Source organism: Agrobacterium sp. A3-95 (assembly GCF_053521785.1).
In genome coordinates this window covers 170,744-228,414 of record NZ_JBNWDR010000007.1, presented here as the reverse complement: position 1 = coordinate 228,414, position 57,671 = coordinate 170,744, and the positions used below count along the sequence as shown (strand labels likewise).

The 57,671-nt window shown below is 57.1% G+C and carries 44 protein-coding genes (1 of these 44 cut by a window edge); 23 read left to right on the top strand and 21 right to left on the bottom strand.

Annotated elements, in window-relative coordinates:
* Positions 1-785: the 3' portion of a sugar phosphate isomerase/epimerase family protein gene (locus ACQZ5Y_RS19095; RefSeq protein ID WP_121557066.1), read on the top strand. The gene continues 13 nt to the left of window position 1, outside the view; 785 of the gene's 798 nt are visible here — the last part of the coding sequence; its start codon lies off the left edge, out of view; the stop codon is at positions 783-785.
* Positions 785-2,032: a glucarate dehydratase family protein gene (locus ACQZ5Y_RS19090; protein ID WP_111804141.1), complete on the top strand. Its 1,248-nt coding sequence runs from the start codon at positions 785-787 to the stop codon at positions 2,030-2,032. Before ACQZ5Y_RS19095 ends, ACQZ5Y_RS19090 begins: the two co-directional genes overlap by 1 nt.
* Positions 2,033-2,228: 196 nt before the next feature.
* Here the strand turns inward: ACQZ5Y_RS19090 and ACQZ5Y_RS19085 are convergent, their stop codons facing one another.
* Complete coding sequence (locus ACQZ5Y_RS19085; RefSeq protein WP_019566350.1) at positions 2,229-2,528, bottom strand: DUF982 domain-containing protein; 300 nt, start codon at positions 2,526-2,528, stop codon at positions 2,229-2,231.
* Positions 2,529-2,601: 73 nt separating this feature from the next.
* Positions 2,602-3,078, bottom strand: a complete 477-nt coding sequence (locus tag ACQZ5Y_RS19080; protein WP_174059934.1) for an Hsp20 family protein — start codon at positions 3,076-3,078, stop codon at positions 2,602-2,604.
* A gap of 687 nt (positions 3,079-3,765) precedes the next feature.
* On the opposite strand from ACQZ5Y_RS19080, the gene ACQZ5Y_RS19075 reads away from it, so the two are divergent.
* Genes ACQZ5Y_RS19075 through ACQZ5Y_RS19065 form a run of 3 tightly spaced genes read left to right on the top strand, consistent with a single transcriptional unit; the run spans position 3,766 to position 7,420 of the window.
* Positions 3,766-4,968, top strand: a complete 1,203-nt coding sequence (locus tag ACQZ5Y_RS19075) for a glycosyltransferase family 4 protein (protein ID WP_174059986.1) — start codon at positions 3,766-3,768, stop codon at positions 4,966-4,968.
* Positions 4,965-6,248, top strand: coding sequence for a glycosyltransferase family 4 protein (locus ACQZ5Y_RS19070; protein WP_174059935.1), 1,284 nt, complete (start codon positions 4,965-4,967; stop codon positions 6,246-6,248). Before ACQZ5Y_RS19075 ends, ACQZ5Y_RS19070 begins: the two co-directional genes overlap by 4 nt.
* Positions 6,245-7,420, top strand: coding sequence for a glycosyltransferase (locus ACQZ5Y_RS19065; protein ID WP_111800447.1), 1,176 nt, complete (start codon positions 6,245-6,247; stop codon positions 7,418-7,420). The genes ACQZ5Y_RS19070 and ACQZ5Y_RS19065 overlap by 4 nt, the downstream gene beginning before the upstream one ends.
* On the opposite strand, the gene ACQZ5Y_RS19060 is transcribed toward ACQZ5Y_RS19065, so the two are convergent.
* The 6 genes from ACQZ5Y_RS19060 to ACQZ5Y_RS19035 form a co-directional block, all read right to left on the bottom strand.
* Positions 7,384-7,992, bottom strand: coding sequence for an LbetaH domain-containing protein (locus ACQZ5Y_RS19060; protein ID WP_065660126.1), 609 nt, complete (start codon positions 7,990-7,992; stop codon positions 7,384-7,386). The two genes, ACQZ5Y_RS19065 and ACQZ5Y_RS19060, sit on opposite strands and share 37 nt — an antisense overlap.
* Before the next feature lie 3 nt (positions 7,993-7,995).
* Positions 7,996-9,273: a hypothetical protein gene (locus ACQZ5Y_RS19055; RefSeq protein ID WP_038493569.1), complete on the bottom strand. Its 1,278-nt coding sequence runs from the start codon at positions 9,271-9,273 to the stop codon at positions 7,996-7,998.
* A complete protein-coding gene (locus ACQZ5Y_RS19050; RefSeq protein ID WP_236762972.1) occupies positions 9,270-9,833 on the bottom strand; it encodes a YdcF family protein in 564 nt (187 codons plus the stop codon). Before ACQZ5Y_RS19050 ends, ACQZ5Y_RS19055 begins: the two co-directional genes overlap by 4 nt.
* 142 nt (positions 9,834-9,975) lie before the next feature.
* Complete coding sequence (locus ACQZ5Y_RS19045) at positions 9,976-11,121, bottom strand: MraY family glycosyltransferase (RefSeq protein ID WP_080800958.1); 1,146 nt, start codon at positions 11,119-11,121, stop codon at positions 9,976-9,978.
* A 254-nt stretch (positions 11,122-11,375) separates the two neighbouring features.
* Positions 11,376-12,635 carry an apiosidase-like domain-containing protein gene (locus ACQZ5Y_RS19040; protein WP_236762974.1) on the bottom strand — a complete coding sequence of 420 codons (1,260 nt, stop codon included), beginning with the start codon at positions 12,633-12,635 and terminating at the stop codon, positions 11,376-11,378.
* Between the two features lie 64 nt (positions 12,636-12,699).
* Positions 12,700-13,899 carry a glycosyltransferase family 4 protein gene (locus ACQZ5Y_RS19035; RefSeq protein WP_174059936.1) on the bottom strand — a complete coding sequence of 400 codons (1,200 nt, stop codon included), beginning with the start codon at positions 13,897-13,899 and terminating at the stop codon, positions 12,700-12,702.
* A gap of 270 nt (positions 13,900-14,169) precedes the next feature.
* On the opposite strand from ACQZ5Y_RS19035, the gene ACQZ5Y_RS19030 reads away from it, so the two are divergent.
* The 3 genes from ACQZ5Y_RS19030 to ACQZ5Y_RS19020 all read left to right on the top strand — a co-directional run bounded on the left by ACQZ5Y_RS19030 (position 14,170) and on the right by ACQZ5Y_RS19020 (position 18,092).
* Complete coding sequence (locus tag ACQZ5Y_RS19030) at positions 14,170-15,402, top strand: polysaccharide pyruvyl transferase family protein (RefSeq protein WP_174059937.1); 1,233 nt, start codon at positions 14,170-14,172, stop codon at positions 15,400-15,402.
* Between the two features lie 222 nt (positions 15,403-15,624).
* Positions 15,625-17,136 (top strand): oligosaccharide flippase family protein, encoded by a 1,512-nt coding sequence (locus tag ACQZ5Y_RS19025; RefSeq protein ID WP_065663110.1) that lies wholly within the window; start codon positions 15,625-15,627, stop codon positions 17,134-17,136.
* Positions 17,133-18,092: a glycosyltransferase family A protein gene (locus tag ACQZ5Y_RS19020; RefSeq protein WP_174059938.1), complete on the top strand. Its 960-nt coding sequence runs from the start codon at positions 17,133-17,135 to the stop codon at positions 18,090-18,092. Before ACQZ5Y_RS19025 ends, ACQZ5Y_RS19020 begins: the two co-directional genes overlap by 4 nt.
* A 33-nt stretch (positions 18,093-18,125) precedes the next feature.
* On the opposite strand, the gene ACQZ5Y_RS19015 is transcribed toward ACQZ5Y_RS19020, so the two are convergent.
* Positions 18,126-22,409 carry a CheR family methyltransferase gene (locus ACQZ5Y_RS19015; protein ID WP_174059988.1) on the bottom strand — a complete coding sequence of 1,428 codons (4,284 nt, stop codon included), beginning with the start codon at positions 22,407-22,409 and terminating at the stop codon, positions 18,126-18,128.
* Between the two features lie 787 nt (positions 22,410-23,196).
* On the opposite strand from ACQZ5Y_RS19015, the gene ACQZ5Y_RS19010 reads away from it, so the two are divergent.
* The 4 genes from ACQZ5Y_RS19010 to ACQZ5Y_RS18995 all read left to right on the top strand — a co-directional run bounded on the left by ACQZ5Y_RS19010 (position 23,197) and on the right by ACQZ5Y_RS18995 (position 28,090).
* Positions 23,197-23,925, top strand: a complete 729-nt coding sequence (locus tag ACQZ5Y_RS19010; RefSeq protein WP_038493595.1) for a LuxR C-terminal-related transcriptional regulator — start codon at positions 23,197-23,199, stop codon at positions 23,923-23,925.
* A gap of 216 nt (positions 23,926-24,141) precedes the next feature.
* The gene (locus ACQZ5Y_RS19005) at positions 24,142-25,545 is read left to right on the top strand and encodes a glutamate-1-semialdehyde 2,1-aminomutase (protein WP_174059939.1); all 1,404 of its coding nucleotides are present in this window, start codon (positions 24,142-24,144) and stop codon (positions 25,543-25,545) included.
* 117 nt (positions 25,546-25,662) lie between these two features.
* A complete protein-coding gene (locus ACQZ5Y_RS19000) occupies positions 25,663-26,733 on the top strand; it encodes an NAD-dependent epimerase/dehydratase family protein (protein WP_003517624.1) in 1,071 nt (356 codons plus the stop codon).
* Between the two features lie 13 nt (positions 26,734-26,746).
* On the top strand, positions 26,747-28,090 hold the full coding sequence (locus ACQZ5Y_RS18995; protein ID WP_174059940.1) for a DUF4910 domain-containing protein: 1,344 nt from the start codon (positions 26,747-26,749) through the stop codon (positions 28,088-28,090).
* Positions 28,091-28,094: 4 nt separating this feature from the next.
* Here ACQZ5Y_RS18995 and rfbC read toward each other — a convergent pair whose 3' ends face one another.
* On the bottom strand, positions 28,095-28,622 hold the full coding sequence (gene rfbC / locus ACQZ5Y_RS18990) for a dTDP-4-dehydrorhamnose 3,5-epimerase (RefSeq protein WP_019566369.1): 528 nt from the start codon (positions 28,620-28,622) through the stop codon (positions 28,095-28,097).
* Positions 28,623-28,929: 307 nt separating this feature from the next.
* On the opposite strand from rfbC, the gene ACQZ5Y_RS18985 reads away from it, so the two are divergent.
* From ACQZ5Y_RS18985 to ACQZ5Y_RS18955, 7 genes are all read left to right on the top strand, one after another.
* On the top strand, positions 28,930-30,222 hold the full coding sequence (locus ACQZ5Y_RS18985; RefSeq protein ID WP_174059941.1) for a methyltransferase domain-containing protein: 1,293 nt from the start codon (positions 28,930-28,932) through the stop codon (positions 30,220-30,222).
* The gene (locus tag ACQZ5Y_RS18980) at positions 30,219-31,031 is read left to right on the top strand and encodes a glucose-1-phosphate cytidylyltransferase (RefSeq protein ID WP_019566371.1); all 813 of its coding nucleotides are present in this window, start codon (positions 30,219-30,221) and stop codon (positions 31,029-31,031) included. The genes ACQZ5Y_RS18985 and ACQZ5Y_RS18980 overlap by 4 nt, the downstream gene beginning before the upstream one ends.
* Positions 31,028-31,681 (top strand): PIG-L deacetylase family protein, encoded by a 654-nt coding sequence (locus tag ACQZ5Y_RS18975; protein WP_026330955.1) that lies wholly within the window; start codon positions 31,028-31,030, stop codon positions 31,679-31,681. The genes ACQZ5Y_RS18980 and ACQZ5Y_RS18975 overlap by 4 nt, the downstream gene beginning before the upstream one ends.
* An 86-nt stretch (positions 31,682-31,767) precedes the next feature.
* A complete protein-coding gene (locus ACQZ5Y_RS18970; protein ID WP_065663168.1) occupies positions 31,768-32,478 on the top strand; it encodes a response regulator transcription factor in 711 nt (236 codons plus the stop codon).
* A 54-nt stretch (positions 32,479-32,532) separates the two neighbouring features.
* On the top strand, positions 32,533-34,695 hold the full coding sequence (locus tag ACQZ5Y_RS18965; RefSeq protein ID WP_112291246.1) for a GumC family protein: 2,163 nt from the start codon (positions 32,533-32,535) through the stop codon (positions 34,693-34,695).
* Between the two features lie 39 nt (positions 34,696-34,734).
* The gene (locus tag ACQZ5Y_RS18960) at positions 34,735-35,958 is read left to right on the top strand and encodes a polysaccharide biosynthesis/export family protein (RefSeq protein WP_236762975.1); all 1,224 of its coding nucleotides are present in this window, start codon (positions 34,735-34,737) and stop codon (positions 35,956-35,958) included.
* A 223-nt stretch (positions 35,959-36,181) separates the two neighbouring features.
* On the top strand, positions 36,182-36,478 hold the full coding sequence (locus tag ACQZ5Y_RS18955) for a hypothetical protein (protein ID WP_065663102.1): 297 nt from the start codon (positions 36,182-36,184) through the stop codon (positions 36,476-36,478).
* A gap of 540 nt (positions 36,479-37,018) precedes the next feature.
* On the opposite strand, the gene ACQZ5Y_RS18950 is transcribed toward ACQZ5Y_RS18955, so the two are convergent.
* Genes ACQZ5Y_RS18950 through gmd form a run of 3 tightly spaced genes read right to left on the bottom strand, consistent with a single transcriptional unit; the run spans position 37,019 to position 41,551 of the window.
* Positions 37,019-39,559, bottom strand: a complete 2,541-nt coding sequence (locus ACQZ5Y_RS18950; RefSeq protein WP_336510362.1) for a glycoside hydrolase family 28 protein — start codon at positions 39,557-39,559, stop codon at positions 37,019-37,021.
* Positions 39,502-40,497 carry a GDP-L-fucose synthase family protein gene (locus tag ACQZ5Y_RS18945; RefSeq protein ID WP_162647837.1) on the bottom strand — a complete coding sequence of 332 codons (996 nt, stop codon included), beginning with the start codon at positions 40,495-40,497 and terminating at the stop codon, positions 39,502-39,504. Before ACQZ5Y_RS18945 ends, ACQZ5Y_RS18950 begins: the two co-directional genes overlap by 58 nt.
* Entirely contained in the window at positions 40,481-41,551 is a 1,071-nt protein-coding gene (gene gmd / locus ACQZ5Y_RS18940; RefSeq protein ID WP_019566379.1) for a GDP-mannose 4,6-dehydratase, read from the bottom strand. The genes ACQZ5Y_RS18945 and gmd overlap by 17 nt, the downstream gene beginning before the upstream one ends.
* Before the next feature lie 42 nt (positions 41,552-41,593).
* Here gmd and ACQZ5Y_RS18935 point away from each other — a divergent pair, with 42 nt between their 5' ends.
* Complete coding sequence (locus ACQZ5Y_RS18935; protein WP_236762976.1) at positions 41,594-42,955, top strand: class I SAM-dependent methyltransferase; 1,362 nt, start codon at positions 41,594-41,596, stop codon at positions 42,953-42,955.
* A 97-nt stretch (positions 42,956-43,052) separates the two neighbouring features.
* On the opposite strand, the gene ACQZ5Y_RS18930 is transcribed toward ACQZ5Y_RS18935, so the two are convergent.
* The gene (locus ACQZ5Y_RS18930) at positions 43,053-43,946 is read right to left on the bottom strand and encodes a LysR family transcriptional regulator (protein WP_013761305.1); all 894 of its coding nucleotides are present in this window, start codon (positions 43,944-43,946) and stop codon (positions 43,053-43,055) included.
* 115 nt (positions 43,947-44,061) lie between these two features.
* The gene (locus ACQZ5Y_RS18925; protein WP_143242854.1) at positions 44,062-45,123 is read right to left on the bottom strand and encodes an alpha/beta hydrolase; all 1,062 of its coding nucleotides are present in this window, start codon (positions 45,121-45,123) and stop codon (positions 44,062-44,064) included.
* 464 nt (positions 45,124-45,587) lie between these two features.
* On the opposite strand from ACQZ5Y_RS18925, the gene ACQZ5Y_RS18920 reads away from it, so the two are divergent.
* Both ACQZ5Y_RS18920 and ACQZ5Y_RS18915 read left to right on the top strand, forming a co-directional pair.
* Complete coding sequence (locus ACQZ5Y_RS18920) at positions 45,588-46,703, top strand: MFS transporter (RefSeq protein ID WP_211380940.1); 1,116 nt, start codon at positions 45,588-45,590, stop codon at positions 46,701-46,703.
* 25 nt (positions 46,704-46,728) lie between these two features.
* The gene (locus ACQZ5Y_RS18915) at positions 46,729-47,172 is read left to right on the top strand and encodes a cyclophilin-like fold protein (RefSeq protein WP_236762977.1); all 444 of its coding nucleotides are present in this window, start codon (positions 46,729-46,731) and stop codon (positions 47,170-47,172) included.
* Positions 47,173-47,198: 26 nt separating this feature from the next.
* Here ACQZ5Y_RS18915 and ACQZ5Y_RS18910 read toward each other — a convergent pair whose 3' ends face one another.
* Positions 47,199-47,606: a low affinity iron permease family protein gene (locus tag ACQZ5Y_RS18910; protein WP_112291256.1), complete on the bottom strand. Its 408-nt coding sequence runs from the start codon at positions 47,604-47,606 to the stop codon at positions 47,199-47,201.
* Positions 47,607-47,836: 230 nt separating this feature from the next.
* On the bottom strand, positions 47,837-49,783 hold the full coding sequence (locus ACQZ5Y_RS18905; RefSeq protein WP_019566385.1) for an ABC transporter ATP-binding protein/permease: 1,947 nt from the start codon (positions 49,781-49,783) through the stop codon (positions 47,837-47,839).
* Positions 49,784-50,128: 345 nt separating this feature from the next.
* Here ACQZ5Y_RS18905 and ACQZ5Y_RS18900 point away from each other — a divergent pair, with 345 nt between their 5' ends.
* Positions 50,129-51,907 (top strand): diguanylate cyclase, encoded by a 1,779-nt coding sequence (locus tag ACQZ5Y_RS18900; RefSeq protein WP_174059944.1) that lies wholly within the window; start codon positions 50,129-50,131, stop codon positions 51,905-51,907.
* Positions 51,908-51,973: 66 nt separating this feature from the next.
* Here ACQZ5Y_RS18900 and ACQZ5Y_RS18895 read toward each other — a convergent pair whose 3' ends face one another.
* Genes ACQZ5Y_RS18895 through ACQZ5Y_RS18880 form a run of 4 tightly spaced genes read right to left on the bottom strand, consistent with a single transcriptional unit; the run spans position 51,974 to position 57,515 of the window.
* On the bottom strand, positions 51,974-52,651 hold the full coding sequence (locus ACQZ5Y_RS18895; RefSeq protein WP_174059945.1) for an ROK family protein: 678 nt from the start codon (positions 52,649-52,651) through the stop codon (positions 51,974-51,976).
* Between the two features lie 35 nt (positions 52,652-52,686).
* On the bottom strand, positions 52,687-54,057 hold the full coding sequence (gene zwf, locus ACQZ5Y_RS18890; RefSeq protein WP_174059946.1) for a glucose-6-phosphate dehydrogenase: 1,371 nt from the start codon (positions 54,055-54,057) through the stop codon (positions 52,687-52,689).
* Between the two features lie 11 nt (positions 54,058-54,068).
* Positions 54,069-55,073 carry a phosphogluconate dehydrogenase (NAD(+)-dependent, decarboxylating) gene (gene gnd, locus ACQZ5Y_RS18885; protein WP_112291265.1) on the bottom strand — a complete coding sequence of 335 codons (1,005 nt, stop codon included), beginning with the start codon at positions 55,071-55,073 and terminating at the stop codon, positions 54,069-54,071.
* Between the two features lie 36 nt (positions 55,074-55,109).
* Positions 55,110-57,515 (bottom strand): glucan 1,4-alpha-glucosidase, encoded by a 2,406-nt coding sequence (locus tag ACQZ5Y_RS18880; RefSeq protein WP_174059947.1) that lies wholly within the window; start codon positions 57,513-57,515, stop codon positions 55,110-55,112.
* Positions 57,516-57,671 lie beyond the last annotated feature (156 nt).

The following is a 57,671-nucleotide window of genomic DNA, read 5'->3' as shown; positions in this document are numbered from 1 at the left end:
ATTATTGTTTTTCAACGCTTGGCTGCTCCGAACTTAGCCTGCACGAAGCGGCCGATCTGGCACAGAGGCATGGCATCGTGCATGTGGAGTTGCGCACGCTCTCCGGTACGGTCGACCTCATCCCGGCACTCACTGCCGAATTTGCTACTCCTTCCAGATTTGCAGCCTTTCTGGCCGGAAGTGATCTCGAGGTTGCCGCCCTAAACACATCCATTCGGCTGTTCGGCAGCACCGATCTTTCCGCCATCGAGCCCTTTATAGATTGGGCGGAAGCCGCAAACATTTCCTATCTGCGCATCTTCGACGGTGGCAAACAGTTGGGACAGGATGAGATGACACAGGCAGCGGGCCTGTTGGACAACTGGCAATCGCTGCGACTATCACGCGGTCTGAATGTCGACCTCATGATCGAAACACACGATGCGCTGGCGGACTTCGAGCAGCTTCTCGACTTCATCGCGTGCGTGCCAGCATCTAAGCTCTTGTGGGACACTCACCACACCTGGGCCAAAGGCAGCGATCTCAAAATCCTTTGGCAACACATCGCACAAAATGTCGTCCATCTGCACGTCAAGGACAGCACCACGGACAGCGATGGCCGACGACGCTACGTATTGCCCGGCCATGGCGATTTCCCCATGGCGGAACTGCTTTCGCTTTTACAGTCGGATGAACGACATATCCCTCTCAGTCTGGAATGGGAACGCCACTGGCATCCCGAACTGGCCCCGCTGGACGATGCGCTAAAAGCTGCGCGCGGCTGGTGGCGACAAGGAGCTTTTTAATGCGCATAGCCGAAATTCACCTCACACCGGTCGCCATTCCCGACAGGCCCCTACTGAACTGTAAAGGCGTGCATCAGCCGCATGCGTTGCGCACCGTCATCGAGGTCATATGTGACGACGGTACGGTCGGCCTTGGTGAAAGTTACGGAAGTATCAAGGCGCTGGATGGGTTGCGACGGGCGGCCCCTGCCCTGATCGGACTCGACCCGTTTCATCTTCACGAGCTGAAATCTCGCGTCATCACCGCATTGCCCGGCAGTGGCGGCATCAATGCCAAATCGGCGGTGGCCGATCACAAGTTGACGGACGTGGTTGCCTCAGCCTTTGAAGTCCCCTGCCTCGACATTCAGGGCAAGCTTCTCGGGCGGCCGGTCTCGGATCTGCTTGGTGGCGCCATTCGTACCAGCGTTCCGTTTAGCGCCTACCTGTTTTTCAAATTCGCAGCCCATATAGGTGAAGCCGAGGATGAATGGGGAGAGGTACTTACGCCTGATCAGATGGTTGGCGAAGCCCGCAGGATGGTCGACACATACGGTTTCCAGTCGCTGAAGCTCAAGGGTGGCGTGCTGCATCCGGATCTCGAGATCGAGACCATGCTGAAGCTTCGGGAAGCTTTTCCCAAGCATCCGCTGCGGATCGACCCCAATGGCGGCTGGACTGTGGACACGGCCATCTACATCGCACGCAAGCTTGAGAATATCCTTGAATATCTCGAGGATCCGGTCATCGGTATGGATCAGATGGCACAAGTCGCAGCCGCTACGTCGATCCCGCTCGCCACGAACATGATCGTCCTTGAATTCGACCAGATCGCCGCGGCCTTCCGCAAAAATGCGGTGCAGATTGTGCTGTCAGATCACCATTATTGGGGTGGATTGCGCGCCTCGACCCATCTCGGGAAGATTTGCGAGACACTGGGTCTTGGCGTCTCCATGCATTCCAACTCGCATCTCGGCATCACACTGGCGGCAATGGTCCATGCTGCCGCCGCAACGCCGAACCTGAGCTTCGATTGCGACACGCATTACCCATGGACCGGTGTCGACGTGATCGAGGGCACGCCGTTCACGTTCCGTGGCGGTCGCCTCGATGTCCCCAATGGGCCGGGACTTGGCGTGACGCTCGATCGGCAAAAACTCACCGAACTTGCGGCACTTTACGAACAGACCTCGATGAAAGAACGCGATGATACGGCCTATATGAAGCTCTTCGACCCAGACTATGAAAGACGTGTGCCACGCTGGTGACGAGAAGATGCCATGTTACACCCTCGTCAACCTCGAGGCAGCACACCTGTCCTCCTTACCCAGACCGTGACAGTCTTCGCGGTAATCGCTTTCGCAGGGGCGGCAAATCAGCTCGCTCGGCATTCTAGAGCCCGTGCACGATCCCGCCCCCGCATAACGGACAACTAGCCGCTACACATTTATAACCGTGTCTATCTCAATTCACATGCGGATCTCTGTCGCGCAAAAGACGAGACGCGGCGATGACACCATCTTCCGGTGCAAGTAGATCGTGTCTTTCGGCAAAGGCCACGAACAAACCGCGGGCGGTCTCCGCTTCAATCTCGCCGCGCAACGCGGCAGCGCATGCCTTAAGCGCAATGGAATGTGCGCTATCTCGGTTTGTTGCGGGCCACTCGGAAAGATGTCGGTATGCCTCCAGCACGTTTCGAACCTCCGCTGGAAAGCCGAGACCGACAAGAATGAAAACAGGCTGTCTGAACATATCGGGTTTCATTTCTTTCTCCTTCCCATCCCGGATATTCGTGGGCGCCATCGCGACGGCGCCCCTGTTCATCCAACAATGTAAATCAAGCCGCCTTCTGTGCTTCGATCTGGCCCGGGGCAACTGTCGTCACCAGAACCGCATCGGTCTGGATGTCGATTTTCCGGGGCTTCAGGGCCTCCGGGATTTCGCGGACGAGATCGATCGAAAGGAGACCGTTTTTCAGTTCGGCGCCGCTCACTCTGACATGATCGGCGAGCTCGAACCGATGCTCGAACGGACGGGCCGCAATGCCGCGGTGCAGGTAGCCCTCCGCGGGTGTCTCCTGTCTCTTGCCTGTCACGGTCAGGAGATTGGACTGGAAAGTGATGTCGATCTCGTCCCGTGTAAAACCAGCCACCGCAATAGAAATCTGATAGCTGTCTTCGGCCGTCCTGATAATGTCATAGGGCGGCCAGTCACTGATCGAGCGGGTGCGCTGGGCGTTTTCGAGAAGATTGAAGACCCGGTCGAATCCGATGCTCGATCGGTACAACGGTGCATAGTCGTAAGATGTTGCCATAACCATATCCTCCTTGAAGCAACATGGGTACCAAAGCGCCAAAAGCGGCGCTTCCAGCACGGCCAGTCCTGTCATCAGCGACTGGCGGCTGACGATTTGGTTTTTCGTGTTTTCAAAATCAAGAGGCGAAGCGAACAAAATTTGCTTTCGCACCCGTATTAAATATGGCTCGGGTACCGCGCGATCAAACGCCTCCCGCCACGCCGATATTCGGCACGGGAAGCAGGATTTCTGCCGGAGCCTGGGCACAACCTGGAACCGCCATTGAGGCGCCGCTCTCCTGGGCATCGGCGGAGAGCTCGGTCGAACTCGGTGTTACATCCATATCTAAGACAGGACTTCGGTTCGAGGCCACAGAGCGTCGTGTGCGGCTGCGCCTCGGGACGGCGCGCAGTCAGCTCGCGATCCACATCGGCCGTCCCTGCCATTGATTGGCCGGGGCATCATGGATTTCATAACCCATAAGGGCGTCATCTGCGTTTCAGCTACCAAAAGGATAGTACGGCGCCAACTTCGGAGTAATAGCCACTCCGTATCATGAGCCCACTAGTCCTTACGACCAGCTTGCCGCCTGTTTTCACCTCGCCAAGAATGCTCCTTCAGACCGGACAGTTCGTGGGAGAAAAAAGCGTGAGGACGATCTTCCTGAATAGGTACGGTTTCCCCGACCAGTCGGCAACAAGCCGTATGATATCATCGCTTGCCTTTTCAATGGCGCAGCGCGGAATGAATGTGACTGTCGTTGCAAGTCGCGAAATACACAATCATCCCGGAAGCGTGTTGCCCGCAACCGAAACGGTTCGGGGCGTACAGATCCGACGGCTCGCAAGCGGCCGCTTCGGCCGGCACAGCCTCATGCGCCGTAGCGTTGATTATCTTCTTTTTCAGGTGCTGGCATTCGCCTGGCTTCTGCGCAACGTTCGGGCGACGGACACGGTCGTTGTCTGCACCGATCCTCCGCTCCTCTCCGTCATGAGCAGTATCGCGATCCGCCTCAAGGGCGCACTCATGGTGAACTGGATCATGGATCTTTTTCCCGAGACCGCAATCGAGCTTGGATTTTTCAGGAAACGTGCACGGTGGCTTGCGCCATGGCTGACTCAGGCACGCAACTGGTCTCTGCGAACCCCCGGCATGGTTGTCTGCCCCACCGACAAGATGGCGGAATTCCTCTTCACTCAAGGCCTTGCAAAGGATCGCGTCAGCGTCCTGCATCACTGGTCGGATGGGGAGGAAATCTATCCTGTCTTGCCCAAGGACAACAGCCTGCGGAAGGCGTGGGGACTGCAGGATGTGTTTGTCGTTGGCTATTCAGGAAACTTCGGGCGGGCGCATGAGTTCGGCACTATGCTGGCAGCGGCGAAACGTCTGGAGCACCGGCAGGATATACGGTTCCTTCTCATTGGCGGCGGACACCAGCACGCGGCTGTGAAGACTGTCGTTCAGGATCTCGGTCTTCAGAATGTCATCTTCAAGCCGCTGCAGCCCGTGGAGAAACTTGCTGAAAGCCTGAGCGTTGCGGATGTGCATCTGGTCTCGCTGCTGCCGGAACTGGAACACTGCATCATTCCAAGCAAATTCTATGGAATCCTGGCGGCCGGGAGGCCAACGATCTTCGTCGGCGACCCTGATGGAGAGGTGCCGCGCGTTCTCAGAGCCAAGGGATGCGGCAGCAACGTCGAAATCGGAGAGACCGAAAAGCTCTCCGGCACCATCGAAAAGCTCTGCGACGACCCGGATACCACGACAGCAATGGGGGATGCGGCACGGCGGCTGCTGTGTGCCGACTATTCCCGAGAAAAGGCGGCAGATGCCTGGGCAGTGCTGATCGCCGGGCTGCAGACTGTCGAGCCTTCCAGGCCACCTATCGCTCAAGGTATCTCGTCATGAAAGACAAAGTCGTCGTCAGTCAGCTCGGCGCCCGCATGCATTATGCCGTGCCGAGAATATTTGCATCCGCTGGCCGCCTTGCGCATTTTTACACTGATATATGCGCCACGAAAGGTTGGCCCCGGATCGTCAATTCGTTTCCGGCGACCCTTTATCCCGCACCTGTCAAACGGCTGGCCGGCCGGCTGCCCAAAGGCGTGCCGACAGCGCTGACGACGGTGTTTTCCAGCTTTGGCCTCCGTTCCGTGCTGCGCCACATGCGAACGAGAGACGTTGTGGAGGAAACCTCTCACGCGATCTGGGCCGGGTCGGTTTTCTCCGAAATGGTGGCCCGGCGCGGCTTCCATGGCGCAGCTGGGCTCTACGCCTTTAGTGGCGACGCACTCGAACAGATGCGGGCGGCAAAACAGCAGGGCCTCTGGACCGCAGTCGAGCAAATGATCGCGCCACGCGATGTCGTCGAAACGCTTCTGGACCAGGAAATGATGCGGTTTCCCAAATGGGCCGGCCCTGTGCGGGATAATCCGCATGCGCGTCTATTCGCCGATCGGGAGAAAGCGGAGTGGCGCCTTGCAGATGTCATCGTCTGCCCGTCGGAATTTGTCCGCAAGCACGTGATCGCATGTGGCGGGCCGGAAGACCGGTGTGTCGTCGTTCCCTATGGGGTCAATGCCAGCGCTGCCATCGACAGACCGGCGCGCATGCCGGGGCCAATCAGGGTCCTGACCGTAGGCGAAGTCGGGCTGCGCAAGGGATCGCCCTATGTTGTGGAAGCCGCCAGATTGATGGAGGGCGCCGCCCGCTTCCGGATGGCGGGCCGCGTTCGTGTGCCCGATGACGTCAAGCAGGAGATTTCGCAATGGGTCGAGCTGAGAGGGATCGTTCCGCGCTCGCAGATCGTCGAGGAGTTTCGGTGGGCGGACGTCTTCCTGCTGCCGTCGCTCTGCGAAGGCTCCGCGACCGCCGTCTATGAAGCACTGGCAGCGGGCCTGCCGGTTATAACGACCGAAAATACCGGCAGCGTCGTTCGCGATGGTGTCGAAGGTTTCATCGTTCCCGTCTGTGATCCGGAAGCTATCGCAACTGCCGTGCGTGCGCTTGCCGACAATCCTGAGCTCAGGCGAAGCATGTCCACCAATGCACTCCTGCGCGCAGCCGAACATACCGTGGAGTCATATGGCGAGCGGCTTCTTGCCGCCCTGTCGGGGCCGAATCTGCCTGGGTCGGCGGGTCTTTGCATGGCCGATGACACGCGATACCTGGGGAACCAAGAGACATGAAGATCATCCACGTCATCGCTTCGATTGATCCCAAATACGGCGGCTTGCAGGCCGTTGCCATGCGCCTAGCCGCTGCACAGGCCGGCCTCGGCGTAGATGTGAATATCGTCAGCTATGGCGACGCCGCCATTGAAGCGCAGGTCAAGGAAATTGGCCGCACCATACCGCATTTCGAGAATATCCACTGGCATCTCCTGCCGCCGGCCGGGAGGCTGGAGACATTGTTCTGCTTCAGGGGCCGGCGCATGCTGAAAGCCGTGCTGAAAGATGCCTCCTTCATGCATATTCACGGCGTGTGGGAGCCATTTCTGCTCTATGCTTCCAAGCTCGCCCGCGCCGCTGGCGTGCCCTACTGCATTTGCCCGGCCGGCATGCTGGACCATTGGAGTCTCGGCCAGCGATCGTGGAAAAAGAAGATCGCCCTGATGCTGTGCTACCGCAAGATGCTGAACGAGGCTGCGTTCCTGCACCTGTTAAATGTCGATGAAATGGCAGCTGTCGAGCCGCTGAATTTCCAGGCACGGAATCTGATCATTCCGAACGGTGTTTTTGCCGAGGAATTCGATCCCCTGCCCGCCCGAGGACATTTCAAGCAGAAAATCGCCCTGGCGCACGGCAGGCGATACATTCTGTTCCTGTCACGCCTGCACATCAAAAAGGGTATCGACATCCTTGCCTCGGCCTTTTCGGCTATCTGTGACACCTACGTCGATGTTGATCTCGTCGTCGCAGGCCCGCCCGGTGGAGCAGAGGGCCACTTCATGCACCTGGTGAAAAAACTTAACATCCGGCACCGCGTCTTTATGGTCGGAGCGATCTACGGCGAAGCGAAGCTCGAAGCCATGGTCGATGCCGACTGTTTCTGCCTGCCAAGCCGACAGGAGGGTTTCAGCATGGCGATCACCGAAGCGCTTGCCTGCGGCACGCCTGTTGTTATCACCGACCAGTGTCACTTTCCCGAAGTCGGAGCTGCCGATGCCGGGGTTATCGTCTCGGTTGACGCGGCCGAGGTTGCCAAGGGCCTGGCAAGCGTGCTCAGCAATCCCGCCAAGGCGAGGACGATGGGCGAAAACGGCCGCCGACTCGTGCTGGAGAAATTCACCTGGCCGGCAATCGCCCATGCCACGCTTGAAGGTTATCGGCTGAGCGCGTTGGACGCGGCCGCTTCCTGACGACGCGAGCCGACTGGCCTTGCCGGATTGCCGACATAGATCGTCCAGGGTTCCAATGACTTCGCGGTGACGGCTCGCGCGCCCAAAACAGCCCCCTTGCCGACGACGACACCGGGGCCGACAAAGGCTTCCGCCGCCACCCAGGCGTCCTCCTCGATCACCACCGGCCGCGTCACGAGGGGAAACGCGCTATCCTGAACGTCATGCGACCCGGTGCACAGATGGGCACGTTGCGAGACAGAGGCATATTGGCCGATGGTGATCATGTCGACGTTGTAGCAGATCACCCCAGGTCCGAGAGATGAATGACGCTCCATGACGAGGTGCCCAGGCCACCAAACGATCGCCTTGGAATGCACCATCGCCGTGGCATGCAGGCGCGCGCCGAAACTACGCAGGAGAAAATTGCGCCAGCGCCGCATCGGCGGCGGCGTCCAGGAGGCAAGAAGCCGCCAGACGATCATCCAGACCAGCCGTTTCAGCCGCAAATGCAGCGCAAAGGTCGGACCTCCGAAGCGCGGCAGGGGCGTCGTTGCATGCTGGAAGGCAGGATCGTCGTATCGTGAGCGCATGGCCTATCCTCCGGCTTGAGACGTCAAGGATCGTATCGCGTATCGACGCTGCTGCACGCGCGCGGGTATGACGGCAAATGCCAGCGCCGGCGCTGCAAACATCAGCATATGCACCCAGACCATGAGAACCCAGTCGGTTTGATGCGAGATGGCGTGCATGGACGGTATGATCGACAGCAGATAGGTGAATTGCGCAGCGAACTCGCCCGTGTTTGCGGTCACCCAGATCCGGCGCACCAGATAGGCGAGCAGGAAAAATTTGAACGCCCCGAGATACCAGAAGGATCCGAACGCATCCGCCATTCCGGTCTCGGTCGTGCCGAGAACAGGATTGTAGTCGCGCGATTGGACCGGCACCGGCAGCATGAAGGATTGCTTGACTTCCACGCCCACGAGTTGCGCGGGCACGAAGTTGAACACCAGCCTGTTCCAGTGGAACTTGCCGTAGTCGAATTGCAAGGTGTTTGCGGTGTTGTCGATCCGCATGATCGCGTTGCGCATCTCGTCGCCGCCGTCCCGGAACACTCTCTCGAGATTGCCGATGAAATCTATCTTCTTGATGTCATCCCACACGGGAGCGTCGTTGGCCTTGGTGATGGCGCGGTAGTCGCCCATGCTGTTCATCGACAGTGTGCCGAGGAAAAGTGCCACGATCACGAAGATGCGCGGGATCGCCCATCCCTTGTAAAACCACCATGCCAGCGCGAACATCATGATGAGTTCCACCGCTTCGGCGCGCTTTCCAGTTATCACGATGCGATCCAGGTAAAAGACGAGATCGAACGCAAGGACAGCCAGCGCCAGCCAGGAAAATCGCCGTGCAAGGCAAAGCACCGCAATGGCCAGACCATAGCTCAACAACCGCGAAAAGAAGATGTACATGACCGGAACTCCGGTCATCTGCACCGCAATGGTCAACTCTCCCGGCAAACGGCTAAGCTTGAAATAGAAGTATGCGCCTGCGACCGAGAGAACGGCTGCGACGATCAGCAGACGTGTTTCATCGAAATCGATACGAAAGAATGCAAAGGGTTTTGCCGTTCTGCTCCACCCCCACCAGCACATGAACAGGCACAGCATCATAAAGATTGCGGTTCTTGCAAACGCGCCTTCCGGCAAGAATCGTTCTGACGCCAGTCCGGGAACCTGGGGCAAGATGAAACTGAACGTGATGACGCCCGTCAGAAACGGGAACTCGTAAATTCGCTCCCGACGCATCATTCCCCAACAGATGAGCAGGATAACACCACCAAAGAGGCAAAAAACCAGAAGCGTGTTCATGAGGCGAGCCTCGCCTGAACCGAATGAAAATCACGCACGAAACTGCTTCTGAGGTCGTAGAGGAGCGCTTTGGCGTATTCCTTGAACACCTGCACACCGTCACCGTTGATGGCAAGCCGCCACAGCGACACGGTTCGTTGCGCAGGAAGGGAAATCCACTGAATTTGAGGCATCACAAACCGGAAGCGCTTTACTGCGCGCCGTGAATGAAACCAGCTCGTGACCAGAATGGCGCTTTTTGCTCCCATTCCAGTCAGTATCGGCTGTGAGAATGTCGCGTTTTCCCAGGTGCTGAGCGAAAGACATTCCGTTGAGACGGCTGCGGAATCCACGCCCAACCGCACCAGCATGTCGCGGATGAAGTCGCAATCCCCATAACCAGTCACCAGAACGAGCGGCGCCCTTCCCTCGTGCCATAGTTTTGCGGCCTGGGCAGCTCGAGGTGGACCGTCACCGCCCAGAACAACGATGACGTCGGCTTGCGCAGGTGGGTCCTCCACGACAAGGAGCGACCCCGCTGAAACGAGGGCAAGTCCGTAGAGCCCGACTGCACTCAGCATCATCAAGCCCAGTAAAATCGCGTTCCGTTTCAATGGCGGAACATTTCTGATGTTCTGGGAAATGCGCAAACGCGAAAGCCGTCCTTTCGAAACCGGTGTCGAGGGAATTCGCGTTCCGGGCCACGGCGCTTTCATGATGCGACTACTCTTCACTCGCCGATTGCATGGCTCTTGGCTCCGGTGCGGCGTTGGCGGAGACAGGGAGACGCGCCACCTCGCGGTAGAGATCGAAATTACCCCTGTGAAGCCAGGTTTTCGAGAGATAGCCCGTCGCGGTTAGAACGAAGGCCGTGTGGAGGGCAATCGGCACGAGAAGTCCGGCCGCCATCATTTCCGGCGGGATACCGGCTTTTATCCCGGCAAAACCGACGCCGCCGCAAATGAAGGAAATGACGACCAGCGTGTTCGTTGCCGCCGCCGGCGTGAAGCCATAGTCCAGCAGCAGATGATGAAAATGCCAGCGATCGGCCGACATTGGACTGCGGCCGTTTATGATACGGCGAACAATCAGGCTGAGCGTATCGGTGATCGGCAGGATCACGATCCAGAGCAATGCCGGAAAGGATACGGCAGCGCTTGTGGTCGCCAGCAGGACGATAACATAAGCAATCGTCGCACCCAGTGCGGTACTGCCCGCATCGCCGAGGAATATGCTCGCCCGCGCGCGCCATGGACCGCGCATGTTGAAGACCAGAAAAGCGCAGAGGCATACGCAGAGTGCCTGGAGCGGCGGGATGACGTCGCCGATACCTGCGAAGATCGCTACGACCATCAGCCAGATCAACGCGACACCCGCAGTGCCGCCAGCAAGCCCGTCCACACCATCGAGCATGTTCCACGAATTCACCAGCCCGGTCACGAAGAGAACTCCGATGACGAAAAACAGCGGCAGGAACAGATCCGAATGCTGCGTGAACAGCACGCCGATGGAGAGAGAGCCGATATCGGCGCCGCCTACGAGAGCGATCGCCATTGCCAGTTGCATGAGAAGTCGTCCTGCCGCGGGCAGCGGCCGGCGATCATCGACGACGCCCATCAGCAGGATGACCGCCAGTCCGAGCCAGAAGTTCATGCCGAGAGCCTCGCTCCACCCACCAACGAAGGCGGAAACGGCGAAAGCGGCAAAGATTGCGATGCCACCGCAAAGCGGAACGGCTCCCGTGTGGCGTTTCCGGATTGAATCGGGGCGATCCACCAGCTGAAACACAATGGTCAGGCGCCTGAGAACGACGATGAGGGATACGCACAGAATGAAAGTAGCGATGGTATTGAAGAGTATCCCCGACATGTCTTATCCCCACGCTGAACCTTGGCGGCGCATTTGCGACGAAACTCGCCTCCTGACGATCCTAAAAAACACCGGCCCTGAGGGGTATGCGGGCAAAAGGCGTGTGAAATCCACCAAAGGGAGAGGGTGTCGAAATTAACGTCTACCCTGCCTACCCCCGAACCGGATCGACCATCGAAAGAGCTAGGTTTGGGACCTTGACGGCAAGCGACCACAAATGAACGACTCGGTAGCCAGCGGCATCTTATGAGTGATCATTCCTGTGTGGAGAGAACGGCAATCCAGTCCTGAAAGCCGAAAGCATTCGCCAATGCCGGCACCGTCACGTTGCGAAGGCCGCTGCGGCCAAGACGCTCGATCGGTTCGATGTAGATTCCATTCGAGGGATCGTACCAGCGAAGGGTTTTCTCGCCTGCCGCCAAACTGTCGAGATCAATCGCAACGGAAGGAGTGTCGAGATAGAGCACGGCGAAAGATCCTTCCCTGTCGCGCGCCGCGAATGCGCCCGCATCGCTTTTCAGCAAGCTGCCCTGATCGGGCACGAGCTTCCACCATACCAGTTGTCTGAAAAGCGAGGCCAGATGGGTGATGCTTTGAGCACCACGGCTGTTCAGCGAACCCTGCCAGCTGTCCTTCGCTTCATAAAGCCCGGCGGCGGAAAAATGCCAGACCGGATTGTTGCCGAAGAGCTGACCGCTCGCTCCTGAAAGCAGCGCACCATAGGCAATAAGACGAACCTGACGCTCCTTCACATCGTTCTCGCCTTCATATGCGCCTTCAATGAGGAAAAAAGGGCGTCTTGGTCCAGATCGGTAACGATCCAGCGCCGCCGCCGCGACATTGCTGTAAGTATAAACTGAATCGATATCGAGCCAGGATGCGTCCCGCCAAAAATCGCTCGTCACGGTATCGGGATTGCCATGCACGGTCTGCAATGCCGAAGGATCAGTTTCAGCGATCCCCATTGCAACAGCCATGACCAGATTGCGATCTGGCGGATCGTAATCCCCGCCCTGCACCCAGATGATGTTGGGGTACTTCGCAAAACGCTGCCCGACATAGCGTCCATAAGCCCGAAGCTTTTCTGGCCCGGCCGCGACCATTTCCTGATACCATCCCTCGGGGCCGCCGCGTGCGCCGCTATAGGCCGGACAGAGAAGCACCAGCAAATTGCGACTGGCGGCTGCCTTTATGACTGCTTCTGCCCTGTCGAAATAGGCTTGGTTCGGTTGCTCAAAGGCATCGCCTGCGAAAGGTTTCTCGTCGTAGAAGTTCGCCGGCGCCTTGCGGGAGAACTGATGCTCGATCAACGATACAAGCACGGTGTTGAAGCCCTGCCGCTTTCGGGTTTCCAGATAAAATTCCGCATCGGGAATGGAGGTATCGCCAATGAGCGACCACGCACTGTCGCCGACAATCAGGAACGGCAGACCCTTGCTGTCTTCAAGATAGCGCCCGTCCTGCGACGTCTGCAGCGGAAAAACGGGATCCTGTGCGTTGCAGGCCGAAAACATGCAAAGCCAAAAAAAGAAGACGCCGCACAGATGTCCAAGGCGCCGCTGATCGCCGAACATCGCTTCAGAGCCGTTCACGAACGACGCGAAGCCAGTTTTTCAAGGGCAACGGCAGATAGGTTCGAAGGCCCGGCCTCAAACCGGCGGGAATAGACCAGTCCTCCATCCTGAGCACTGTTGACAGGCCGGGACGGTCGTTCAGTGTCATGGTAATGACTTCGTTATATCGTGCGGCCATCCGTTCGATGCTGAAGCGGTTCAGAACCATTTCCTTTCCCGCGATCGACATCCGCTCGAGAAGGTCGCGATCGGCATGCAAGCGCGCAATCGCATTAGCCGCTGCCGTATAATTGCCGATCGGGAACAGGAAGCCGTTTCGGCCCGGCTCGACAATCGTGTCCGTCACACCCCGGATATGAGACACGACCGGGACGCAGCCGCCGGCCATTGCCTCTATCATCGTCATGCCAAGCCCCTCGAAGCGGGACGGCATGATGAGAACATCGTGACTGGACATGATGACCGGTATGTCTGAAAGCTGCACGGATCCTGCGTAACTGACGCGATCGCCATGGCCGTCTAGCCTTCGCCTGAGCCTGCCCATATCCGGCCCATCTCCGACGATCGTCAGGCGCACTGCCTCAGGCGAGGCATCCAGTATTTCCCGCAGCCACATCACGCCCTTCGAAGCATCTTCAATGCGGCCGACGAAGAGAGCTTTGAGTTCCGGCCCCCGGTTGACGCGCCGAACCGCCTGGCTCCGGAACGCATCGCTGTCCACCGCATTCGGGATTGCGTAGGTGCGATCCTTCGAAAAGCCGTTGCGCGCGACCAGATCGGCGCGGCACCGCTCCGATACGCCAATCGTGACATGGGCATAGTCCCGGACCGAACGCGCGGCCGCGTATGTTCCGGGTGAGATATTATGAACGACGAGAATACGCAAGATACCTTCGGGGAGATAGCGCGCGATATTCGTCTGCAACTGATCGCCAAGAACATTGACGATCACCCCGTCAAACCCGCCTTCTTCGATGGCGGCCGCCATTCGCGATGCACATTCACGTTCGCTGAGATTGACGGGCATGCGCAGCAGTTGCCCGAATGCCTTTTCACCCTGCAGATCGAGAGGCAGTCCGTATGTTTCCTTGCACACGCCGAGCCATCGCACGTCTATGCCATAGGCTGCGAGGCCTTTGCGAAGATGTTTGAAGACGGAATAGGTGCCGCCAATATGAGGAAGGACAAAATAGGCAAGCTTCATGGGACACTCTCGCTCCTGCATCCACAACCATGCCGCAACGGATCGACGGCGGACGGTTCGAGTGGCTGCTAAGGCGACATACTAAAAAGCCACGGGATGACAGTCAGTTGCATCTTAGGCTTAGCTGTATCTTCCTTTGAGAGGTTTGCGTCGGCCAGACTATTCGTTTGGCGTAAGACGCAACCCGAAGGTCGGTGTGGGGTCGTGCTGATCCAGCGGATATCAATACCATATCGAGCGTGTCGGCGCGGGGCTGCGATTGGAAAATAAATGAGGATCACTCTCCTTGGACAATTTGGCTCTGGCAATTCGGGCAATGACGGATCGCTGGAAGCCATGCTCCTTTATCTGCGCAGGATGAGGCCCGATGCCGATCTGTTGTGTATCTGTGCAAGTCCGACAGTCGTAAGTGCGAAGTTCAATATTCGTGCGATGGGCGTTGGTGGGCCTCCCATAACGAATGCGTGGATGAGGCAACTGGACAAGCTACTCGGCAAGGTGCCTTCACGGCTCATGCTATTGGTCAGTTCCCTCTTTAGTTTCGACAAGGCTGACCTGATGATCATACCGGGGACCGGCATCCTCGATGATTTTCAGGAAAAGTGGTTCGGCTGGCCCTTTGTCGTGTTTTGCTGGTGCCTCGTCGCACGCCTTCGCAACACGCGGATCGCCTTTGTCAGCATCGGCGCCGGTCCGATGAAAAGCCGTCTCAGCCGCTGGTTCCTGCGCTCGGCCGCACAGATGGCCTCCTATCGATCCTACCGGGACGATTTCTCGCTCAACTATATGAAAATGATCGGTGTCGACGTGTCGCGCGACCACCGTTACCCCGATATCGCCTTTGATCTTCCTGTTCCTGTGCCCCACCGGCAGAGCCCCGCCGGCGGCTCAATGAGAATAGGCGTCGGCGTTATGGACTATCGCGGCTGGCGTCACAACGATCCCGAGGCCGCCAGGATTTACAAGACCTACATCCACAAGCTCTCACGTCTCGTGAGCTGGTTGATCGGTGAAGGCCATCGCATCACCCTTTTGATGGGGGACGTTACCGACAGGGTCGCCTGCGCGGATTTGATGTTCCTGCTGACGGATATGCTATCCGAGGACAAGCTGTCGCAGATCGACATCAGCTCTGCCGCAACGCTGCGCGATATCATGCAGCAGATGGCAGCAATCGATCTTGCCGTGGTGTCGAGATATCATGGAGTTGTCTGCTCTCTGAAACTTGGCATTCCAACGATATCAATCGGTTACGCCAGAAAGTTCGGTGATTTGATGAGCGATTTCGACCAGGAGAAATTCGCCCGGCATATCGACACGTTCGAAGTCGAGGAAGTCATTGAGCTGGTCAAGGAGATACTCGCTGGAGCCGGTGCGGTGAGGGAGAGGATTGGCCACGCCAATGATCGCTTCAAGCGCCAGCTTTCCGAGCAGGAAGCGCTGCTCGGCCGGAAATTTCTCTCAATTGATGTCGTCGCAACGCCGCAGAGCGTAACGCCTTAGACACGCAGTCCTGCAACCTAATGCTTTCGGCGTAATACCGAGGCTCTTCAATACTCGACGGGAGTAGACCGCACGCTGTTGCATGCCCCTCAACAAACATTCTCCAAACGGCCTACACCTACGGATCCGGCTGCCATCCCAACGGTCAGATTTCCAAGGTCCAAGTCCACACTCTAGATTTGACGCTACCGTCGATTATCGGCGACGCTGTCGGAGCCCTCGATGCACAAAGTCCGCCGCGCCTTTTTCATGGCCATGCTTGAACAGCACCTCGGAATTGCGATCAATTTCGCTCTGATCGCGATCGTATCGAGACTGCTCTCGCCTGCGGAAGTTGGTTTTGCCGTTATCGGCTACGGGGTGACAGCGGTGATCTTCGCCTTTCGCGAATTCGTTTCTTCCGATTTCCTTATTCAACTCGATGTTGTTGAACGCGATGACATCAACACGTCGCTTACGCTCTTGCTTCTGGTCAGCGGCATTCTAGGGATCGTTCTCTATCTATGCGGACCTTATCTCGCGATTTTCTACCACCAGCCCAGTCTCCAGCACTATCTTATCCTGGCGATTGCCGCGGTCATGGCCGAAAGCCTGGGTATGCCAGCGTTTTCCATGCTGCGTCGCCGGCTAGCCTTCGGCACCATCGCACGCGTCCGAACCACCGGCCTCGTCGTTATGGCTGGCGTGACGATCTTCGCTGCCAGCAATGGATGGGGCTTTGTCAGTTTCGCGCTCGGCCTGCTCGTCGGCAACAGCGTTGCCAGCGCCCTTGCCGCCTATGCCGATCCGGCCCAGCGTACCGCACGCCTTTCTCTGAAGTCGTGGCGCCGTATGGCCGAATTCGGCCGTTACAGGGGCGCTGCAACCATCGTCGACAAATTATACGAGTCCCTGCCGCAACTGGTGCTCGGCTTTGCCATGACACCGACAGCGGTCGCGATCTACAATCGCGCCAATACCGTTTGCTCCATTCCCGATCGCATTTTCCTCTCGGCGATCTTTTCCTTCGCCTTCCCGGCGCTCGCCGCCGAGGTTCGCGAAGGTGGAGATGTCCGCAGATCCTACCTGCGCGCGCTCAGTTACATCACTGTGCTGTATTGGCCGTCGCTGATCATGGTCGCCATTCTCGCCGATCCTATCGTGCGCCTTGCTCTTGGAGACCAGTGGCTTGCCGCCGTACCGATCACCCGGATTCTCGCGCTTGCGTCGATCTTCTGGTTTCCCATGGTTTTGACAACGCCGCTGCTGATCGCTCTCAACGCCAACCGGGAGGCTTTTCTGGGCAATTTCGTCTGCCGCAGCGTCTCGGCAATTGTGCTTTGCTCTGCCAGCTTCTTCGGTCTCACCGCGGTAGCGTTGAGCCAGTTCGTCACGCTGCCCTTCCAGATGCTCGTCGCCTTCTATCTGGTAAGACGCCATGCGCACTTTAAACTACCCGAACTGTTCGCTGCCATCGGGCCGAGTTCCGCTGTGACCCTTGCCGCGATTGCGGGGCCGCTCGCCATATCCGCCTGGATGGGATTCCGCTTCGATTACTCCCTTGCCCAGGCTGGCGGCGCCGTCCTCCTTTCGGTGACAGGCTGGGCCGCTTGCCTCTTTCTTCTGCGTCACCCACTCGTCAGCGAAATACGTTCGACGCTCGATGCTTTTGCCGGGCGTCCGCGCAAGATCGGAAAACCACCTGTATCGGCTTCCATTCCCGACACCGTCGTTCCCGCAGCGGTGGAACCATGAGCAGCATCGATATCGTCATCCCCAACTACAATTATGGTCGCTTTCTGGAGGGATGCGTAGCAAGCGTCCTTGGCCAGAACATCCCGGACATGCGTATCCTCATCATCGACAACGCCTCCACAGACGACAGTGTCGCGGTCGCCCGGTCTCTCGCGACAACAAATCCCCGTATCGAAACGTGCCTGCGGCCAAAGAATCTTGGCGGTCACGCGTCTTTCAACGAAGGCATTGATTGGGCCCGGGCGGACTATTTCGCCATCATCTGCGCCGACGATGTCCTGTCACCTGGAGCACTCGCGCGCGCGATGGAGGCGCTCGACAATCACCCCGGCGCGCACATGGCCTTCGGCCGCACCGCCTTCTTCCGTGACGACGCCGAAATAGCATCGGGCCTTCGCAGCGATGCCAATGGCATGCAGCTTCATCGGGGCATGGACTTCATTGCCAAAATTTGCGCGACGGGACGCAGCCCGGTGCCAGGCCCACTCGCTGTCACCAGAACACACATTCAACAACATGCCGGTCACTATCGGCCAGCACTGCGCCATACTGACGATGTCGAGATGTGGATGCGGCTCGCAGTTCTGGGCGATATCGTCGAACTTGACGCCGTGCAGAATTTCACCCGTATCCACGGTGCCAACCAATCGGCCATCCTTGATAACGTGCTTGCCTGGAATACCGAAATCGAAGCCGCGCTCGAAAGCTTCTTTGGCAATGAGGGGGCTTTGCTTGCGAATGCCCAAACCCTGCTCCGGCGCGGTCGCACGAGCCTGAGCGACCGCGCCTATTGGTGCGCGCTTTCCAATCTGGTCCGGCGCCGGCCCGGCGCGGGTGCCCTTCTCGCGCAGGCTTTCCGCCTGAGACCCGCTTCAGCGTTTCTGCCGCCGGTAAGTTATCTTGTGCGCCGACCTGATGCGTTGCATCGCATTCGCGCAGCGATCGCCCGCCGATAGTGATCGACCGGCCAAATTTTCGATGATGAAGGCCTATTCTTCGGCATTCAGGACAAGCCGCAAGAGCGCCGGCAACGACGTGGATTTCGTTCGGCGCATGATTGAGGCGCGATGATTCTCGACAGTGCGCTGACTAAGCTTCAAATCGGCTGCAATGACCTTGTTGGCCTGCCCCTGAACAATTCGGTCAAGGATCTGACGTTGCTTGCGAGTAAGCGTCGCCAGCGTGGCTCGAGCCGTTTCACGCCGCTCTTCGCGCTCGTTCGCGTCACGCGATCGCTCGAGGGCCGACTGCACGCTCCGATATATTTCCTGGTAAGAAAAAGGCTTCTCGATGAAATCGGCCGCTCCATATCGCATCGAATTGATTGCCATACGGACATCGCTGCGACCCGTGATCACAATCACCGGAAACCGGTGATGTCTTTCTTTCAGCAAACGTAACAACTCCATGCCGCCCATGCCGGGGAGATACGCGTCGACAAGCAGACAGCCTGATCTGTCGGGCTTGTAGTTTGCAAGATACTCTTCTGCCGAAACATAGGTTGCGACCGCCCAGCCTTCTCCTTCGAACAGAGCGCGCAAATTGTCCCTTATGTCCTGCTGGTCGTCGATGACTTCGATGAGCCTGCCCGTCATCGGCTCCATATATTCAGGCTCGCTTATGTGACCTGCTCTCTCGCCGTTTTGGCGAACGACCAGTGTCTCCACCATCTGCATGACGTCCTTGAGTTTCGCCGGCTTGTGCAGATAAGGAATTTCGTGCTGAGCAAAATCCCTCAGGGCCTTGCTTGAAATATCGCCAGTGAGAATGAGTGCCGGAACATTTTGGCGGAGTGCTTGCCGAATATCTTCAATCGCAGCTATGCCATTCCCGCCTGTAGGAAGATTGTAGTCTGCGAGAACAACGTCGGGCATGAACTTCAGCCCTCGAACAATCGCGATCGCTTCGGCAGCAGTTGAGGTCGCAGCGACCACGTATCCAGTTTGCTCCAGACCGATCTTGAGCAGATCGCGCATTCCGTTTTCGTCTTCGATGATCAAAATCGACGCGGACGACAGGGCGATCGCTTGACGCGAATTGTCATCGACTGGCGCACGCAATGGCGCAAGCGGCTCCCCTGCCGGCGCCCGATCGATCTCGATCATGAACGCGGAACCTTCATGCAATCGCGACCGCACCGTAATCTTCAGTCCCAGAAGTTCGCTCAGCCGCTTGACGATTGACAATCCCAGCCCCAAACCCCGGTCTTCCGCGCCAGCAGATGCGTCGAGTTGATGGTATTCCTGGAAGACTTCCTCGATATGGTTTTCGGGAATGCCTATACCGGTGTCCCACACTTCAAACCGAACCTTTGCATCGACCCGGCGACAGCCGACTAGAATTTTGCCGCTCGGCGTGTATTTCAGTGCATTGGATAGAAGGTTGCGAACGATCTGCTCGAACAGGCGGGGATCGGTGCGAACGGCAAGGCTGGACGGTACGACACGGAGTTGCAGCCCGGCGGCCTGAGCGGGATAATAAAATTCCTTGAACAGCCTTCCCAGAAGATCGCCAATCGCAAAGCTCACGATCTGCGGTTCCACCATCCCCGCTTCGATCTGGTTGATGTCAAGAACAGAGTTGAGTATACCCAGCATCGAGGACAGCGTCTCCCCCATCCTCTGGACGAAAGTGCGTGCTTGCCCTTCACCCACGTTCCTTTCCAAAAGCCCGTGCAACAGCTTCAAGGTTTGCAGCGGCTGACGCAGATCGTGGCTTGCCGCAGACAGGAATTGCGACTTGGCCTCGGTCGCCCGCTCGGCGAATTTCTTGGCAGCTTCCCTGCTTTCGGCAACCTGTTTCTGGGCACTTATATCGATGAAGGTGATGACCACTCCGTCGATTGCCTCGCTCGCGCCGCGATAGGGTTTGACGCGGCGGACATACCAGCGGCCATCGGGTCCTCCTATCTCTCGGTCGATTGTGTTGCCTTGGAGCAGCGTCGCCGTTGCATCGGCTTGAAGCGTAATGTCGCCGTCAAAGCCGCTGAGGTCCGACAGGGGTCGATCGACATCGGAGGATATGATGTTGAATACTGAACGGGTGGCGGGTGTGAAGAACCGTATACGAAGGCTGGAATCAAGAAAGAGCGTCGGGACATCCGTGCTGTACAGGACATTTTGCAGATCGTTGGAAACTGCCCGCTGACGCTCCAACGCTTCTTGCAATTGATTGTTGAGGGCTGTCAGCTCTTCATTGAGGGATTGCAGTTCCTCTTTCGAAGTAAAGAGTTCCTCATTCGTCGACTGATACTCCTCATTCAGAGACAGTGCTTCGGCGGTGATCTGCTTCTGTTCTTCGCTGGCAATTTCTAGATTGCGTATGGCGCCCTGCAATTCCGCCCGTGTCTCCTCCAGTTCGAATTCAAGCTCAGTAATGGGCGACGCATCTGTCGTTGATGATTTCTGCGATCGGACAACACCGTTGGCCTGCGCAGCATCCTCCACAAAACATATGAGGAACAGCTCTTCACCCTGACTGAAGAGCGGCTCGACATGAATGTTGAACTCGATATGTGCGCCGTTGCTGTCGAGTTTTGCATTCTTGGCTACGAACGGCTTTTGATCCCGGCTCGCATGGTGGATCGCAGACCTGATCTTATTATGGAGCGCCGTCGGTGTGATGGCGAACAGGTCATGCGATGCCGGGCCTGAAGCGATCCGCAGGAACCTTGCTGTCGGGCCGATGGAGTAGAGATACTCATACTTCCGATTGACGAGGATTGCGGCGGGCACGTAGCTACCCAGCAGAACCTGGGAAACCGCCTCGGCAAGCGCACTGTGCCTCGACGCTGAAGTCACCTTTCCTAGCGAAGAGGGAATTCTGACATTTCCGCCCGCAACCGCACCGAAATTAAGATCACCGAAAACCGGCGGCCCGATACGCCGATATACCCTTTCGGATTCCGAAATCAGCTTGAAACGGTCATCCATTCCGCCAACGGTTTCGGATTTTCCGACCAGTAAAATGCCGTTCTCCCGCAGGGCGAACCTGAAAAGCGACAAAACCTTGGCTTGGGCTTCCGCTTCGAGGTAAATCAACAAGTTGCGGCATGAAATTAGATCGATCCGTGAGAACGGTGGGTCGCTGAGGACATTCTGCACGGTGAATACCACCGCCCCACGCAGTTGCGCCGTCACGGTATATCCGTTGTCATCCCTTACGAAATATTTTTCCAGCAAGTCCGTCGGCAGCGACTTGGTCGCCTCATGTGAATAATGTCCGTCTCTGGCAATTGCGACCGCCTCGCCATCAGCGTCCGAGGCAAACATCTGAAACTGGAGACGAAGGCCCATGGACTGAATGAGCTCGAGGAAGAGAATAGCCAGAGAATATGCTTCTTCCCCCGTGCTGCATCCAGCGACCCAGACCCGCACTGCTTCGTGAGCCGCTTTTGCGTGGAGAATATCCGGAATAATGGTATCGCGTAGAAAGTCGAACACCTTCCCGTCGCGGAAGAAGCTGGTGACGTTGATCAGGAGATCCCTGACGAGATTTTGCCGCTCGTCTTCGCTGCTTTCGAGAATCTCAAGATACCGGTCTATCTTCTCAATCTCGATACCGAGAACCGCCATGCGTTTTTCGACCCGGCGCTGCATCGTTCCATGTTTATAGGCCGAAAAATCATTCGCTGTGGAAACCCTCAATATCTCGATGATCCGGTCCAGCTGGGGCATTCGGCGCACCATCGAGTGATCGGCTCGAAGCCGCGACAGCAGCGCAATATGTTTGGCGATGGCCGCAGGCATCTCTTCGACCGGTAAAACCGTAGCGCCAATGCCCAGCGAAATGACACTTTCGGGCATGCCGCCAAACTGTGCCTCTTGAGGCTCCTGCACCAGAACAAGTCCCTTGAAATCCCTGATCTGCTGGACGCCGAATGAGCCATCTGACCCCGTGCCGGACAGGACAGCTGCTATCGCCCATGGCCCGAATTCCTTGGCCATAGAACCCAGGAGAAAATCAAACGGCAGAGGTGCCTCATGCAGTTCACGCCGGGGCGACAGATATATCCTTCCTCCGTCAACCGACATCAGGAATTTTGGTGGAATGACATAGACGTGCTCGGGCTCTATCAAGGCAAGGTTGACAGCCTCCGTTACGACCATAGTCGTTTCGCTTGCCAGAAGCTCTGCGAGCATGCTTTCATGCGACCGGTCAAGATGCTGAACGAGAAGAAACGCACAGCCGGTTTTTTCAGGCAACGCTTTGAGCAGGGCTCTGAACGCATTCAGTCCACCCGATGAAGCACCGACGCCGACAATCGGGAACATCCTAACAGGACGTCCTTCCTGTGATCCGGACATCGAACCGGTGTCTACCTCGAAAGTAGAAGGAACCTTGTTACTATCCTCGCCGCGTTCCGCCATATTCGCTCTCGTTAAAATTGACGCGCATTCCAAATAGAGATCGACCCTTGCGAAGCGTCAGGCGTTGTGGGTCAACAAGTCTTGAAAGCAGCCATCAAGGCCTTGAGATCATCAGTCAGGGATACATAGTCACCATGCCCCGTCACATGCGGGGCGCAGCGCGTCCGATTGTCGTGAGGTGCAATTTCAAAATGCGATTAACACGCATAAGTTGCTGACATCGCGAACAAAAGCACGAATGGAGGATGATAAATCAATCCGGCCGCGATTATAATTCATCCATTATAGTTAGTGGTGTCGCGCAAAACATGATGATGGCCTGAAAGAATTATATTTCAACAGTTATGGCGTGTCTGGTTGTCTACCCACATCATGCCAGATTGAACGCCCGCTCGAAATCTCAATCAAAAGTGAGTAATTTCCGAACCTTTTCCAGTTGCGATACTCCATTGTAGGATGCCGGAGTCGAAATTCGGGTAGTGCCACGTCTGTTGATTTCTGGCCGATTTTTAAATTCCGAAAAATCCAGACCGCAACAGAGTAGCTTCCGAAGTTCTGATTGATGACGGCGTTCCGGGTTGAATTACTTCAAACTTCCGTGGTGCCGAATCTTAGAAAGAAAATCTTCGGTTGCGTCTCTGCCAAGCCAGACAGATCCGCAAAGCACTCTTTAGCGCGGATAGGACATACCATGCTGACATCAGTTCCCAACAACGGACATAGCCAATTCTCATCAAATTTCCATGTGGTTGCGCACTCGAAACCTATGGAAACTTCGGTCAGAAAGCTGGCGATCATCGATGACCGCGCGCTCGACCGTGAGTGTCTGGCTCAGAGCCTGATCGCATACGGCCTTGATATGGAAGTCGAGTTGTTTTCATCACTCGACGACTGGAGACATGCTCCAAACGGCCAGCATAGCGGCATCCTGGTCAACGTCGGTCGCAGCGATTTTTGCGATGACGTATCCCTCCATGAGTTGCGGGAATTCATTGCCGACTTCCCTTATCTGCCGGTCGTCATTCTCGCTGAAAACCGCGATCTGCGTCAGGTCATGAGGGCGTTCGACGCGGGCGTTCGGGGATACATCTCCTCGTCGATAGGACTGGCGGTGTGCGTGGGCGCCATCTCACTTGCATTGGCGGGCGGCGCGTTCGTATCAGCTGAAAATCTGAGCGATCTCAGGCAGTTGCTCGTGGTTGCGGAAGACAAGGAACGACAGCGCACGGCCATGTTCACCCAACGTGAGGTCGACGTCATCAACGCCTTGACGCAAGGCAAGCCAAACAAGATCATCGCCTACGAGCTCAATCTTCGTGAAAGCACCGTAAAGGTACATATTCGCAATATCATGAAGAAAGTAGGCGCCAAAAACAGAACAGAAGTGATCTTCAAAATATCCGATCTCTTCAAAAACTAAAATCAAGTGTCGTGCAGTGGACCTATTGCAGAACCATAATTGCCTGCGGGTGTCGGGCCCCGCATGATGCGGACGTATCGGAGCGATTATGACGGGAAGGCTGTACATCTCCTCTAAGCCTTTCGGCTAGCATTCCCAACATAAAGACGGGGTAACGGCCACCGAGCCGGATACGGTAATCTCTGGTCATTGGACATATGGACCCGGGATTGCGCCATGCAAACTTTCGTCGAAAATTTCGAAAACTCGGATCGACTGCGCCAGCGCTCCCGCAACATCATACCGGGCGGTGCACATACCTATGCAAAGGGTGACGACCAGTACCCTGTCCTGTCTCCCGGCTTTATTGAACGGGGATATGGCTGTCATGTCTGGGATGTCGATGGAAATGAATATATCGAGTATGGCATGGGCAATAGGGCTGTCGGCCTTGGCCATGCCTATGCCGACGTCGTAGAGGCGGCGCGTGCGGAACTATACCGCGGCTGCAATTTCACGCGCCCGTCGAAGATCGAGGTGGATTGCGCCTCGACTTTTCTCGATACGATCCAGACAGCCGAAATGGTCAAATTCTGCAAGAACGGTTCCGATGCGACATCCGCCGCGATACGACTTGCACGGGCTGTTACCGGCCGTGACCTGATCGCGCGCTGCAGCGACCACCCCTTTTTCTCCACCGACGACTGGTTCATCGGAACAACGGAGATGAATGCGGGCATTCCTCAGGCGATCCAGGATCTGGTCCTTGGCTTCACCTACAATGATCTGGCGAGTGCGCGTAGTCTGTTTGACCGCTTTCCAGGTCGTATCGCCGCCTTTATTTTGGAGCCGTCACGCGGTGATCCGCCTCGGGACCAGTTTCTTCACAAACTCCAGAAGCTTTGCCACGAAAACGGCGCGCTTTTTATTCTCGACGAAATGATCACCGGCTTCCGCTGGGATGCGGGTGGCGCGCAGAAGACATACGATATCGTCCCCGATCTATCCTGTTTCGGCAAGGCGCTGGGGAACGGCTTTTCGATTTCCGCACTTGCCGGCAAGCGGGAGTTTATGGAACGAGGCGGTATCGATCAAACCGATGCCCCCCGTGTCTTCCTGCTTTCGACGACGCATGGCGCGGAAACGCATGCGATGGCGGCGGCCATCGCGACCATGAAAGTTTACACGCAGGAACCCGTGGTCCCACATCTGGTCCGACAGGGAAATTCGCTGCGCGCCGCCATCAGCCAGATCGCAATTGCGCACGGACTGGATTCCTACTTCGGCATTCAAGGCCACTCCGCCTGCCTCAGCTACTTCACGCTGGACCAGACCGGAAAGCCGTCTCAGGCTTTTCGCTCGCTGTTTCTGCAGGAAACCATCCGTCGCGGCCTTCTCGCACCGTCTCTCGTTGTAAGCTACACGCATGAGGACGAGGATATAGCCAAAACGCTTGACGCTATCGATGGAGCGCTCGTCGTCTACCGTAAAGCGCTGGAATACGGAGTCGACAAATTCCTGACGGGACGCCCATCCGATGTCGTCTTCCGGCGTTTCAACGGCAACGCGCAGCATCAGGTTAGCCATGGGTTGGTCATGGCCGACATGCCCAAATTATCGGAAAGCATCCGAAAGCCTTAACCGGCCGGGGCACCTAGACCGTTCGCATTATCGATACAGCCGCTTTGCGCGGTGCATCGATCTCGCCTGAAAAGATACGCTCGTTGCAATCGAAAATAGATTTTGAGGGGAAATTTCATGCACGTTCTGGTCACCGGGCATCGCGGATATATCGGCTCCGTCATGGTACCCATCCTGCGCAAGGCGGGTCACGAAGTACACGGCTATGACACTGAATTCTACCATCGCTGCGCTTATGTTCCAGGCGGACCTTTGCCGCAGGTCCCCGGCGTATGCAAGGACATCCGCGATATCCAGCCTTCGGATATGGAAGGTTTCGACGCTGTCATTCATCTTGCAGCGCTGTCCAACGATCCGCTGAGCAATCTCAATCCGGAAATTACCTATGAGATTAATTACCGCGGCAGCGTTCGGGCAGCGCGAGCCGCAAAACAGGCCGGCGTCAAGCGTTTCATCTTCGCCTCGTCGTGCAGCAACTACGGCGCCGCTGGCGAGGGACTGGTCAACGAGACGGCAGAGCTGAAACCGGTATCGGCCTACGGCACGTCGAAGGTCTTGGCGGAGCGGGAGATTGCAAGCCTCGCGAGCCCCGGCTTCTCGCCGGTCTATATGCGTCCGGCAACAGCGTATGGCCTTTCGCCCATGCTGCGTTTCGATATCGTCCTCAACAACCTGACCGCTTGGGCGGTGACTGAAGGACTGATCCTCCTGAAATCCGACGGATCGCCATGGCGCCCAATCGTTCACATCGAGGATATTTCGCGCGCCTTTCTGGCTGCGCTCGAAGCGCCGACCGATGCCATACACAATCAGGCTTTCAACGTCGGGCAGGATGCGCACAACTATCAGATCCGGGAGATCGCCGAAATCGTCGCTCTCACGGTACCTGGATGCCGGCTGCAATATGCGAGCGATGCAAGCCCCGATACCCGTTCCTACCGCGTCGATTTTGGCAAGATCGCCCGTGCGCTTCCGGCGTTCAAACCGACATGGACGGCGGCCGCAGGTGCCGAGCAACTCTACCGGGCCTACAAGAGCGCCGGCCTGACAATGGCCGAATTCGAGGGACCGCACTATCAGCGGATCGGCCAACTCCAGAAGCTGATCGGCGACAAGGATATCGACATCAACCTGCGCCGCCCCATGGCCGCGCCGCGCCAGAACGCTGATATTGCGGCATCGGTTTAAACAGGAGGCCCGGATGGGCAAGATGGAGCCCGGTGCAAAGCTGACAGGCGATGCATGGAGAGAGGCAGGTATCGGCCAGACTATTCATGATCTGGCTTCCCGCCTCTTTCCGATCTGTCGCAGCATCACCGGCAAGGGCGTGCGCGACACCATCGATATCCTTAAAGACTATATCGATATCGAGCAGCGCGCCGTCCCTAGCGGGACGCGGGTTTTCGACTGGACGGTGCCCCAGGAATGGAACGTCCGGGACGCCTATGTGAAGAACGCGGCGGGACGCAAGGTGATCGATTTCCAAAGGTCGAACCTGCATCTCATGAGCTACAGCATCCCTCAACGTCGTGTGATGCCGCTGGCCGAACTGCAAGCGCACATCTACACCTTGCCGACACAACCCGATCTCATTCCTTACAAAACAGCCTATTACACGGATGCCTGGGGCTTTTGCATGTCGCATCATGAATTCCTCAAGCTAGAGGAAGGCGACTATGAGGTCGTCATCGACACCGAAAAAGCGTCAGGCAATCTGTATTACGGCGAACATCTGCATATCGGACAAAGCACCAAAGAGGTGCTTCTCTTCGCGCATATCTGTCACCCGTCGCTCGCGAACGACAATTGTTCAGGCCTGGCATTGCTGACGTGTCTTGCCGCAGGCCTGAAAAGCAGGTCCACATATTACAGCTACAGGTTCGTCTTCGCACCCGGAACGATCGGCTCCCTGTCATGGCTTGCGCAGAACGAAGACGGGATATCGAACATTGCGCATGGTCTTGTGGTTTCGTGCATTGGTGACGGGGGCGGGCCGAACTACAAGCGCAGCCGCAGAGGAGATGCACTGATCGACCGGATCGCCGCCTGCACCCGCTGCGGAGAGGATCGTAAACATCTGGCAATCGCCGACTTCATTCCCTACGGCTATGACGAGCGCCAATTCTGTTCGCCGGGCTTCAACCTCCCGGTTGGACTATTGCAGAGAAGCGCTTTCGGAACATTTCCCGAATATCACACCTCGGCCGACAATCTCGACTTCATCCGGCCCGAACATCTCGAGTCATCCTTTTGGATGATCATGGACATGATCGATGCTCTCGAAGACAACTGGACGCCGTTGAACCTTCGGCCCAAGGGTGAGCCACAGCTCGGAAAATACGGGCTTTTTCCTGCGATAGGCGGCCATAAGACGAATGACGACCGCACCATGGCGTATCTATGGATACTCAACCTCGCAGATGGAACCAACTCACTACTGGATATCGCCGAAAGGTCTAAAATGCCGTTTGTCGATATTGCGAGCGCTGCCGGCAGGCTGCTCGAGGCGGGCCTTGTCTCGAACCTCGGTTTCCTGACGCGCTAGACCTTCATTGCAAAGCGGGCCAACCGAGGTCCTTTTCCGATATGACCGAGGGCGGCGCAGGCCATTCTACACCTATCGCGGGCTCGTCATACCGGATCCCTGCCGCACTTGCCTCGGCATAGGGCACCGAAATCAAATAGGACACAGCAACGTCGTCGCTGAGCGACTGGAAGCCGTGTGCAAAACCCTCGGGAATGTAGAACTGCGCGCCATTGTCGGCCGACAACACCGTGCCAACCCATTGCAGATAGGTGGGCGAGCCCCGGCGCAGATCGACGGCGACATCCCAGATCGATCCTTTGACGCAGGAAACCAGCTTTGTCTCCTGATGCGGCGGTCGCTGGAAATGCAGCCCTCGTACCGTGTGTTTCAGCTTTGATAGAGAAAGGCTGTGCTGACTGAAGTCCGATACCAGCGCGTTGCTCTCAAATTCGCGTTTGCAGAACGTCCTGGCAAAAGAGCCGCGACTGTCCCGCACAGGCACCGTATTGACGACCCAGAGCCCCTCGATTTTCGTCTTCTCAAACAGCATTCGGCGCTCCTGATGCAATCCCGTATTCAAGAAGAATTCTCCACCATTTCAGCGGCTCCGGAATACACCCATAGGCAGCACCATACCTTGAAGGCGGGCTGGCAAATAAGTCACCCTTTCGGTTGCGGAAACCAGCCGCCGGAAGCGAATTTTAGCGGATTCCAATATAACCCTACGGCTTATGGATGACGTTTTCGAGCCGAATGCAGTATCGTCACCCACCCCGATCCATAGTATTTTTTCCAGTTAATAAAAGAATTTTCTGAAATTCACTCGAAGACAATGCGATGAAATCAGGGGGCGTCAGATGAATAATGAGGCAGTTTTTTCTGCAAGACTGAGCTCGACGCATCACGTCGGGCTTTGCCGTCTTTGCAGCTCGCCATTGGTGCATACCTTCGTCGATCTTGGAATGTCTCCGCCCTGCGAAAGCTTCGTCGCAGCTGACGCAGCCAACGACGTCGAGCCGTTTTATCCGCTCCACGCATTCGTTTGCGACGAATGCTTCCTCGTCCAGCTTCAGGAATATGTGGCGCCCGAGAATATTTTCACGGAGTACGCGTATTTCTCCTCGTTCTCGGACAGTTGGGTCGCTCATGCAAAGCGGTACTGCGACATGGTCATCGAGCGCTTCGCGCTTGGCGAATCCAGTTTCGTTGTCGAGCTTGCCAGCAACGACGGGTACCTGCTGCAACATTTCCTGACCAGCAACATCCCGATGCTCGGAATTGAACCGGCGGTCAACGTCGCAAAGGTGGCGATCGGCAAAGGTATTCCGACACTGACTGAATTTTTCAACGAGGCTCTAGCAACCAATATGGCGGCCAGAGGCCAAAAAGCTGATCTCATCATCGGCAACAATGTCCTTGCCCAGGTGCCTGATATCAACGATTTCGTCGCCGGTATGAAAGTGCTGCTCAAGCCTGAAGGCGTCATCACCCTTGAGTTCCCGCATATCGAAAAGCTAATCGCGGAAAACCAGTTCGACACCATCTATCACGAGCACTTTTCCTACTTCTCATTGCTGACCATAGAAAAAATGGCCCGCCGTCATGGGCTAAAGGTTTTCGATGTCGAAGAGATCCCCACACATGGCGGTTCGCTGCGGGTCTTTTTCTCGCACGAGGACAGCAAGTTCCCGCGTGAAGCCCGCGTGGATAGCCTCCTGGAACGGGAGCTGAATGCCGGGCTCGACAGAATAGAGACCTATACGGCCTTCTCCGAAGCCGTACGCCAGACAAAGCGAAACCTCCTGTCTTTCCTCATCCGCCTCAAGGAGATGCGCAAATCGATCTGTGCCTATGGCGCACCGGGAAAGGGCAACACGCTGCTAAATTATTGCGGTATCGGCACCGATTTCATCGATTTTGCAGTCGATCGCAATCCTTACAAACATGGTCGCCTCACGCCGGGAATGCATATTCCGATCCGGCCCGTGAGCGAAATCCAGCGCATGAAGCCGGATTACGTTCTCATTCTCCCCTGGAACCTGAAGAATGAGATCGTTGCACAAATGAACGACATCAGAAACTGGGGCGGGAAATTCGTCGTTCCAATTCCCGACATATCCATCATTGATCCGAAGGAGTTGGTACAATGAAGGTCGTCTTGTTCTGTGGCGGCAGGGGTACTCGCATCAGGGAATATTCCGAAAGCGTCCCGAAACCGCTGATCCCGCTCGGGTCTCAACCGATCATGCGGCATGTCATGCAATATTACGCTCGTTTTGGGCATGAGGACTTCATCCTCTGCCTTGGCTACAAGGCGCACGTCATAAAAGAATTCTTTCTGAACAGCCGGCCGGAAAGCTATGCCGACTGCGTCATATCGAGTCCCGGACGCGTGGAATTGCTTGAGGAACTGCCAAGGGACTGGCGCGTATCCCTGATCGATACGGGGATATGGCGCAATATAGGCGAGCGCCTCTGGGCCGTACGTCATCATCTCAAGGGCGAGAAGATGTTCCTTGCCAATTATAGCGACGGCCTGACCGACGTCGATCTCGACGACATGATTGCCCAATTCGAAAAGAGCGACAAGCTCGCCTGTTTTCTGGCTGTCAGACCGCCCCTCACTTACCACCTGGCGGAAATCGACGAGAGCGGAAGGGTCCGGGAATTTCGGTCGTCGGAAACATCCGACATGTGGATAAACGGCGGCTACTTCCTGATGCGACCCGAAATTTTCGACTACATGCGCGAGGGTGAGGAACTCGTGCTGGAACCGTTCTCGAGGTTGATTTCTGAAGATAAATTGATGGCCTACAAACATGAGGGTTTCTGGCGGTCAATGGATACGCTGCGCGACTGGCAGACGTTGGAGGCAATGGTAGAGCGTGGTGACATGCCATGGATTGGAGACGATGCGTCGATGGCACGCAAGTCGTCAAACACGAAGCTGCTGCCATGAAAAACATGTCCCTCGCTTCCGCCGGTGATCGTCTGTCGATCCTTTGTCTCGGAGCTCACTCCGACGACATTGAGATCGGCGTCGGAGGCACGGTACTCAGCCTGCTTTCAAAGGGCGTGTTGCTCGATGTCTATTGGTGCGTCCTCAGTGCCGGTAACGAGCGCGCCCTGGAGGCACGCAGTTCCGCCGAAGCTTTTCTTGCAAAAGCAGCGTCCTACTCAATTGAACTGGCATCGTTTCAGGACAGCTACTTTCCCTCGCAGAGCCGCGAGATCAAGTCATGGCTGCTGACATTGCGCGACAAAGTCAGTCCCGACGTCATATTCACGCATAGCCGCGAGGACGCGCATCAGGATCACCGCGAAATCAACAGGCTCACATCCAACATCTTCAGAAATCACCTGATCATGGAATACGAAATCCCGAAATGGGACGGCGATTTCGGCAGAAGAAACGCCTACGTGCCGTTGAGCGAAGACGCGATGAACATGAAGGTCGAGCTTCTCTTGCAGCATTTTGGAACACAGAGATCCAAGGACTGGTTCGATGCGGATACCTTTCGCGGTCTGGCGCGGCTGCGGGGAATGGAATGCCGTGCGCCTACACGTTTTGCGGAAGCCTTTACCGTCAGGAAGCTGACGTTCGCCTGAACAGGCAGAAGGCCCGTTTACGGTACGAAATCGACGTTTTGCGGAAATTAAAAGAAACCAAAAACAATACAGGGGGCATTGTCGTCATGATCCAGAACCACATCTCCGAAAACCCGCCGGAAGGCACACTGCATCCGCAGGCCGCAGCAAGTGCGGCTGGCTATATCGGCATCATAGATCGTCGCATGCTGGAGCGGGAATGCCTCGCCCATAGTCTCAACTATCAATATGCGGACAGGCGCATCCTGACCTTCTCCAATCTCGGCGAATGGCAACAGGCACGCGCGGAAATCGGCATGCCTGCTGCAGTTCTGGTCAGCGCCTGGCCCGGTCCGTCTGCAGAGACAAACCGCGATCTTGCAGAGATTGTGGCTGCCGTGTCTCCGGCCGCCGTCGTCGTGCTCTCTGACGATCAGGATATCAATACCATTCTGGATACCATCGCTCTTGGCGTGCGCGGGTACATATCGAGTTCCGTCAGCATCGACGTCTGCGTCCAGGCGATCAGTCTTGCAATCGCGGGCGGCCGTTTCATACCGGCCAGCAGCGTCATGAACATGAAAAGTCTATTCGGCCTGACTGCACACGCATCCGTTCCTCCGACGAAATTTACAAGCCGTCAATCGGCTATTGCGGAGGCCTTGCGGTGCGGAAAGGCGAATAAGGATATCGCTCTGGAGCTGAACCTTTGTGAAAGCACCATCAAGGTGCATATCCGCAATATCATGAAGAAGCTTGGAGCAACGAACCGCACGGAAGTTGCCTGCAAGATCGGCGACATGGCGTACGACCGCTAAGCACACGACATCCACTGACCGCTACCGAACGCCCCGCTTACAGCAGGAACCGTCATGATCCAGTCGTCATCATCTCCGGTTGAGCAGGAAGGTATTTCCCGCTTCATATCCATACTGCGGGAGCGGCGCAGAGCCGTCTTCATCTGCTTTCTCGCCAGTTTCGCAATCGCGGCAATCGGCTATGCGCGAACCCCCATCCGTTACAAGGCCGAGGCAACCCTTGCGCTTGATGTCCGCAAGCTTCAGGCGCTCCCCACTGAATCCGTGGTCTCTCCGCTGCCTCAGGAAAGCCCGGTGCTTCGAACCGAACTCGACATCATCGGGTCAAGGTCCATGGCGGAACGGGTTCTCGTCATCCTGCAAAAAGATCGACTGCTCGAAGGGCGGCAACCCAACTCCGACCGGGCGGACGCCGACGCGATCGTGCTTGGCAACGACGCCGAGACATCGAAAATGATCGATAACCTCATGACCAATGTTCGTGTGATGAATGATGGCCGGTCGTATACAATCTACATATCCTATTACGCCAACGATCCGGCGCTTGCTGCGAAAGTCGCCAATGCTTTCGGAGCAGCCTATATCGACTACCAGATCGACCTCCAGACAACGGCAACCCGGCGTGTCAGCGCATGGCTCGGCGAGCGGCTGGTCAGTCTTCGGACGGAACTCGAGGAGTCTGAACGCCAGGCCTCGCAATTTCGCGAAAAATCCGGATTGATAGACACTGGTGGTCTTCCGTTGCAGTCGCAGCGTCTTTCAAGTCTAAATGTCGAGCTGACAACGCTACAGGCCAAGTTGGCGGGGTCAAGGGCGCGCCTGGCCACAGCACTCGAACTGCAGAAAAGCGGTGACGGGCTCGGGATCACCGAAGTTCTGTCCTCACCATCAATCCAGCTTTTAAGGGCCGAGCAGGCAAGGGTCATCAGGGCCATTGCCCAGATCGATGAAAGCGGCGCCGTCATGAGCCCAGAGCGGCCGCAGTTATCCTCCCAGCTCAGTTCACTCAACAAGCAAATCGATTCAGAGATCGCCCAGATCATCGCTGCATTGCGCAACGAGATCGAGGTCAACGAAAAACAGCGGCAGGAAGTAGAGGCCAGCCTCAATGATGTGCAACGCGCCATTTCCACGACGGATATGGCAATGGTTCAATCCGGGCAACTTGACCGGGAAGCAGCAGCGAACCGCTCGATCTACGAGACATACCTCGCACGCTACAAGCAGACCATCGAACAGGACGGTATCGCAACTGCCGAGGCTCGGATCATATCGAGCGCCATGCCTTCCCGTAAACCGACCAGTCCTGACGAGCGTCTGTGGGCAGTGGTCGCGCTTCTTCTCGGTTGCAGCACCGGTTTAGCGGCAGCTTTTATCCTGAACTTTACGGACCGGTCCGTTGGCTCCATCACGTCTCTTCAACAGAAAACCGGACTGAACGTCATTGGGAGCATTCCACGCATTTCCTTCAGAGAGCTCCAGAACACGCCCGGAAAATTCAGCAGCGGCGCGGCGGATTTCTACAGCGCGTTTGCCGACCTTCAGACCCACATACAGTTGGCCGAGAGCAAGGCGAAAGTGATAGCCTTCACCTCTTCGGCCGATGGGGAAGGCAAGACGTTCGTGATCGCCAATCTTGCCAGATCTCTTGCGATGAGCGGCGTTAATCTGCTGCTGATCGATGCCAATCTGCGGAACCCGGCTCTCGGGAGGGAATTCGATGTGGGATCGACGTCGCATGTTGGCCAGGCGGTCAGCCGTGAGGTGTCTCTGGACGACATCATCCAACGCGATCAGGCCTCCGGGGTCGACATCATCGTCGCCGAGAAAAGCGACCTGCCGCCAAATCTTGTTCTTGGAAGCAAGCGCTTCGCCGGCCTGATTGCAGAGGCGAGACAGCGATACGAACTGGTATTGATCGAGGCCCCATCCGTTGCCCATGACCTGGACCTGTTGCGGATCGCCACCCTGTCGGATGCCGTATCATTCGTGGTCCGGCAGGACGTCGCAGATGGCACGGGCATGAAAAATGCCGTCATCAAACTGCGGGTCGCGGGCCGGCCGATCACAGGCATCATCCTCAACGGAATCCGACGCCCGAAAAAGCGCCATCCCCCAGTCTGGCCGAGGATTTTCCGGGACTGGAATACTCATTTCAAGCTGCGGAAACGGGCGACCAGTCTGCGCCCCCCGGCTGTCGTCCATAGCGAGAGGTGAAACATGCGCTTCGTGACAAGGTCCAGGGGCTTTTCCTTGATGATGGCCAGCACCACCTTTCTGTCTCTCGCCGTTTGCCAATTACCGGCCGCCGCAGATGGCACGAACTACAAGGTGGCTACCGGCGACGTCTTGACGATCTCCGTCTATGGCGACCCGGGCCTGACCGGCCTCTTCCCCGTCAGTGCAGATGGAACGATCGGTTATCCGCTTCTTGGCAACGTCAACGTGGTCGACCAGACAGTGAACGAAATCGGTGCGCGGATCAGCCGCGATCTGGCAAGCCATGTGGCAAACCGCTCCGTTGCCGTTGCGGTCAAGGAATATGCTCCGATCTTCGTTGTCGGCGACGTCCAGAAGCCGGGAAAATATGAATACCGTCCCGGCATGATCGTGCTTGAACTCTTCGCACTCGGCGGCGGATTGCGCGAGTCGAATGCACAGAGGGATACCTCGGGCATACAGTTGATCTCTGCCCAACAGGAATATGAAGACATGTCGATGCAACTCCTGTCGCAGGATATCCGGCGCGTCCGACTGGAAGCGGAACTCAACGACACCGAATTTGAATATAAGGGCGACGAAATCGGACTCGTCCGGGATCGCACCGCACTGGAGAAGATCGTAGAATCTGAAAAAAGTCTGTTTCGCCTTCGCCTCTCGGCGCAGCAAGACGAAAAGACCAACCTCGAGGTCCAACGACAGAACTTCATTCAGGAAATAGACACGCTCCAGAAAAGCAACGTCATGCGCACCCAGCAACTAGAGTTGCTCGACATGGACGTCAACGCCTCGAAGGAGCTTGTCACGCGCGGTGCAGCCTCAGAATCAGCACTGAGAGAGCGTAAGCGCGAACTGCTATCCATGAACCAGCAGGTGCTGGAATCGACATCGTTTCTGGCGCGCGCGCAACAAAACAAAAGCGAAGTAGAGCGGCGTATTCTGGATCTGAAAAGCAAAAGGCACAATGACGCCGCGACCGAATTGCGGGAAACCTCCCTGGACATCATGCGTTTGAAGAAAAAGCTGGCCTTCAGCCTTCAATCCATGGCCGAGATCGGCTCGACGGCGCGGCGGGTTTCCAGCCTCGAGGACATGATCCAGACCAAATTCTTCATCGTGCGTCAGGTTGCAGGTACATACCGCGAAACAGCTGCGGACGAGCATACGCAGGTCCGGGCGGGAGACGTTGTGCGCGTCCGCCTGTCGGTATCCGGCAGAGACCCTGTTTCAGCGGCAGTCGTCACAGGAAGCGTCAACTAAGAGAGACGAGCGTCTCCGACGCCCCTGCTTGAGCGGCCCTGAAAGCAGCTACCGCTTTTGGAGAGCTATAGCGCCATGTCGCAATTTGCTATCCTCAATAGTGCCCTCCAGCAGTCTCGTAGGACCAGCACCAATCAAAAGAGTTTGCCGGCGTTCCGATCGGTAGGATCTCGATTTCCTCCACAGAATAGAAACGACCGGTACCACTGCCAGGGAGACGGAGATGGAATCTGCGAACGTTCCGGTTGGTTATCATATGGTCAGGCAGCGTGCCGTCATCATCGTGAACGGCGAGAAAGGGCTGCAGCCCGTCAATGTGACACAGGATGCACTGAACGACATCCAGTCCCCACCGCGGTGCGATGCGCAACGTCTGGCGCAATTCGTCGACGTGTTTGCAACGATAGCGGCATCCAAAATCGAGAAGGGAATGTTCGCGTTCGATGGACGGATTTGGATCACAGCGACCGACGTGCATGCCTGGCTCAATTTGGCGGCGGAAAACGGGGCTGCCAAGTAACGTCTCTCAAACTCTAACGCTTTTGTCCCTATACTTTTACCCCAAGCGCGAAAATTCGGCGCACAGCACATGGATGGATGCGAACCCTACCGCTTATAGCTAGATTGAACCGAAACGATAAAAGCGGTTTGTAAGAGTAACCCGTCGCCCCCTGATACTTTGGCGGGTCCCTGGCAACCGGGGTTACCCGGTAACTGGGAGGGCTCGCTCGTTCAACCGGGCGAGCCTATTTGCGTTCGGCACAAACCGTCACCAGCGCCGCGCAAATCTTGTTGCGCCGACGGGTTGAGATTGAAATTTGCAAGAATATTACCCTCGTCAAACTGGAACCACAGATCGCTCGCCACTCATGGAGTAACGAACGATCCGTCGGTCCCCTCGCCTGAAATGAAAACCGTCGAGCCTTGATCTCAATGGCCCGTGGCATCGCATTGCCTTGAGTGATTGAGCCATATTCGCCACTTTCCGGCAGCTCGTCAATTCACCGCAGATACGTCATTAGAGGTACCTTGCCGGGGTTTTCGGGGAATAGACTCCGGTTCAATCAGGTGTCAGCCTTGCAGCATTGGAGGACGATTTAACGGTGACGGCCTTAGGCCCCTCGTTTCCCACTGCAAAACCGCTCCATGTAGAGCCGACATTTACCCAGCTGTTCTGCGGATGCATCGTCACGAAGCCCGCACTTTGAACGGGCCCTGGCGTTCCTCGGGTAAAATGATTGTTGTAGAGCACCGTGTTGATCCGCCTTGAGCGTTCGGCCGGTCCGGCCTTGAAGCTGCCGTCGTGCGTCCACATGAGTTTGTATGCATCTACGAAGCCGTAGCGGACGTTGGCGAAGGTATTTCCATCGAAGACCGTCCCATTATAGTCGGCGCCGGGATGGTTCCAAGTTTCATATTCGACGCCGATATAGGCGATATCCGTGAACCTGTTCCTGCGATAAATATTCCCCAGACCGCCCCAGATGCCGGCAACGCCGGAATCCGCGAATGTCGTGCCGACATAGAGGCCGCTGTTGCTGCGTGTCACACTGTTGTTGGAATATTGCAGGAAATACGGGCTGAGTCCCCGCGTCGAGTCCAGCGCAACCGTCATCATGCCGTGTCGCATCTGGGAGATGCGGTTGCTGTCGACCACCACGTCATAGACGTTGCCGTAGAGAAGAACGCCGGTGGAATCGGAATCGTGCTCCGCATAGCTTGCCCTGCCATCGAACACATTATCGTATATCACGGCTCTCGATGCGGTCGCTGCGAGAGCAAAACGGCTCGTTCGATCCGGCACCACATTCCAGGGTTGCTCGAGCAGAACGACAGAACCGTCCGTCGACGCGATGTGACGGTGCTGCCCGGCCCCTCGCCCGCCAACGATGACGAGATCGAAGCCGCCCGGCATGGCATCCCCCAGATCCGACAGTGACTTGAAGGTAACCGAGTTCGAGGAAGCGCGGACGAAATCGTTTTTAAGCTTGCTCCCGACGATCTCGAAGCAGATCTGTTCGCCCTTGTTGCAATCGACCTTGGTGCAGTCGTGGGGCGCGGCGTTTCGCGAGATGTTTTTCTCAAAATAGAGGTTTCGCATGCTCCCGAAATGCGCCTGGCCAACAAAAAAACGTCCGATGCCATGACCGTCGTCGCGGCTTTCATCCGCATTTGTCAGCTCGTTGCCCGTCATGGCGAAATCGCGCCCACCCCATAGCGCGACGACGGATTCGCCGTAACCCGTCATCCGAAACCGATTGTTGGAGAAAAACACCTGCCGGCTCGCGCCGTAAAAGGATCCGTTCTCGATCAGCTCGGACGCATGCACAAAAAGACCTACGGTGTCCTGGGCATCGAACGCCGGCACGCCCCAGGCGTCGATACGTACGGAATCCAGCCGTATGTTTTTGGTGTTGCGCAAAGCAAGAAGAGGTTTACCTGCAATGTTGCGGTTGGCATTGAGGGTCAGGTTTCCGAACCGGGTGTCGTCGCCATTAACGACAACCATGCTCTGATCAATCCCGTGGTTCAGCCTGATCTCCGTTTTGTTCACCCCTTCCCCGAACCACGCCACATTGGCGGGCGCAATCAAAGGCTTTGTCACGAGATAAATCCCGGCGGGGAAATACAAAACCGATGGCGCCGTAGCGGCCGCGGCGTCGAGCGCGCGCAAGATGGCTGCGGTGTCGTCGGTCATGCCATCGCCCGTTGCCCCGAACTGCCTGGCATCGATGCGCTTTTTATCCTGCGCCGCCCATGGCGATTGCGACAGGACCTCAAGCGTCAGCGGACCGCTCCAGCCGAAGCGGCCGCCATGCGTATTGTGAACCCAAACTTCATAGTTACCCGGTGGCAGAGCCGGCACCTCGAAATCGACCTTGAAGGGGTTGACGGAGGTTGCCGCAACATACGAGCCGGCAACAGCGACCGGCTTGATATAGAGATAGGATTGGCTGGTCCCGTTGGACCGCGAAAGGTTGCGTCCATAGACCGAGACGATGGCTCCCGGCGCTGCGGCATCGGGCCCGATCCACCAGCTTTCCGTGCGATTGATTGCGAAGCTGCGCCCTTGAACAGTGCCCCGCTGGGGCCTGATCAGGTAGGTGGACCATGAGGGAAGCGTGGCTGGCAGCAGCAGCGTCGCCGCCGTCGCGTCAGCCGTCAGCGGCGCCAACGGGGTCACCACGCCCTCCGCGGCACCGGGGTGTTGCGAAAAGACTTCGAAACCCGTTCGTCCATCGAGATCGACACCGGTCATCGAGACAACCTCGCCAGGGCCCGCCGTTCTCGAAATTTCCGCGATTGCCGGCCCCTTGCCGCCTACCTCTGTCCAAGGTGGATTGAAGGCATCCGCATCATCCGGCAATCGTGGTTCTGGAACAGGTATCGGGAAACCGAACTGGCGTGGATCAGGTTGGCTGCCTTGCTTTTGCTCTTGCTCTAGCCCTCCCCGCACCGCAGGCTGCCCGGCAGACGAGAGACCCGAAAATGCGAGCACAAGGGCGGCAAGCAAAATCGATAATATCAGGGCATTTGGCGATCTCATCTTGCCGCTTGTCGTAACATATCCGATTGCAGCGACTTCGGTTGTCGCCACCACTCATACAAATCCTGAATTCCGTATCTGAGTTCGACCGTCGAGTTCCAGCCAAGCGCGTTGAGCCGCGAGCAGTCTAGCAGCTTTCTGGGGGCTCCATCCGGTTTGCTGGTGTCAAAAACGATCTGCCCATCGTAGCCGACGATGCCTGCAATCAGATGGGCGAGATTGCGGATGGATATCTCCCGCCCCGAGCCGATGTTGATCAACGGAAAATGCGCCGATGATTTCATGAGGAAGCAACAGGCATCCGCCAGATCGTCCACATGGAGAAACTCACGCAGAGGACTGCCCGTACCCCATAGTACAATCTTGTTCTGGCCGCTGATTTTCGCTTCATGCATTCTCCTGATCATCGCAGGAATGACGTGTGAGCTTTGCGGATCGAAATTGTCGTTCAGCCCGTAAATATTGGTCGGCATGACGGAGACGCAATTCAGGCCGTACTGACTGGAGTAGAATTGGGAAAGCTTGAGCGCCGCGATCTTCGCAATCGCGTAGGCCTCGTTGGTAGGCTCCAAAGGGCCTGTCAAAAGGGCATTTTCCGTGATCGGCTGCGCTGCGAATTTCGGATAGATGCAGCTAGATCCCATCCAGAGAAGCTTTTCAACACCGATATCGGCAGCCGATTTCATGATATTCATCGAAATTAGCGTATTGGTGTAAAGAAAGTCCGCTGGATACGCCGCATTTGCTGCAATGCCTCCAACCTTGGCGGCAGCGACAAAAATGACCTCAGGTCTTGCCGCCGCCATCCATTGCTCCGTCTCGTACTGTCGGGTCAGATCAAGCTCGCTGCGAGAGACTTTGAGAACTTCGCAATTTTCGCGCTGGAGACGTCGCACGAGTGCCGAGCCGACCATTCCGGTATGGCCGGCAACCCAGACGCGCTTGCCATTCAAGCTGAACGGGATTTCTTGCGATTTATGCGACGAATTCATTTCTTCCCTCTTCCAACATCACGAGGCGAAGATCCGCTTCGACCATTTCCTGAACGAGGTCGCAAAAGGAAGTCGAGTGGCTCCAGTTGAGTTTCCTGCGCGCCTTGCTGGGGTCGCCGAGAAGAAAATCCACTTCCGCCGGACGAAAATATCTGGGATCGATTTCGATGATCGTATTGCCGGTTTTGGCGTCGTATCCCACTTCGTCACTGCCATCGCCGTTCCACTCGATGGTCTTGCCGACCACGCCGAAAGCAAGCTCAACGAATTCCCGCACCGTATGTGCCTCGCCGGTTGCGAGCACATAGTCCTCGGGTATTTCCTGCTGCACGATGCGCCACATGCCTTCAACATAATCGCGCGCATGCCCCCAATCCCTCTTTGCGTCGAGATTACCAAGACGCAGCTTGCTCATGAGACCGCGTTCGATGGCAGCAACGCCGCGCGTGATTTTCCGCGTGACGAATGTCTCCCCGCGAATGGGGCTCTCATGGTTGAAGAGAATGCCGTTGGATGCGTGAAAGCCGTAACTTTCCCGGTAATTGACCGTCATCCAGTATGCGTAGAGTTTTGCCGCAGCATAGGGGCTTCTCGGATAGAACGGCGTACCCTCGTGCTGAGCAACGGTGCCCATCCCTCCGAACAGCTCCGATGTGGACGCCTGATAAAACCGGCAACGGTCGCCGAGGTTGAGAATGCGCATGGCTTCCAGCAGCCTCAGCGTGCCAAGCGCATCCGCATTTGCCGTATATTCCGGCGTCTCGAAGCTGACCTGGACATGGCTCTGGGCGCCGAGATTATAGATCTCGTCGGGCTGGACCTCCTGAATGACCCGGCACAGGTTCGTTGCGTCCGTCAGGTCACCGAAGTGAAGACGAAAGCGAAGGTTTTCCTCGAAGGGATCTTGATAAAGATGATCGATCCGGCCGGTGTTGAATGAGGAAGACCGCCTTTTCAGGCCGTGCACGATATATCCCTTGGCAAGCAGCAATTCACTGAGATAAGCGCCGTCCTGCCCGGTTACGCCGATAATCAAGGCTCTCTTGTCTACCATCCACCACATCTCCCAGCGGTTCCGGCCCCGGATGGCGCCTCCTTGAAAGGTATAACGAGGCCCTGCGCATCGGCAGCATACCAAAAGGGAGAGGACGGCCGGTCAGAACTGGCTGATTCACTGTCCACCACGTCGACATCTGCCTTTAAGAGGAGGCAGGGTGGGTATCCCCGCTTCCGACTTAAGCCTTTTGGTCGAGTTGCAGGTCACGCAGGCCGTGCCAGACTTCAAAAATACAACGCCGGGTCGCGCACGATCTTTACGATAACAGGTAGCGCGAGACGACATCATCTACGGTTCATGGAGGCGGATTGGATGGGTACGTTCGCGACGACTTACGAAAAAATGCAGAACTTCAACTGGCTGACGCGCTTTCTGCATGCAGGCCGCTATCGAAAGCTGCTTGAGGTCCTCGAAACAGTGCAGAAGGACGTCGGCAATCGGAAGGTCAGAATACTGGATATCGGCTGCGGCCCCGGAACCGCGGTCGGACATATTCTGGAAAAGTTCGACGTTGATTACGTCGGTATCGACTACGATCCAATCTTCATCGAGGCCGCGCGCAATCGCTACAGCAACTACGAAAACTGCCGTTTCATCGTCGGCGACGCCACCGACGAGAGCCTTTACGAAACGATCGAGGCCGACATCGTCATCGCGCTGGAAACGCTTGAACATATCCACCTCAACCGCACCGTCCGTGTCATCGAGCACGTGTGCGCGATCGTTCGTCCCCGCATTTTCCTGGTTACGGTACCCGTCGAAGTCGGGCCAGCCGTATGGATCAAGAACTGGGGTTCGGCCCTCATGGGCTATAATCGGCAATCCGGCAATCTGAAAGAGACTTTTTGGGCAGGCTTATACCGGCTGGACCGGGTGCCCGCGCACCATACGTCACATCAGGGTTTCGACTGGCGGTGTCTGGCGCAGCTTATCCGCGTCAACGCGCCCCTGCGCGAAATCCGCAGCCTACCGTTTTCTTTTGTTCCACGCTTGCTCAGTCCGAACGTCGCGCTGATCGCCGAGCCGGTAAAATCGAGGATCGATCTGGCAAACGATGACCCCGAAGCATGGAAGATCAACCATGGCCAGACAACCTGGAACCAACAGCATATTGTCGACGGTGCCGTTGCAACCGATGCTGCGCGCCACGCCAAGTCCTCGTCAACATGGTCGATGCGCCTCAAGGGATTGCTGGGAATGGGCCTCGCCACCATGCCATTTGCCTGGCATCGCTGGTCTTACATCTCCATTTCCCCAGGCGAACTGCACTCATCGCATTTCCTGCTGACGATCGACAAACACTTGCTGCGGCCCGATCAACCTATGGAGGGCGACATTATCGTCCTTGCAGGGCAAGCCATTGTTCAACGCATTTCTGAAGCCAGCTATCTGCTGATCTAGGATAAGGACTTGTCAGCCGCAGCGAGCGCAGAGAAGACGAAAGTCGGACATGAATCGTTCCGGGTTGCGGACATCCACAGGGGGCCGACAACTCCCGTCAAACCCGATATCGCAGGGCCTCCAAAACCCTGACGAACGCCGGTGATGCCTGGCGACGGCTGGGGTAATAGAGGTAATATCCGTCCCAGGGCGGGGAATATTTCTGCAGCACGCGAACCAGCCGGCCGTCTGCGACATAAGGAAGGATCATTTCCTCCGGGATGTAGGCAAGCCCGAAGCCGTCAAGCGCGGCTTCCAGCGAATTGAAACTGTTGTTGAAGGCGAGCTGACCATCGACCTTGATCTTGATCTCGCGGCCCTTGTCCTCGAACTCCCATACATAAAGGCCGCCGGCACTCGGCAGCCGGAAGTTGATGCAATCATGGCCGACCAGGTCCTTGGGATGCCTGGGGTGTGGTCGGTTCTTGAAGTAGGCGGGCGATCCGACGACAGCGAGACAAAAGTCGGGACCGATCCTTGCGGAGATCATGTCTTTCGCGAGATGTTCACCCATACGCACCCCCGCATCATAACGCTCCGTCACGATGTCGGTCAGTCCGTTATCGAGGATCAGCTCGACCTTGATGTCGGGATATTGAGGCAAAAATTTCCTGAGTTTGGGCCAGAGGACATAGGTGATCGCGTACTCGGCGGCGACGATACGGATCGTTCCCGCCGGCTTTTCCCTCAGTTCGTTCAACGCATCGACATGCGCTTCGATCTCGTCGAAATGTGGACCGATCCCGTTTAGCAGCCGCTCGCCCGCCTCCGTCGGCGAAACCGCTCTGGTCGTCCGCATCAGGAGACGCACGCCCAACCTGGCTTCAAGCTGGCGGAGTGTGTGGCTCAATGCTGACTGCGATACGCCCAGCTTCGCCGCCGCCCGGGTAAAGCTCTGTTCTCGGGCAACAGCAATGAAAGCTGCAAGATCGTTGACGGTATCGCGTGCCATTCATGAGCCTCCTGCATCCAGACCTGTTGATTATGGCATAATGCTCATGCCGCACTAACAGAAAAAGAGCCCGCTTCGGGCGGGCTCCTGAGCTGTTACGTCACTGCCGAACGTATCAAGCCGACAGGTGCTGCTCAAAGAAGCTGGCGAGCTTGGTGAAGGGGATCACATCCATCTTGTCATAGAGGTCCGTATGGCTGGCGCCGGGAATGACATGGAGTTCCTTCGGTTCGGCCGCCGCCGCATACGCGGTCTCTGCGAAATAGAGAGAATGGGCCTTCTCGCCATGAATGAATAGAACCGGGCGCGGCGAAATTTCCGCGATGTAGCTCAGGATCGGCATGTTCATGAACGAAATTGGCGTTGTCTGCGACCAGGCGTTACGGGAGTTGACCGCCCGCTTATGATAACCGCGTGGTGTCGAGTAGTAGTCGTGATAATCGACCATGAACTGCGGCGCGTCGGGTCCGACTTCCGCGTTGTAGGCTGCCTGATAGGCAGGTGTACCCTTTTCCGCATCGACCCACCGCTGGCGGCTCAACTGTTCCAGGGTCGCCGTGCGCTGCTCCAGCGTGACGCTGTCGTTGTAGCCCTTGGACATGACGCGGGTCATATCGTACATGGTGCTGGCAACCACGGCCTTCACACGCTTGTCCGAGGCTACGGCATTGAGCGCCATGCCACCCCAGCCGCAGACACCGATGACGCCGATCCGTTCGCGATCGACTTCGGGACGCAGGCCGATGTAGTCCACAGCCGCACTGAAATCCTCGGTGTTGATGTCGGGAGACGCGATATTGCGCGGTTCGCCGCCGCTCTCACCTGTATAGGAAGGATCGAATGCCAGAGTGACGAAACCGCGTTCGGCCATCGTCTGTGCGTAAAGGCCGGACGATTGTTCCTTGACCGCGCCAAACGGTCCGCTCACCACGATTGCGGGGTTTCCGACGCTGTTGCGGGTTTTGGGCATGTAGAGGTCGGCCGCCAGGATGATGCCATAACGGTTTTTGAACGAGACCTTCTGGTGATCGACCTTCTCGCTCTTCCGAAAAACCTTGTCCCAATCCTGCGTCATCTTCAACGTTTGCGCCTCTGCCTTCGAAACCGCCATCACTGACGCCGCGCCAATCGCGGCGATGCCGACACCCGTAATCTTGAGAAGGCCACGGCGGCCCATGTCCTGGCCCTCTCCCGTAAAAGCGTTTTCGTTCTGATTGCTCACTTCACTCTCCATTGTCGTTGCCGTGACGAGCGGCCGGGAAGCTGCTTTGAGGGGTGATGCAGCAGCGTCGTTCAAAAGATAGATCGGAGATTGTCGCGAGATTAGACCGGGGCGAAGGCATGCCGTCATGAGCGATATTCATGAATGAACCGAGCCCCTGCATCGACGTGGATAACACACGAGCAGGCCGGGCGCGGCTAAACAAGACCCTTTGATGAGCATCGTTCATGACTGCATCCCGTGACAGGCGGCTTATTGCAAGATGCTTCATGACTTATGTTCACCTCGCTGCCTCCCATCAGCAGCGGAAGACCGTTGAAGAAATAGCCAAGAAAAGCTGCTGTACCATGTCCATAGAAACTACAGTTTCCACAGGGGAAGCCAGATCCCGATCCGCAAATTGGGGCGGTGTGTTGGCGATGACGCTCTGCGTTTTCGCCCTGATCGCGTCTGAATTCATGCCTCTCAGCCTGCTGACGCCGATCGCGGATGAACTGCGCATCAGCGAAGGATCGGCCGGACATTCGATCGCGATCTCCGGCGCTTTCGCCGTCGTCACGAGCCTCTTTGTCTCGTATCTCGCGGGAGAGTGGGACCGTAAGCTGCTGTTGCTTGCTCTGACGGCACTGATGGCCCTTTCTGGCGTGACCGTGGCGATCGCACCGAACTATGAAATATTCATGGTCGGGCGCGCGCTCATCGGGATAGTTATCGGTGGGTTCTGGTCCATATCGGTGGCGACCGCCATGCGTCTTGTACCGGAGCATCTCGTTCCCCGAGCGCTTGCAATCTTTAACAGCGGTAACGCGCTGGCAACTGTCGTTGCTCCTCCGCTCGGCGCGTTTCTCGGATCGATCATCGGTTGGCGAGGTGCCTTCTTCACTGTCGTCCCCGTCGCGGCGATCGCATTCCTGTGGCAGCTGGCAAGCCTCCCTTCCATGAAGCCCCTCCCCGGGAAAACGTCAAAGAATGCATTCAGGCTACTGAACCGTCCTTTGATCGCTATCGGCATGGCATCGGTCTCGGTCTTCTTCATGGGCCAGTTCACGCTGTTCACCTATGTCCGCCCGTTTCTCGAAACTGTGACACGAGTAGATATCTCGATACTCACCTTCATTCTTCTGGGCATCGGCGTTGCCGGTATCGTTGGCACCAGCCTTATCGGTTACTTTCTCGCCGACCGCCTGTATCGCGTTCTGATCGTCATCCCGGCTCTGATGGCGGTGACGGCCGTGATACTTGTTGCCTTCGGCAACAGTCTCCCTGTCGCGGCGATAGCGCTTGCGGCCTGGGGAATGATTGCCACCGCAGCGCCAGTGGGTTGGTGGGCGTGGCTCGCCCGCTCACTGCCGCAGGATGCGGAAGCCGGAGGTGGTCTCATGGTTGCGGTCATCCAGCTTGCGATATCAGCCGGTGCGATAGTGGGCGGATTTCTCTACGACGCATCCGGCTACCGCATGACTTTCCTGGCAAGCGCAGGTCTGCTCCTGGCCGCGTCAGCGCTGGCATTCAAATCATCGAGAATATCCTCGTAAAGCAGTTCGGCATGAGAGCATTCCAATGATCGACCGGCGTCTATTTCTTGGGCTGGCTACCGCGGCCACAGCTTTCCCGTCCGCATCGTTCGGTCAGGCAACAAAAACGGAGGTATCCTTGATGAGTTTCCGAATGGCCTTTGGTGGTCACAGCATGACCGCGACCTTGTTTGACAACCCGTCGGCACGCGAGCTCATGAAAATGCTGCCGCTCGATCTCACGATCGAAGACTATTCGACCAACGAGAAAATCGCATATCTGCCTCGAAAGTTGACGCAGGTGACTGACACGCCTTTCGATAACGCACGTCCCGGCGACATCGCTTATTACGCGCCATGGGGTAATCTAGTCTTCTATTACGACAGCTACCGATACTCGAAAGGGCTGATCCGCCTCGGACGTTTCGATGACGGCTTCGAGCCACTTTTCACCCGAGGCGAATTCTCTCTGCGCATAGAGCGGGACTGACACGCGCCTGGCAACGGTAAATGCCACTAACGTCGGGAAAGCAAGCGGGCCATGGCATGATGGGGTGCGGGCTTATCGCTATCCGGTCCCCTTTCCCTTTCGAGACGTGCACGAATCTTTTCGATTTCCTCTTCCGTGAGGTGCTCGATCCCAATGAAGTCACCGCGCGCCTGCTCCACCGCCCGCAGCAGCTCGTCCAGTTTTGCTTCCATCGCTGCGGAATCCCTGTTCTGTGAATTCTGCACGAGGAAAATCATCAGGAAGGTGACAATTGTCGTACCCGTATTGATGACCAGTTGCCAGACCTCCGAAAACCCAAACAGCGGTCCGCTTATCCCCCAGACGAGCACGGTTCCGAGAGCCACCATGAAAGCCGTTGGAGAGCCGGAAAATGAAGCTATAGCGCTTGCGAAGCGAGTGAAGAATTTATTCATAACACGCTGCCCCTTGTTGCCATTTTAGGGATGCCAACCAACCAACAAAATGCACGATTGTTCCGGGGTGCCGTGACAGCAGAAGTACCGATTTGCACTTCGATCCGCGGCAAGCCCTCATTGTGTTCGTTCTCGCCAAACTGGTCGGTGAATTCTCCCCAACGACAACGAGGCGGCCACCAACTCTCCTACCCCGGCATTCAAGCAGGTCAGCACAAGCGTCGGTGCCATCACCTCCGCTTGACTATTCTCCGAAGCATGGAGCCTCTCGCCTTGCGAGGAATGAGATCGATATCGCTGACAAGCTTTGCGCCCCCCTCCCGCCGTTCCAATGTGATCTTCCGGCTATGAAACGCTTCCAGTTCGGCACGATGCGCTACGCTTACGATCGTCGCATCGGGTAGCTCATCAATTACCGTCTGCATCATCTTGTCCTGACTTTTCTCGTCCAGAGCCGCCGTCGCCTCGTCCATAACGATGATGTCGGGGGCGTTCAGCAACAGGCGTGCGAAGGTCAGCCGTTGTTTTTCGCCACCTGATAAGGTCTGGTCCCACGGCGCCTCGTCTTCAATCTTGTCCTTGAGTTGACCCAGACCGACCTTGTCGAGAGCGGCCCCGATCTCTTCCGGCGTCCAGCTCTCGGCCGGTTGCGGATAGCAGACCGCCCGACGTAGCGTGCCCGCCGGAATATATGGCCGCTGCGGCAGCATGAACAATCGGCTGCCTGCGCGAAAATTGACGCTGCCTCCACCCCATGGCCAGAGACCGGAAATGGCCCGAACCAGTGTGCTTTTGCCCGAGCCCGATTCCCCCGCGACAAGCACTCTCTCACCCGCGCCGATCTCGACATCCGTCTCCTTGACGACGGCCGTTCCGTCACCGAGAGAAACGGACACATCCTTGAGGCTGAGTATTGTCTCGCCTTCCGTTTCGCCTCGCACGATCCGACCGAGAGTGTCGCTCTTTTCGGCCCGCTCCAGGCCATCGAGCGACATCATCAGGGAGGCCACACGTCGCGCGCAGGCATTCCAGTCGGCCAGACGGGGATAGTTGTCGACCAGCCATCCAAATGCGGATTGAACAATGGTGAAAGCGGAAGCAGCCTGCATTACCTCGCCGAGAGACATGCTCCCATCGAGAAACTTCGGCGCGCACAACAGAACCGGGACGACGGGGGCAATCAACATCGATCCATTCGATACGACCGTGGTGCGCATGTATTGCTGCGCCATGAGACGCCACTGCCGTCGGACATTGCCGAAGCGCTTGTCCAGATCGCTGCGCTCCTCGTCTTCGCCGCCAAGCAGGGCGATGCTCTCACCATTCTCCCTGACGCGCGTAAGCGTGTAGCGAAACTCCGCTTCAACCTGGTTCTTGACTTCAGAAACCTTGACGAAGTTCCGGGCAATGAAGGCGATGGAACTGGATGTGATGATTGCGTAGATAACAGCCGCAATCACGAGAAAGCCGGGGATCGTGATCCAGACACCCGCGATAGAGACCGTGAGAGCACCACCAATCGTCCACAAGACAACGATAAAGGTAGAGGCAGACACGAATGCAGCGATAACACCTGAAACAAAATCCACGGGCGCCTCGGTGGCAATACGCATATCCTCCGAGAGCCTTGCCTCGGGGTTTTGATGGTCACCATCGATCAAATTGAGCTGATAATAGCGGCCATTCGCAATCCATCTCCCAACGAGCGCCTTTGTCAGCCAGGAACGCCAGCGCCGCTGAATGCGCATCCTGACATAGACCTGCGAGGTCACGATAAAGACACTTCCCAGGACGAGCAGCGGAAAAACGGATCCGAGAAAATAGACCGTCGACGCGTCGCGTTTCTCAATCGCGTCAAAAATCCCGCGATTCCAGACGTTGATGCCATACTGGAAGCCGACATTTATGCCGATCATAGCCAGAAGCCCGAGCGAAAACAGCCAGGCCAGCCGATCGCCGCGACGGCTCCAGAAACCTCGCGCGCTGATCCAGAAACGCTTCAGCAGATATTTCCTGCGAGCCTCCTCTGCCTCCTCCGGCGTCAAGCCCAAAGCAGGTTCCATCTCCTCTGGCGGGAGCGGATCATCGTTTTCATGGGCATCGTTTTCGGATGCGGTTTGGGTGCCAGTCTCGTCGGCACCAACGACCGGCTTCGGTCCTGCGTCATTATCGATCATGGGCGCTAAACGAACGATGCGTCGAAAGGTTTCACGGCTTTGTGATGCGTCGTGAAATATAATTCCGTTGCTACGCGGGGCTTTTTAAAAGCCTCTAAATACACGGCTTTCTGGCCCGCTGCCGACATACCGGAATCGCGCTGGCGGATATTGTGACCGTTGGTGGAGACGGTCCAGGTGCATCGCCATGGGGTACCTGAAGTGGCCCGCGGTGCGACAGATCATATTGACGGTTAACCGCGTGTTGACTTCCCGTTTGACGAGATGGCCTAACATAAGCAGACTCTGAAATTGGACCCCGCCGCACCCGGTTTTCATGCCGTGCGGCAAGCATACGGCGCCATCATGCGACTTAGTACCATCACGAACCTGGCTTATGCTGTCACCCTCGTGCTCACGACAGTATCGGCGACCACATTCATTCTATCGGCCAGAAGCTCTTCTCAAGAGCGGGTGGCAATCCAGAATCATCTCGAACTGACCGATCTCGCCGAAGAACTGGCGATCATTGCGGACGAGCGCACCGAAGAGGCGCGTCTTTACGTCATGCGGGGCGACGAGCAACATCTCGCAAAATTCTACGTCGACGAAGGTCAGGAAAAGCACCTTGAAAACACCCTGGACAAACTCGCAGCTCTTGGTGTTTCGCCGCAAGAGGCAGGCTCATTTCAGGACATACGAAAGAGCGCCGACGCACTGGACAAGATGGAGCGCGATGCAATCGGTTTCTATCGATCCGGCCGCCAGAACGATGCACAGCAGGTCCTGTTCGGCGATGAGCACTATCGACTGCATACGGACCTGCTGACAACCGTCGCGACGCTGAGAGAAGCCATTGCGGCCCGCTCGCAGGCAATGGTTGACCAGGCTAAAGACCGAAGCGATTTCTACGGATCGATTGCGAAGGTGATGCTTGCGCTCACCGCCCTGATGTTTGTGGCCGTACTCTATTTTGTCCTCAGCAGACGCGTTGCCTTGCCGCTTATCAAAATGAGCAACATCGTCACGCGCCTTGCCCGGCAGGATTACAGTATCGACCTGCCCGACGAAGGCCGGCGTGACGAAATCGGTGAAATGAACCAGGCTATCAGGATCTTCCGCAGCAACGGGCTGGAACGGGAACGGCTTGACGCGGAGCACCGCAGGAATCAACGCATCAAGGACTTGATCCTGCAGATGATGCATCGGATTCAGGCCTGCCAGAATCAGGAAGAATTGTCCGACGTCGTTTCGAAATTCATGCCGCAGATTTTCCCGGCCATTGCCGGCCGCCTGCTTGTTCTCAAGGAAAACAGTTCGGTTCTCCAATCGACCGGACAATGGTCCGATCCTTCGTTTTCCGCCCCGGAATTTTCGATAGACGATTGCTGGGCTCTCCGTCGCGGACGTCCCCACGCCAGCAACCCGGGCGGAGACGATGTTGTCTGCCATCACCTACATGGCAGTTTCGGAACAGGCCTGTGCATACCACTCACCGCATTGGGCGACACCGTCGGCTTACTGTATCTCGAAATTCCGCAGAGTAGCGAGACGCTGGAGTTAGAGCGGCTATATCTCGAACTCCTCGCCGAAAATATAGGCCTTGCCGTTGTAAACCTCCAGCTTCGGCAGCGGCTGGTTGGCATGGCACGGCAAGACGCCCTGACTGGTCTTTTGAACCGTCGATCGCTTGATGAGACGCTGAACAGGCATATTGAAAAGCCAACCAATTCGCTTGCATGTCTGATGCTCGACATCGACCATTTCAAGCGCTTCAACGACCGGTTTGGCCATGATGCCGGTGATGCGGTGATGCAATATGTCGCCCAGGTGCTGTCGGAAGCTGTCGGCGATCTGGGTGAACTATTCCGTTTCGGCGGCGAGGAATTCACCGTGCTCATGCCGGCTGGGGGCATTGAAGATGCCATCAAGGTTGCGGAGAAACTCCGGCACGCGGTCGAGCGCGCACCTTTCACCTACCGGGGCCGTCTGCTTGACTCGATCACCATATCCATCGGTATCGCAACGTCACCGGGCGCCGGAACCGTGAGCAGCGTCCTGGAACGCGCGGACGCTGCGCTTTTGAGCGCCAAGCAGACAGGCCGGAACAAGTGGGTGTCGGCCGAGAAGCCTCCAACCGATTAGGTAGAGGCTACGCCGCACCGATTGCGTGGTTATCGAAGCAGCAGCCTACCTGGCATATTTGACCGGCTAGACGATGAGGTTCGGGTTCTTCCACAGCTGGAATCCGCCTTCGAAAGCAAGCGCATTGTCTCCGCGGCGGCATCCGGGCGGCAGGGTATCGAGTTTTTCGACATTACCGCCGCCGATGACCACCTCATCCGGTTCAAGGGCGGCAGTCAGACGCTCTGCGACATCAGTGACGCGCTTTTGCCATTTGCCATTGCCCTTCTCTTCGCGATACGCCTCTCGGAGATAGTGCTCGTACGTTTTGCCCTTCCGATAGGGAAGATGAGCGATCTCCATCGGCTGGGCCACGTTTTCGACGATCATCGCAGCCCCCAGGCCTGTTCCGAGACCGAGAAACAACATGCGCCCGCCCTGATAGGAGCCGATTGCCTGCATCAGCGCATCGTTAACGATACGAACGGGGCAGCGGAAAGCGCCGGCGTAATCATAACCGACCCAGCCTGTACCCAGATTGACCGGTTCGCGAAGCGGTTTGTTGTGGACGACCGGACCGGGATATCCCATGGCGATGACGTCATAGGTCATGTCTTTCGTCATGGCGGTTACGGCGATGACCATTTCTGGCCCGGTCATCGCCTTGCCGCTTTCGACCTTGCGCTCGTCGCCACCGGCACTTGAGCGGATCTTGACGTGGCTGCCGCCGATATCGATCGCTAGAACGATCCGATCCTGTGTCATTGAACTACCGTCCGTGGTATTTGCCGGCATGGGCGTCACTCCGGATCAACCCAACCGCCAGGCGGCGCGAAACTCTCCATCTCGACCGGACCCCAGCTTCCTACGGCATAGCGTGGCGGCACGGCGGGGTCGTCGAGAATGGGCTCAACGATTTTCCATGCGAGTTCTGCCGCATCCTTACGGGTGAAAAGCTGGCGTTCGCCTGCCATCGCATCGCCGATCAGCCGTTCATAAGGCGCCATGTCGCCGATGCCGTCATCGACAGCGCCCAGTTCCACCGCCTCGCCGAGCATACCGTCCCCGGCAGCCTTGCGGCGCGCGCCAATGCCGATGGCGATATTTGGCCCGAGCCGGAAGCGCACATAATTTGCGGCCGCCGCCTCAACATCGCCGAAAAGCGCTATCGGCGGCCGCTTGAAACGCACCACAACTTCGGTTGCATGGGCAGGCAGGTTCTTTCCGGCGCGGATGAAGAAAGGCACGCCGTTCCAGCGCCATGTGGCCACGCAAAACCGCACGGCGGCAAAGGTCTCGCGGCTTGAGCCGGGCGCAACGCCGGGTTCATCGAGATAACCGTCGAACTGGCCACGCACCACATCCTCGAGGCTGAGCGGTGGCATGGCTTTGAGGATCTGCACTTTCTCATCGACAAGATCATCCGAAGCGCTTGTTGCCGGTGGCTCCATGGCCAGTAGCAACAACACGTTGATGAGATGGTTCTGGATCACATCCCGGATGCATCCAACCTCGTCATAAAACTTTCCGCGTCCCTTGATGCCGAAATCCTCGGCCATGGTGATCTGCACGCTTTCAACATGGTCGCGGTTCCAGACCGGCTCAAGAAAGGCATTGGCGAACCGGAAATAAAGAAGGTTCTGAATCGCCTCCTTGCCGAGAAAATGGTCGATACGAAAAATGGCGTCCTCTTCGAAAACCGCGTGCAGCGACTGGTTCAGCGCCTCCGCCGTGGCAAGATCGCGGCCGAACGGTTTTTCCACCATCAATCGCGCCGAGGCTGCTATCCCGGCCTTATCAAGCCCGGTCACGACGGTTTCAAACAGTGACGGCGGAATGGCGAGGTAATAAAGCGGATGACCGTGGTCACCGAGTGCGGCGCGCAGCTTTTCGAATGTCGCCTCGTTGCGGTAGTCGCCGGACACGTAATGCAGTTGAGAAGCGAATTTTTCGAAGACGGCTTCATCGATCTTGTCGACGTGGCTGGTAACCGCGTCGCGCGCCCTCGCGATCAGCTGATCGCGCGACCAGTCATCGAAGGCGACACCGATGACTGGCGTTTGAAGCGCGCCGCGTTTCACCATGGCGTAAAGGGAAGGAAAGATCATTTTGTAGGCAAGGTCGCCGGTGGCACCGAACACCACGAGCACGTCCGATCGCTGCTTATCCATGGCCGGCGCCCTCATTTTGCTTTTTCCAGATGGCCACCAAAGGCATTGCGCATGGCCGAGAGTACCTTGCCGGCAAATTCCGCCTCACCGCGTGAGGAGAAGCGCTCGAACAGGGCAGAAGCCAAAACAGGCGCAGGAACACCCGTTTCGACGGCCGCCTGAAGGGTCCAGCGCCCTTCGCCTGAATCTGACACCCGCCCGCCATACTGGTCGAGATGAGGGTCCTGCTTCAGCGCCTCCGCCGTCAGATCGAGCAACCACGAGCCGATGACAGACCCATGCCGCCAGACCTCCGTCACGGCAGGAAGATCGATGTCGAACTGGTAATATTGCGGGTGGGCGAGCGGCGCTGTTTCCGCATCGGCCTCCCGGTGCTGCGTGCCGGCATTCGCGGCCTTCAAGATATTCAGGCCTTCCGCATAGGCGGCCATGACACCGTATTCGATGCCATTGTGAACCATCTTGACGAAATGCCCTGCGCCTGACGGTCCGCAATGCAAATATCCCATTGGCGCCGTGCCGGTGACGGGATCGGCCGCGATGCCCAGGCCCGCACCGGGAGCGAGCGAAGCAAAAATCGGATCGAGCCGCTGCACGGCACCCAACGGGCCACCGATCATCAGAGAATAGCCGCGCTCCAGACCCCAGACGCCACCGGATGTACCGGTGTCGATGAAGTCGATGCTACGGGGCGCAAATTCCGCCGCCAAATCGATGGCATCCCGGTAGAAGGAGTTGCCGCCATCGATAATGGCATCGCCCGCCTGCAGTCTGGCGGCAAAGTCACGAGCAATTTTCGGCGTTATTGCCGCCGGCAGCATTAGCCAGACGGCGCGTGGCGGTGACAGCTTCGCGACCAGGTCGTCTGGCGAGGTCGCGCCAACTGCGCCTTCCTTCACCAATGCTGCGACATTGTCGAGATTGACGTCGAAGACCACGCAATCATGACCCTGTTTCAGAAGACGGCGCACCATGTTTGCGCCCATTCGTCCAAGCCCAACCATTCCGATCTGCATGCTGACACTCCATTTGTCTAATGCGCGATATGTACTTCATTCGCCGAGGCGAACGGTGAAATCCTGGTTTTCCCAATTCCCTGTGTTTGGCCAAAAGAAAGTAAAAACGATTGCGTCGCCCGCCGCCATATCCTGAACGGGCAAGTCGACGAAATATGTGCCAAGGCCGGAAGCAATCGTTCTGGTGTCGCTGGTCGTCACCCAGCCATCCGCACTCCAGTGCACGACAGCATCATCCGTCAGTTCGAGCCGCAACATCTTGCCGGCCGGTATCCCGGCAATCTTGTTATTGAAACACCAGATCCGAAGGTGGGAAGGCGTCTTGTTGAGGATGTATCGTTCCACACCCTGCGGCGGCATGTCGAAAACGGAACCATCTGCAAGCGACCGCAGAAGTTTGATATGTTCAGCATGCGCCCAGACCAGCGGCATCGCACTTCCTGAGGGCTGGCCGTAGAAAAGCTCGTATTCGGGGATGTCGGGCTGGTCCCAGAGCTGCTCGGGGAAAAGGCCGTTCCCACCGGCCGATTTCTCCAGCGTTACCAGCAGCGCTTCGGCCACCTCCCGCCTTCCCGCAGCAAGCTCGTAATGGGCGCGTTCGCCGGTCAAAAGCGGCCATGGCCGCCCCTGCCCGGTGCCGTCGAATGCTGCTCCATCGGCGTGCTCACCATATCCATCGCCCGTATATCTATACCATACAGGCCCCTGCGGCAGATCGGCACGCAGGCAATGGTCGATTGCTTTGATCGTCGCGAGAATATGCGGATCGTCAGGCGCGCGCAGGCCGAAGCGAACAAGGGCAAGCGCATCGGGGCTGATGACGTCGCTGGTCGGCAGCGTGGAACGGTCCGGCGTCTGGTTGCGGATGGGCGTATCGCCGAATGGTCGAGCTACGTCGGTCGCGTCAGGCGAAGCGATGCGAACATAGTGGCCGGAAATGCCAAGCGCGGCGCAGAATGTCTCGTCACCGGCAAAGGTCCATTGTTCGATCTGCTCGTTCCAGCAATCAGCCGTTTCCCGTAGATGTACGGCTACGGCAGCATCACCGTCCATATCGATAAGGTCGGCAGCGGCAAGCAGCGCAGCGATCTCGACGGCAAGGGTGAAGGGACTGTAGCCGGCATCCTCTTCCCACCTGTCCTCCCCGGTCGTCGGGCCATTTGCCAGAATATAGGCTGCGGCGCGGTGGATCATCGGCATAAAATCCGCCCGCGTGGCATGATCCAGGTGACCATATCGATGCAGCATATCCGCCAGCAGGATCGGAAAGGCGCATTCATCCATCTGTACGCCTGGCCAATAGGGTTTGCCATCCAGCCAGAGATTTTGCGGCCAGCGACCCGATGGCTGCTGCACCTGACGAAGATAATTGAGGATCGCCAGCGCCTCATGGTGATCGCCGGCCGCCAGAAATCCGCCGGCCGCTTCCACCAGATCGCGCGGCCAGACCAGGTGATAGCCACCGAGATCGTCATCGCTCTTCGATGCGCCCCAAGGGATCGAAAGGCTTGCAACAACAGCGCCCGGCCGGTCGGCGGCACGATGTGCGGCGAGCACTGCTGTCGACACCCGATAGGAATTGATGCCGTGATGCGTATCGCGGTCGAGCGTTTCCAGCCGGTCTTGCCAGTTGCGCCAGTTGGCAACGTAGGCCTCGTGCGCCCGTTCAAAGCCATGCTTCAGACTGTAAACGGCCGCCGCAGCCGCTGCATATTCCGTCTCGCCAAAGCCGAGCGCCAATGTTGCCGCGCCATTGACATCACTGAAGTCGATCTCACCTGCCAGCGAGACATTTCCGTCATCGGCTCGCTGGTACTCTTCAACGATGCGTCCGTGCCGATGCAACTGCTGCCAACCATCGGAAACACCCACGAAACCGGCGCTGACTGCCCGCCAGGGCAGATCGCAGACAAGCGCAAGATATCGTGAACGGCCGGTCGCGAAGAGGACCTGATGTCCCTCATAGTCGCCAATCCAAGCCGAGTTAAGATTGCCTGCATTGACGAGATGAGGTGCCAGCAGCGCAGTCACGCGATAATCCGAAATTTGTCCCTTCAGGGGAATGAACGAAAGCTGCTGAAGAACACTGGCCCGCGCGGGATCGCTGATCACTTGTTTCTCAATTCTGAACGAGCCATCCGTCGCCGTATTGGTAATGTGAAATGCCGGAATTCCGCTTTTAAAAGGGCGGGTGACGGATACGCAGTCGCGTTTTTCCTCCGAAAAGTAACCCTCAGGCCCAGTGACAACAAAACCGAGATCGCGGGTGCAGGCACTGTCTATCCTCGGATAATAGACCTCGTTCAGAATGCCGTGGCTGAGCGTGAACCAGATAGGCGATGCTTCCGACAGCGCAGTGCCGACCCCGTTTTTGGCGCTCGACGTCCAGCGCGCTTCTATGCCAGGCGCGCCCGGTGCAAAATCCAGTCCGGTGCGCATCATGAAATGTCTCGGTTACGCTGATGAGGCAGGCGAAAGTGGCGCGAATTGCAGTCCTGAGCAGTCATGACGGGTATCTCGACCTTGAACCAAGGCTCTGTTCCTGGATAACAACAGGAAACCGGCTTACCGGTTCCTTGCTCATATCCACAACGGATG

Bases quoted from the DNA above. Each gene is read 5' to 3' on its own strand.
- ACQZ5Y_RS19090 (WP_111804141.1), top strand. From the start codon at position 785: ATGCGCATAGCCGAAATTCACCTCACACCGGTCGCCATTCCCGACAGG.
- ACQZ5Y_RS19085 (WP_019566350.1), bottom strand. From the start codon at position 2,528: ATGAAACCCGATATGTTCAGACAGCCTGTTTTCATTCTTGTCGGTCTC.
- ACQZ5Y_RS19080 (WP_174059934.1), bottom strand. From the start codon at position 3,078: ATGGCAACATCTTACGACTATGCACCGTTGTACCGATCGAGCATCGGA.
- ACQZ5Y_RS19075 (WP_174059986.1), top strand. From the start codon at position 3,766: ATGATATCATCGCTTGCCTTTTCAATGGCGCAGCGCGGAATGAATGTG.
- ACQZ5Y_RS19070 (WP_174059935.1), top strand. From the start codon at position 4,965: ATGAAAGACAAAGTCGTCGTCAGTCAGCTCGGCGCCCGCATGCATTAT.
- ACQZ5Y_RS19065 (WP_111800447.1), top strand. From the start codon at position 6,245: ATGAAGATCATCCACGTCATCGCTTCGATTGATCCCAAATACGGCGGC.
- ACQZ5Y_RS19060 (WP_065660126.1), bottom strand. From the start codon at position 7,992: ATGCGCTCACGATACGACGATCCTGCCTTCCAGCATGCAACGACGCCC.
- ACQZ5Y_RS19055 (WP_038493569.1), bottom strand. From the start codon at position 9,273: ATGAACACGCTTCTGGTTTTTTGCCTCTTTGGTGGTGTTATCCTGCTC.
- ACQZ5Y_RS19050 (WP_236762972.1), bottom strand. From the start codon at position 9,833: ATGCTGAGTGCAGTCGGGCTCTACGGACTTGCCCTCGTTTCAGCGGGG.
- ACQZ5Y_RS19045 (WP_080800958.1), bottom strand. From the start codon at position 11,121: ATGTCGGGGATACTCTTCAATACCATCGCTACTTTCATTCTGTGCGTA.
- ACQZ5Y_RS19040 (WP_236762974.1), bottom strand. From the start codon at position 12,635: ATGTTTTCGGCCTGCAACGCACAGGATCCCGTTTTTCCGCTGCAGACG.
- ACQZ5Y_RS19035 (WP_174059936.1), bottom strand. From the start codon at position 13,899: ATGAAGCTTGCCTATTTTGTCCTTCCTCATATTGGCGGCACCTATTCC.
- ACQZ5Y_RS19030 (WP_174059937.1), top strand. From the start codon at position 14,170: ATGAGGATCACTCTCCTTGGACAATTTGGCTCTGGCAATTCGGGCAAT.
- ACQZ5Y_RS19025 (WP_065663110.1), top strand. From the start codon at position 15,625: ATGCACAAAGTCCGCCGCGCCTTTTTCATGGCCATGCTTGAACAGCAC.
- ACQZ5Y_RS19020 (WP_174059938.1), top strand. From the start codon at position 17,133: ATGAGCAGCATCGATATCGTCATCCCCAACTACAATTATGGTCGCTTT.
- ACQZ5Y_RS19015 (WP_174059988.1), bottom strand. From the start codon at position 22,409: ATGTTCCCGATTGTCGGCGTCGGTGCTTCATCGGGTGGACTGAATGCG.
- ACQZ5Y_RS19010 (WP_038493595.1), top strand. From the start codon at position 23,197: ATGCTGACATCAGTTCCCAACAACGGACATAGCCAATTCTCATCAAAT.
- ACQZ5Y_RS19005 (WP_174059939.1), top strand. From the start codon at position 24,142: ATGCAAACTTTCGTCGAAAATTTCGAAAACTCGGATCGACTGCGCCAG.
- ACQZ5Y_RS19000 (WP_003517624.1), top strand. From the start codon at position 25,663: ATGCACGTTCTGGTCACCGGGCATCGCGGATATATCGGCTCCGTCATG.
- ACQZ5Y_RS18995 (WP_174059940.1), top strand. From the start codon at position 26,747: ATGGGCAAGATGGAGCCCGGTGCAAAGCTGACAGGCGATGCATGGAGA.
- rfbC (WP_019566369.1), bottom strand. From the start codon at position 28,622: ATGCTGTTTGAGAAGACGAAAATCGAGGGGCTCTGGGTCGTCAATACG.
- ACQZ5Y_RS18985 (WP_174059941.1), top strand. From the start codon at position 28,930: ATGAATAATGAGGCAGTTTTTTCTGCAAGACTGAGCTCGACGCATCAC.
- ACQZ5Y_RS18980 (WP_019566371.1), top strand. From the start codon at position 30,219: ATGAAGGTCGTCTTGTTCTGTGGCGGCAGGGGTACTCGCATCAGGGAA.
- ACQZ5Y_RS18975 (WP_026330955.1), top strand. From the start codon at position 31,028: ATGAAAAACATGTCCCTCGCTTCCGCCGGTGATCGTCTGTCGATCCTT.
- ACQZ5Y_RS18970 (WP_065663168.1), top strand. From the start codon at position 31,768: ATGATCCAGAACCACATCTCCGAAAACCCGCCGGAAGGCACACTGCAT.
- ACQZ5Y_RS18965 (WP_112291246.1), top strand. From the start codon at position 32,533: ATGATCCAGTCGTCATCATCTCCGGTTGAGCAGGAAGGTATTTCCCGC.
- ACQZ5Y_RS18960 (WP_236762975.1), top strand. From the start codon at position 34,735: ATGATGGCCAGCACCACCTTTCTGTCTCTCGCCGTTTGCCAATTACCG.
- ACQZ5Y_RS18955 (WP_065663102.1), top strand. From the start codon at position 36,182: ATGGAATCTGCGAACGTTCCGGTTGGTTATCATATGGTCAGGCAGCGT.
- ACQZ5Y_RS18945 (WP_162647837.1), bottom strand. From the start codon at position 40,497: ATGAATTCGTCGCATAAATCGCAAGAAATCCCGTTCAGCTTGAATGGC.
- gmd (WP_019566379.1), bottom strand. From the start codon at position 41,551: ATGGTAGACAAGAGAGCCTTGATTATCGGCGTAACCGGGCAGGACGGC.
- ACQZ5Y_RS18930 (WP_013761305.1), bottom strand. From the start codon at position 43,946: ATGGCACGCGATACCGTCAACGATCTTGCAGCTTTCATTGCTGTTGCC.
- ACQZ5Y_RS18925 (WP_143242854.1), bottom strand. From the start codon at position 45,123: ATGGGCCGCCGTGGCCTTCTCAAGATTACGGGTGTCGGCATCGCCGCG.
- ACQZ5Y_RS18920 (WP_211380940.1), top strand. From the start codon at position 45,588: ATGACGCTCTGCGTTTTCGCCCTGATCGCGTCTGAATTCATGCCTCTC.
- ACQZ5Y_RS18915 (WP_236762977.1), top strand. From the start codon at position 46,729: ATGATCGACCGGCGTCTATTTCTTGGGCTGGCTACCGCGGCCACAGCT.
- ACQZ5Y_RS18910 (WP_112291256.1), bottom strand. From the start codon at position 47,606: ATGAATAAATTCTTCACTCGCTTCGCAAGCGCTATAGCTTCATTTTCC.
- ACQZ5Y_RS18905 (WP_019566385.1), bottom strand. From the start codon at position 49,783: ATGATCGATAATGACGCAGGACCGAAGCCGGTCGTTGGTGCCGACGAG.
- ACQZ5Y_RS18900 (WP_174059944.1), top strand. From the start codon at position 50,129: ATGCGACTTAGTACCATCACGAACCTGGCTTATGCTGTCACCCTCGTG.
- ACQZ5Y_RS18895 (WP_174059945.1), bottom strand. From the start codon at position 52,651: ATGACACAGGATCGGATCGTTCTAGCGATCGATATCGGCGGCAGCCAC.
- zwf (WP_174059946.1), bottom strand. From the start codon at position 54,057: ATGGATAAGCAGCGATCGGACGTGCTCGTGGTGTTCGGTGCCACCGGC.
- gnd (WP_112291265.1), bottom strand. From the start codon at position 55,073: ATGCAGATCGGAATGGTTGGGCTTGGACGAATGGGCGCAAACATGGTG.
- ACQZ5Y_RS18880 (WP_174059947.1), bottom strand. From the start codon at position 57,515: ATGATGCGCACCGGACTGGATTTTGCACCGGGCGCGCCTGGCATAGAA.